The sequence below is a fragment of the Methylomicrobium sp. Wu6 genome (assembly GCF_035916875.1).
Classification (GTDB): Bacteria; Pseudomonadota; Gammaproteobacteria; order Methylococcales; family Methylomonadaceae; genus Methylomicrobium.
On record NZ_JAXUHN010000071.1, the window covers coordinates 1 to 57,498 of the forward strand.

Here is a 57,498-nt window from a genome sequence, read left to right on the forward strand (position 1 = left end):
ACCAGTGCTCGCGATAATCGACTCTTGCTCTCCATCATAGGTGTCCACCTTATTATACGTGGACACTATCTTCTGCTCTTTTAATCAGGAGGGATAGACGCAGTTTAAAGAGCGCTTACAAATCTTGGCAAGATCAGGCCGAACCTGCTCTGTTGAGGCTAACGGAGTATAACCGATCCTTAAGAGCATCTATTAAAACGTTGCTTAGATTAGTTAATTCAAACAAAGCTGACATTGGCCTCATTAAAAATCGACCGGCAATGGCTTGATGCATAAAGCAATAAAGTGAGCTCCTGGAGAGGTGACGGCCCACGACCGTCACCTCGTTCCGATAATGAAACAGAACTTACTCGGATTTTTGGAGGCCTTCTTTATGCTTCCAGTGCTCACGGCGTTGCTGTTTGAGCGTTTCAAGCTTGGACATTTGTTCAGGACTCAATACGGTGCCGAGCTTGGTGTGAGTTTCTTCATGCAACGCTTTGAATTTTTCATGTTGCTCCTTGAAGATCACTTCGACCTTGCTTTTTTGCTCAGCGCTCAGATTCAGCTCCTTGGTAAGCCGCTCGATCCGATGTTGCTGATATTCTTCCGCGCCTGGTCCTTGAGCGCCAGGAAATGCAGCGACAGTCAAAGGAAAAGTCAAAACGATTGCGAGTGTCAGTAAAGTTTTGTTCATGGTCTTGTTCTCATTTGGATTAGTTAATCATAAGAACGGTATTTCCCCGCTCTTGGTGATTAAGATAAACGACGACCATGCAAACAATTTGCAGCAATTGTGAAAATAATGTGGAAGCTCTCAGTCCGGATTTTCATAGCGATAGCCGGCTCCGTACACCGAATGGATGACTTCTTGCTCAGGGAGCAGTTCGGTCAACTTCTTACGCAGCTTCTTGATATGGCTGTCGATCGTCCGGTCCGAAACGATGCGCTGATCCGGATAGATCAAATCCATCAACTGCTGCCGGGAGAAAATGCGCCCCGGTTGCCGGTACAGTGCCTGCAACAGTTCGAATTCAACCGCAGTTAGTTCGGTTTCGCGGCCTTCCACCCGCATGCGAAAACGGCTGGGATCGAGCGTCAGCAAATGCTCATTCCTCGCCTCAGGGGGAGGTTGCAAGCGGCGTAATACCGCCTTGACCCGCGCGACCATTTCGCGCGGGCTGAACGGTTTGCAGATATAATCGTCGGCGCCGAGTTCCAGCCCCAAGAGGCGGTCGATTTCTTCGATCCGGGCCGTCACCATGATGATCGGAATGGTGCTGAAACCCCGTATCGCGCGGCACAGCTCCAGACCGTCCCGCCCAGGCAGCATCAGATCAAGCAACACCAGTTCGGCGAGGTTCTTTTTGAGCCAGGGCTCGACCTCAAGACCATTACTCAGAATCGTACTGGCGAAGCCAGACGCCCGCAGATAGTCGGCTTCAAGCTGCGCAAGCTTCGGTTCATCTTCGACAATCAGTATCTGTTTCATCGCTCCACCGGCAATTCGATCTGGATATGAAGTCCGCCCAGCGCGGAGGCGCTGGCTCGAATCGTGCCCCCGTGCGCTTTTACGATATTGCTGCAAATCGCCAGTCCGAGGCCGGCACCGCCGTGATGTCGGCTACGCGAACTTTCAACCCGATAAAAACGCTCGAAGAGGTGCGGCAGTGCTGATCTAGGTACACCAGGCGCGCTGTCGGCCCATTCGATACTCAGTATATTGCCCTGTCGCGACACGGTAATTTCCAATTTTCCGCCGGTATCGGTGTAGTTCAGGCTATTGGTCAGAAGATTGCGAAATAACTGCGACATGCGGTCGGCGTCTGCATATAAAGTAAAGGGAGAGTCGCGCTGGTCGATCAGTTGGAGCATGATCTGCTTGTTCGAAAACTCCGGCATCAGGGCGGCCATATCCGCCTTCAGGATTGCGACCGGATCGATTAGCGCTTTGCGATAGCTCAAAGTGCCCTGATCGGACAGCGATAACTGATAGAGATCGTCGGTCAGGCGATTCAGGCGCATTAGATCACTGTAGAGCGAATCGACCGCACTTGGCGTCAACGGCCGAATGCCGTCCTGTAAGGCTTCGATCTCACCGCGCAGCAAAGCGATCGGAGTCCTGAGCTCGTGCGAAATATCCGCGATCCAACGGCGTCGCGTCTGTTCGGCCTGTGCCAGCGCGGCCGCCATTTCGTTGAAATCGCGTGCCAACTGCCCCAACTCGTCAGTCGACTCGATAGGTAAGCGAACATCATAATTTCCAACTGCGAGGGTTTTTACTGCCCCCGCGATCCGCTTTAACGGGCGACCCAACGTATAAGCCAACATCCACGCGAGAACCGCCGACAGCACAACCATCCCTAATGCGATCCAGATAAATGATTGCGTTTGCCGCTCGATAAACTGGAGCTCGATCGGTTGCTTTACGGGTTTGCCGGGCAAGAGACCCAGATAGCCGACCACCTGTTGCTGATGCCGGATCGGATACAAAGTTAATTTATCTAATCCTTCGCGCCGCCCAAAAATAATCGATTGATCGGCCCGGAGCAGCATTACGCGCAATTCCAGCGGCTGAAAGCGGCGTTCCACCTTGGAGTCGGACAGATCCGGAGGCCAAACATCCGGCGGCTCGCTCAACGTTTTTTGCAACCATTCTCTCGGAAAAGGATACCGACGCTCATGACTCTGTGCGAGCAGTCCCAGCCATTGGCGCTTGTTGCCAGCCAAGTGTTTCCAGTCCGGGTCGGTGGAATAATAGTCGCCGAGATTCTCAAGCAGCACGGCGAGATGTTCGCGCTGCCTTTTCTCGACAAACTCGGCAAATCCCCGATCCAGGGACCAACGCATGAAGGCAAACATGCCCGCGACCACGAACAAGGTGGTCAACAGCAGGGTAAGAAATAGCTTGAAGCGGATCGATTTAAGCATCAGGCAGCAAAAAGCGTTGGGATTATGGATTTTCGTTGTACACGAAGTTGTGCCGAATAGAGAATACGAGCGTCTCTAGCGCAGCATATCAAATTTTGGGGTAAAACAAGTCGTCGTGTCACCAGCCGCCATTTGAACCTGTCGAAATAATGAGTCTCCGAGATTCCCGTAGACGGTTCAGCTTGGGTATTTACGCCGGAGATGATGACGAAGATTGAATTACAGCTATGTGCATGCCAACTTATTAGATATTGCTAATTTTTACCTTTTCGAGGGGATGGGCAAAAATAGTCAGTATAAAAAGACGCTCCACTTTTTCCGAAAGAGCGACATTTGCAGTATATTTTCTGTCGGCCTGCCAGTAACTGCCACTATTTTGGCCCTCCCACTTTCTGATGGCATGGCCCCGTATACACCTCTTCATCTAGGGGTCGGCACTCTAATCGGCGCCGTTTCCGCACTAGCGGCTCGCGAAATGATCGACAAGAAGAAGACTGTAGCCTCGTATCTTGTCGACTCTGAACGGCTGTCACGAACTCCCAGTTGGTTACTCCATAGAAAATTCGAAGAATTTATTAATGACTGACCGCATTGTGCTGCTTATGCCCAACTGGCGAATCTAATATTTGTTCAAGCCGACGCCTCGTTATGGTGTGCGGTGCGTAAATTACATGGTAAGGAGGTTTCGCACATGAGCAAGAATGCTATTGCCCATTTTCGCATGAATCCTTACGGTGACCCTTCCTCGGCCTGAGGCGAGAGAATTAACGCGACATCAGGGTGCAACATCGGGATTTACTTTCTTGTCCTGACGAGAATTGGCAAAAGCTTTAGCGGTAATGGATTCAAGCCGCTCCGGTGCGTACGGAGTTCCTTCGCCGCGTTCCAGCTGGTCGTCGCCGATCTGCACGACCGCCCGCAGCACCGCGAGCTTTTCATCCTCTTCCCGCATCCGGCGGATCGCATCGCGGACAACTTCGGACGCGTTACTGTAAAAACCGGTGCCAACCTTACTTTGAAGGTACTGCTCCATTTCCGTCGATAAGTTGATATGCATGGCTAACCTCATATATTATACATAGCATGTATAATAAAAATACATGATGTGTATATCTTTTGACAAGGGCTTTCGCGATTTGTCCTTTGAGCAAAACCACGCTTTAGCGGCCTCTGCCTAGGGCAGGTGAGCCCTGGGGGGAGTTACAGCCAATGATAACGCCGGTTGCCTATCTTGAAGCCCGCGATCCCGAGCGCAACATTCACCGCGCCTATTCGATCGCCTACGGTCAAGACCTCTTCGGCAACTGGATCGTGGAAACCACTTACGGACGGATCGGCGGAAAAGGGCGAACCCTCGTAACTGTCGTCAACAATGAAGAAGAAGCGCTCCAATACGTGCAGAAATCCCTCAAACGCCGGCAATCCGCTCCGAAGCGAATCGGCGTAGCTTATAAAGTTCGTACAACCCTAGATTCAGATCAATAGTAGATATTTAGTAGGCATTCCAGCGATGATAAAGGGAAGTACGGCAAGGCCCACAATAGGCACAATCCGACCGTACAGATATAGTATCCTATGCAGTTACAGACGAACCCAAAGTGACCGGAATTTAGTGAATAAAGCTCACACAAAAGACCTTGAACAACAACCTGGCCAGATTGAAAAAATTGCCCTGGGCATAGCGGCTGCGGATCGAGGCGAATTATTCGATCACGATCAAGTTATGCAAGAAATTGAAAATCGGATCAAACAGGCCCAAAAATCGCCTGAAAGCAGGAAATTAAAATAATGAACCACGCCGCCCACAATAAACTGGTTTCTTTCATCTGGTCGATCGCTGACGACTGCCTGCGCGATGTCTACGTGCGCGGCAAATATCGCGATGTTATTCTGCCCATGGTGGTGTTGCGCCGCCTGGATACCTTACTGGAGCCCAGCAAAGAAAAAGTACTGGAAGAGCTGGCCTTCCAGAGAAACGAGATGGGCCTGACCGAACTTGACGATAACGGCCTGAAAGACGCCTCAGGCTACGTGTTTTACAACACCAGCAAATGGACGCTCACCCAACTCGCCAAAACCGCGACGAATAACCAGCAGATTCTGCTCGCCAATGTCGAAGACTATCTGAACGGCTACAGTGCCAACGTCAAAGAGATTATCGACAAGTTCAACCTCAAGGCCCAAGTACGCCACATGGCCGGCAAGGATGTGTTGCTGGACGTGCTAGGAAAGTTCACCTCTCCCTCTATCAATCTTACCCCGAATGAGGTGGAAGATCCGGACGGCAATCGTCTGCCCGCGCTCACCAATTTAGGCATGGGCTATGTGTTTGAGGAGCTGATCCGCAAATTCAACGAAGAAAACAACGAAGAGGCCGGCGAACACTTCACGCCCCGGGAAGTGATCGAGCTGATGACCCATCTGATCTTTGACCCGGTCAAAGACCAGCTGCCGCCCGTCATGACCATCTACGACCCGGCTTGCGGGTCCGGCGGTATGCTCACCGAGTCGCAAAATTTCATCAAGGATGAAGAAGGCGCGATTCGTGCCACTGGCGATGTGTATCTGTACGGCAAAGAGATCAACGACGAGACCTACGCGATCTGCAAATCCGACATGATGATCAAAGGCAACAACCCGGCCAATATCCGGGTCGGCTCCACGTTGTCTACCGATGAATTCGCCGGCACCCGCTTCGACTTCATGCTTTCCAATCCGCCCTATGGCAAAAGCTGGGCCAGCGAGCAGAAATTCATCAAGGACGGCAACGACGTGATTGATCCACGTTTTAAAGTGACGTTGAAAGACTATTGGGGTAAGCCGGAAACCGTAGACGCCACACCGCGTTCCAGCGACGGGCAATTGCTGTTCCTGATGGAAATGGTCAGCAAGATGAAAAGCCTGGACCAAAGCCCGCACGGCTCCCGCATCGCCTCGGTGCATAACGGTTCCAGTTTGTTCACCGGCGACGCCGGTGGTGGCGAAAGCAACATTCGCCGGCACATCATCGAAAACGACTGGCTCGAAGCGATCATCCAGCTGCCTAACAACCTGTTTTACAACACCGGGATTACCACCTATATCTGGCTGCTATCCAATCACAAAGCGGACCAGCGCAAAGGCAAGGTGCAGTTGATCGATGCCAGCCAGCTTTTCCGCAAACTGCGCAAGAATCTCGGCAACAAAAACTGCGAATTCTCCTCTGAGCATATTCAGGAAATTGTCGCGACTTATCTGCAATTGGCGACAAAAGAACGTCAGGCCGATAATTCCGGTATCGCGGCGCAAGTGTTCGATAACCGCGATTTTGGCTACTACAAGGTCAATATCGAGCGGCCCGATCGCCGTAAAGCGCAATTCAGCGCCGAACTTATCGAAACTCTGCGCTTCGACAGGTCGCTGCGCGAACCGATGCAATGGATTTACAGCGAATGGGGCGATGCGGTCTACGAGATCGGCACGTTGGTTGATCAGGAAAAGGCCATTCTGTCCTGGTGTGATGAAAACGAGTTAAATCTGAACGCCAAAAGCCGCCAAAAACTACTCAGTCCGAGTACATGGCTAAGACAACGGGACCTGGTGAAGACCGCCAATGCACTGATGGCCGCAATCGGCGAAGCCGAATGCAGCGATTTTAATCAGTTCACCGCCCAAGTCGATAACGCACTGGAAGCCCAGGCCATTAAGCTGAGTGCCAGTGACAAAAACGCCATCCTCAATGCGGTCAGCTGGTATGAAGAAGCCGCCGAAAAAGTCATCGCGAAAAAACTAAAACTCAGCGGCGACAAACTCGACCAACTGCTGCAACATCTGGACTGCACAGCGGAAGAACTGCCCGATTTCGGCTATTATCCGACCGAGAAGAAAGGCGAGTATCTGACTTACGAAACCAACACCGATCTGCGCGACAGTGAATCGGTGCCGCTGAATGACAGCATTCACCGCTATTTCCTGGCGGAGGTTAAACCGCATGTTCCTGAGGCCTGGATCAATCTCGACTCTACCAAGATCGGCTACGAGATCAGTTTCAATAAGTATTTCTACCGGCACAAACCGCTGCGCACGATGGAAGAGGTGGCCCGCGACATCATTGCCCTGGAAAAACAGGCGGAAGGCCTGATTGCCGATATTCTGGGGATTACTGTGGACCAGATATAGGCGCCAGTGGTGCAAGATTTTGAGCCAATAATGCCGTTAAGCGTCAATGCGTCACTGAGCGATGAGCTCACGCCGCTATTGACGCACATCGCGGCCGTCATCCAGCAATCCCGGCAGCAAGTACAGCAAGCGGTCAATAGCGCAATGGTCCAATGCTACTGGCAGATCGGCCGCTTGATTGTCGAACATGAGCAGCAGGGACAAGCCCGTGCCGCCTATGGCAAACAACAGCTGCAGGCGCTTTCCGAACGGTTGACGGCGGAGTTTGGCAAAGGCTTTGATGCCCGCAACTTGCGCAATATGCGGGCTTTTTTTATGGCCTATCAAAATTGGAACGCAGTGCGTACCGAATTGAGTTGGACACATTACCGGCTGCTCCTCCGGGTGGATAACCTCAACGCCCGAAGCTGGTACCAACAGGAAGCGATCGGACAGCATTGGAGTGCCAGAGCCCTGGAACGGCAAATCGGTAAACTCTATTACGAACGCCTGCTGTCCAGCCGCGATAAAGCGGCGGTTCAGGCCGAAGCGGAACAAAAAATCGCCGAAACGGAACCCCAGGCGTTGTCCGCCAAGGATTATCTCCGTGATCCCTATATTCTTGACTTCCTTAACCTACCCAACCAGCGGCTTTTGGAATCCGATCTGGAACAGGGCTTGCTCGACAATCTGCAAGCATTTCTGCTGGAACTCGGAAAAGGTTTTGCGTTCGTGGGCCGGCAACAGCGCATTCGCACCGAAGACCAGGATTTTTATATCGACCTGGTGTTTTATCACTTCAAACTGAAATGTTTTCTGCTGATCGATCTGAAACTGGGCAAATTGACCCATCAGGATGTCGGCCAGATGGACAGCTATGTGCGCATTTATGACCAGCAGCAACGCGCCGTCGACGATAATCCCACCATCGGCCTGATCCTGTGCAGCCAGAAAAGCGAAGCGGTCGTGAAATATTCGGTGCTGACTGACAGTGAACAACTGTTTGCCGCCAAATACCTGCCTTACCTGCCGAGCGAAGCAGAACTGAAACGAGAGCTTGAACTGGAACGGATTAAAGTACAGGCGCAATTGCTGAATAAAACGGATAAAACAAGCGATGATTGAACAACTGGCGGCGATGCTGAAATACGAGGCTTATAAGAATTCCGGTGTGGAATGGCTGGGAAAAATTCCAGCACATTGGGATATAACGCGTTTAGGTACACGTTTTGAAGAACGGAGACAAAAAGTTTCCGATAAAGATTTTCATCCATTATCTGTTACGAAAAATGGAATATTGCCGCAATTAGAAACTGCAGCAAAAACCAATGACGGTGACAATAGAAAATTGGTAAGAAAAGGAGATTTTGTTATCAATAGCCGATCTGATCGAAAAGGCTCTAGTGGGGTTTCTGATAGAGACGGATCAGTTTCACTCATCAATATTGTTTTAGAACCCAAAGGCATTCAACCACAATACTGCCAATATCTTTTGAAAAGCTATGCGTTTATCGAAGAATTTTATCGCATGGGTCATGGGATTGTTGCTGATCTTTGGACTACACGCTACGATGAAATGAAAGCGGTTATTATGGGAGTCCCTCCCTTTCCCGAACAGATCGCTATTGCTGCTTTTCTGGATCGGAAAACCGCGCAGATGGATCAGGCCGTGGCGATTAAGGAAAAACAGATCGCTTTGCTCAAAGAGCACAAACAAATTCTGATTCAAAATGCCGTTACCCGAGGCCTGAATCCCAGCGCTCCCATGCGCGACTCCGGCGTGAAGTGGATTGGCGAGATACCGGCGCATTGGATTTGCGCAAGACTTAAAATGCATTCAAAAATCCAATCAGGGATAACTCTTGGCAAGTCATACCTTCAACAGAACTTTGTTGAAATGCCATATATAAGGGTAGCAAACGTTCAAAGTGGATATTTTAAATTAGATGATATTGCAACAATTTCGGTACCAAATAACGAAATACCCCGTTATCTTTTACAGAACGGCGATATTCTTGTTACCGAAGGTGGCGATATTGATAAATTAGGTAGGGGTACTGTTTGGCGTGATGAGATTAAACCATGTCTACACCAAAATCATGTATTTGCTATTCGTGTAAATCAGTCAATATTGAGTCAGGACTTTGTTTCTAATTTTCTGGCGACCGATATGGCACGAAAATACTTCATCGATACGGCGACAAAAACGACTAATTTAGCCTCAACTAATCGTACCCATCTGGGTAACTTGTATTTGCCTTTACCCTCATTAACAGAACAAGCCGCCATTGTCGCCCACATCGAAACCGAATCCACCAAAATCGACCGAGCCATTTCAATTCAACAACAGCAAATCGACAAACTGAAGGAATACAAAGCCACCCTGATCAATAGCGCGGTGACCGGCAAAATCAGGGTTCCTGCGCTCGTTGAAAGCTCAGCACCTGAACTCTCCGACAGCTTGGTGGCATAAGGAAAACCCGATGGTCAGTAAAACTAATGAAAAAGAACTGGAAATCGCGATCGAAAAACAACTGACCGGCACCTGCTTGGAAGCACAACAGGCCATTGCCGAAGGGAGCGAGGTACCCTTCACTCAGCATCACGGCTACCAGCTCGGCTTGCCGCAGGATTTTAATGCCCGTTATGCGCTCGATACGAAACGGTTCTGGGCGTTTCTGGAACAGACCCAGCACGACGAACTGGAAAAGCTGCAAAAACACGGCGGCGATTGGCAGCTAAAGGTGTTGGAACGCTTCGACCGCCTGATCAAAAAATACGGCCTGCTGCACTTACTGAAAAAAGGCCTCAGCGTCGACGATGCCAATCTGACGCTGATGTATCCGGCGCCGCTGGCCAGCAGTTCCGACAAAGTGAAACAGAACTTTGCCGCCAATCTCTTCAGCAGCACCCGTCAGGTTCGCTATTCGCTGACTAATACGCTGGAAGAAATCGATTTGGTGCTGTTCATCAACGGCCTGCCATTCGCCACCTTGGAGCTGAAAAATCCATGGACCGGACAGAATGCGCGTTATCACGGGCAAAAACAGTACCGTGAGGACCGTGATATTGCTCAGCCCTTGCTGCAATTCGGCCACTGCCTGGTGCATATGGCGGTGGATACCGACGAGGTCTACATGACCACCAAGCTGGACGGTAAAGCCACGTTCTTTTTACCGTTCAATAAGGGCCATAACCACGGCGCAGGTAATCCTACTAATCCGCACGGTCATAAAACCGCCTACTTGTGGGAAGAGATATTCAGCAAGGCCAGTATCGCCAATATCATCCAGCATTTCGTCCGGCTCGACGGCAGCAGCAAAGATCCGCTGCCCAAACGCACGCTCTATTTTCCGCGTTATCATCAGCTGGATGTGGTACGCCGGCTGGTGGACCATGCCAGTAAGCATGGGGTAGGGCAGACCTATCTGATTCAGCATTCGGCCGGCTCGGGTAAATCCAATTCGATCACCTGGGCGGCTTATCAGCTGATCGAAGCTTATCCGGCCAGCCTGAAGATACCGGGGGCTAAAAGTCTGGATCAGCCATTGTTCGATTCGGTGATTGTCGTTACCGACCGCCGTTTGCTCGATAAACAGCTACGCGAAAACATCCGCGAATTTTCCGAAGTCAAAAACATCATCGCGCCGGCATTTAAGTCATCGGAACTGAAAAGCGCCCTGGAGCAGGGCAAAAAGATCATCATCACCACCATTCAGAAATTCCCGTTCATCATCGATGGCATTGCCGATCTCAGCGATAAGCGTTTTGCGGTGATCATCGACGAGGCGCACAGTTCCCAAAGCGGTTCCGCGCATGACAACATGAACCGGGCAATGGGCAAAAACGAGAATGGCGATGAAGAAGGCATGGATGTTCAGGATAAAATCCTGCAGGCGATGCAATCCCGCAAAATGCGCGGGAACGCCTCCTATTTGGCCTTTACCGCCACGCCCAAAAATAATACGCTGGAGAAATTCGGCTGCAAACAGCCGGACGGCAGCTTCGCGCCGTTTGATCTGTATTCGATGAAGCAGGCCATCGAGGAAGGCTTCATCCTCGACGTACTGGCCAATTACACGACCTATAAGAGCTATTACGAGATTCAAAAATCGATTGCCGAGAATCCGCTGTTTGACAGCCAAAAGGCCCAGAAAAAACTGCGCGCTTACGTGGAGCGGCATCAGCAGACGATCAATATCAAGGCGGAGATCATCCTCGATCATTTTATTCCGCAGGTGGTCAACAGCAAAAAACTCAAGGGTAAAGCCAAGGGCATGGTGATCACCCAGAACATCGAAACCGCCATCCGTTATTATAAAGCCATTACCCGCCTGCTGAATGATCGCGGCAAGCCCTTCAAGGCGTTGATCGCGTTTTCAGGTACCAAGGAGATCGACGGCATTGAGTACACCGAAGCCGAGATGAATGGCTTTGCCGAGAACGAAACCCGCGACTATTTCAACCATGACGAGTATCGCTTACTGATCGTGGCGAACAAATATCTGACCGGCTTTGACCAACCCAAGCTTTGCGCGATGTACGTCGATAAGAAGCTACAGGGCGTACTGGCGGTGCAGGCGCTATCCCGCTTGAACCGCGCGGCGCCGAAGTGGGGCAAGAAAACCGAGGATCTGTTCATCCTCGATTTCTTCAATTCGGTCGAAGACATCAAAGCCGCCTTCGATCCTTTCTATACCGCAACCCGTTTATCGGAAGCGACCGATGTCAACGTGCTGCACGAGTTGAAAGATGCGCTGGCCGATGTAGGCGTGTACGAATGGCAAGAGGTCGAACAATTTGTCGCACTGTACTTTGGCAATGCCGATGCCCAGCAACTGAGCCCGATCATCGACACGGCCGCGGCCCGTTTTAATAGCGAACTGGGATTGGAAGACCGCGACAAGGCCGACTTCAAGATTAAGGCCAAGCAATTCGTCAAGATCTACGGCCAAATGGCTTCGATCCTGCCGTATGAAATTGCCGTCTGGGAAAAGCTGTTCTGGTTCCTGAAATTCCTGATCCCCAAACTGATCGTTAAAGACCCGGACGCGGATCAAATCGATGAATTGCTGGATTCGGTGGATTTGTCTTCATACGGCCTGGAGCGCGTCAAGCTCAATCACAGCATCGGTTTGGACGCCAGTGAAACCGAACTGGAACCGCAAAACCCGAATCCGCGCGGCGCTCATGGCGGCGATCAAGATCACGATCCTTTGGACGAGATCATCCGCAATTTCAATGAGCGCTGGTTTCAGGGGTGGGGCGCAACGCCCCAAGAACAACGCATCAAGTTCATCAACATCGCCGACGGCATCAAGGCTCATCCCGATTTCGAAGAAAAATACCAAAACAACCCGGATATCCATAACCGGGATTTGGCGTTCGAGAAGATATTTGAAGAAGTGATGTTGAAAAACCGGCGCAATGAACTCGAATTGTATAAGTTGTTAGCGAATGATGCTGCATTTAAAGCAGCCATGCAGCAGAGTTTGCGGCGGATGGTAGGGCTTTAAATAAGCCGCAGTCAGACCATTGAACAGCTAAAAGCTGTTCCAAAACTTCCTTTTGTCCTTATGGTAGAACTTGAAGGCCAACCACCAAAAGCTGAACAGCATTACCCATGCCGCCTTGTCATACCGGTGAGCAAATTTCTCTCTTATGACATCGGTTAAACCGGCCATTGGGCCGGTCAGCTGGAAATGAGCCAGTGAGTAATCGCCAACAAGGTTGATAACGATAAATCCCGTCATTCCCAGAATGATGGTCGCCTGCGTGCGACCGGAATAGGCGATGACAATGAGAATTCCTGTGAAATAGTCTTTCATAGTCAATTGAATGTATATTCTTTCCAAGGGATTTGGGAGATATGGATATTGGCCAAAAAGTCGACGATATCTTTTCGTCCCCGATAAGTGGGTACACCTCGGCCATTCTGTGCCATGAGAACTATCGGCATTCCCGGAAAATATCTCGAGAAAGCCGAGGCTGCTTTCTGAAACTCCACTTGCGACTGAAGCACGAATTGTTTCACGATAACAATCGCAAATGTTACGCCTTGTTCTTTTACAACTGCACCTTGTAGTTTCGTCATTTTTTAACCTTAATAAAAATTGAAGGACGCCGGGTAAAAAGGGGCTCGCTAAGCCCCCATAGGAATCTATTTTTCTTTGCGAACCCCTTTAAATGGGGTGCCATCTGACTTAACGTCCATGAAACGCCCAGTATTAGCATCGCGTTTTACCCAATGTCCTGAAGTCGTTTGAGTTTGAGAGCGTTCTTTAACGGCGCCAATGCGATGACCGTCATTTTTTGGGGGATTTGTTGCCATAACTAACTCCGCGTAATTGATAAAATGCCATTCAATTGCTAAAATGCAATCACAGGCAAAGTTTATAGATTGCTATTTAGGTTGTCAATTGCTACTTTGCAATTTTTTAATATGAGGATAGGGGTGAACACACAAATCGGCGATTTCGACGCCATGGCATTTTACAGAGCGCTTGATGCTGAACGAGAAAGCAAGCATCTAAACTGGAAGCAACTAGCTGCGCAAACCGGCGTTAGCGCCTCAACATTGACAAGAATGGCTCAAGGCAGAAGACCTGATGCGGACAGCTTGGCTAAATTATCTGCGTGGGCAGGACTCAATCCGGCGGATTATGTTGATAGAATAGGGGTCATTCAATCCGCAGAGTCTTTGACCAAAGTTCTGGCCTATTTCAGAGCGGACGCCAACTTAACCAAGGAAGCCGCAGTAGCCCTCGAAGAGATGGTGCAAGCGGCCTATAACCGATTAAAGAAAAAAAATTGAGTTTACGCCGCGGGTTCAAGACCGAAGCAAACCAAATTGCTGCGGAAATACGGGGTGAATTAGGGTTGTCTCAGTTTGACCCTTTGGATCCATGGGTATTGTCTAAACATTTGGCAATTGATGTTTTGCCTCTTAGCGAAATGCGCCGTGAGGCTCCCCGCGCTGTTACTCATTTTTTGGGAGAAGGCTCTAATATCTTCTCTGCCATCACGATATTCCATGGAACTGCTCGACTCATTATTCACAATGACCGGCATTCTAAGGGGAGGCAAAGTAGCAATATCGCCCACGAGTTATCTCATGCATTGTTACAACATCCTCCTATGCCCCCTTTAACAGAATTAGGGCTTAGAAATTTCAACAAAGATTTAGAGGATGAAGCCAATTGGCTTGCAGGAGTGCTTTTAATTCCTGAGCAAGCTGCCTTGAAGATAGCGCGTCAGCGGCTGGATCTCGCTGAAGCGGCGAGTCAATATGGCGTTAGCACTCAAATGGTTAGCTATCGGCTTAACGTCACGGCTGCACGCAAGCGCGTTCGGTAGACTGTTCATTCCAGCCGATACATTCAATTGAATTACTCAAAGCTGCCTGCGCAATCTGTTTCTCGGGAATTGAGCCAATGAAAGTATTTTCTTAATGAACGAAAATATCAAAATAATGTTGAGTTCTACAATCTCTGACATGGCAGCTGATCGGGATGCTGTTATGAAAGTTTTTTCGAAATATCATTTTGTCGAAATTACAGGGGCTAAGCCTATTCAACAGTCATACGCAATTAACCCGTATACAAATACCCTAAAATTCGCTGAAGAATGTGATTTTTATATTCTTCTATTAGGAGAGCGATACGGGTATGAAATCCGCCAGGGAACATCAGCCACAGAAGCAGAATTTGATCGTGCTGTAAAAATAAACCCTACAAAAGTTTTGGTATTCAAAAACACTTCGGTCATTCCAGAACCCAAACAAGAAATTTTTATCAAAAAAGTCGGTGACTACTATAAAGGCTATTGGATATCAGATTATGAGTTTACTCACGATCTCCAGGATCTTGTTGAAAACAGTTTTTTAAATTTATTGAAAGACAGAGCTTCGATTGGTAAAAATCTTACTTATGTCGATCATTTTGTAAGAATTGCTAGCCAACGACGCCCAACACAAGATACCGTTGTCTATTATGAGGTAACTAAAGATGGGGCCGAATTGACTTACGAATTGCATGGAAAGTCTCATACTGTTCATTTTTCTCGAGCGGAAATTAACAGAGATTTCTGGGGGTGCCTTTCTAAACTCGACCAGCAATTTAATGATTGGATTTAATCAATGCATGATCTTCTGAAATCAGCTTATACCGATAGTTTAAAGTCGGTCGTTATGAATTCCGAGTCCGATCAAGATACGTTAAGATCAGCTATAACTGATCTTGGTGAGGAAATAGGAAAAAAAATTATCGAAAATTACTTTGTAACTGAAAAGGCTTTTAAAACCCCAATGATGGTTGAAGTCGCTGGGTTATATCCAAGCATTCCTCTATGTGCAATAGTTACGACAAGAGATGATTTTTCCTTTCTCGGTAAAGGGCTCACTAAAAAAATTAAGAATTCAATAGCTGGCTACATGGACTTCGAAGGGAGGAGAGGAATCCAGGCTCTGAACACGGGGATTAGCCACTTGGAATTACCCGAACTCAAGGGAGAAAGTATTCATACTCTTATAGTGGGAAAAGCGGTATTAGCCACTGGATGCACTGCCATACATCTGACAAAAACAGCGATTAAGAGATGTATGCCTCGTCATGTGGTTATCTGCTCGATATTTTATACAGAAGAGGCGATTGCTGAATTAAGGCGTGAATTACCGAATGCTGACATTATGGTCGTTGGAGATCCTGATCAATTAAATGATGATGGAATGTTAACCCCTGGCGTTGGTAATTTAGATTTGAGGCTTTGTGCGTGAATAGTCAAGATATTAAGCTTGGGAAATATAGGCATTTCAAAGGAAAAGAGTATGAAGTTATTGGCTTAGCAAAACATTCAGAAACTTTAGAGGACATGGTAGTTTATAAAGACTTATATGGCGAAGGCTTGCTATGGGTGAGGCCAGCCAGCATGTTTATTGATCAGGTACAAGTCGATGGTCAACTTGTACCACGATTTGTTTTTCAACAAGAGAATCTTCCAGTTGAGTTTACGAAGGACTGACCTGACTTGAGTCAAACGCTTTTTGTCAATAATTCACCTTGAAGGTCGGACTGTCCTCCGGCCGAGTCTTGCGGTGATCGTAAATCCGCGTCGTGGCAATGTTGGCGTGTCCTAGCCATTCCTGCACCTTGGCGATGTCGGCTTGATGGTCGAGCGCATTGGTCGCCGCGGTGGCTCGGAGTGAGTGTGCACCTATCGTAAAACCCAGCTCGCTGGAATAAGCGCGCACGAGCTTATAGATGCCGTCGGGGGTGATCGCCTTAGCCCCTCCGCCTTTCGTGTTGTTGCTGACCGGCCGAAACAGCGCGCCGGCTTCCTCGCTGCCGTGTCCGGCTAACTCCAGATAATCATGAATGAGGCCGCCGGCGGCCGGGTGCAACGGCACATAGCGGGTCTTGCCGCCTTTGCCGGCCACTTTCAGGTGCGGCACCCCACGTCGTTCCTGCTTGAAATCCTTCACCTTCAGCTTGCACAATTCCTCGCGCCGCAGTGCGTGATAGAGCAGGGTGGCCAGGATCGCCTTGTCGCGCAGGGTGCGCAGCGTCGCCCCGCTCGGCGCATCCAGCAATTTCCGCGCCTGATGATCGCCCAAGGCCGGGGTCCGGCCTTCGAGACTGTCATTCTTTGGCCGCTTGACGCCCTTGACCGGATTATGGGTGACGGCGTTTTTCTCGCACAGATAATCGAACAACGACGCCAACGCGGAAAGCCGGTGGCGGATCGTGCTGCCGTTGCGCTCGCGCCGCACCAGGTCGTCACGCCAGGCAATCACGTGCGCCCGGGTCACGCGGCGAAATTCGTCCGCTTGCTGGATGCCGGTAAATTGCATGAAGTCCTTGATCGCGTTTTCGTAGGCGCGTCGGGTCGCTTTGTTGGTCAGGTTGGCGAACCATTCGACTTCGGGCGGCACCTCGCTCAGGCGCAAAAAGTCCTCGGCGGTCAGCAGCCGGGTTTGCGCTGGGATCGTTTGAAGGTCGGTCATGTTTTCACCTCGCGCCAAGCGGAGATTGAGGGGGGGGTCATGGCAACAGCCGTGTCAGCGTGATGAAGTCGCGCACGGACACAATCTTCGTGCCTTCGTAACGTGCCAGCGCGAGCAGGTGCGGTTTATCGCCGGTGACCGGTAATCCGCTGCACCGCCGAACGCGATGGACAGCACATCATTGTCGTCAGGATCGGGCGACACCTCCACCGGCGGCAGGCTATCAATCAAAACGGCAAGCTCGCGCAAATGATTGATCAGACGCCCGGCCAATGACGGCTTCAGGCGCGCGCTGATTTTGGGATAGCGGGTGACGCGCATCAACTCTTCCAGCTGCAGGTCGGCCGTCAACAGGTCGAAGCGCCCACGCCGCCACTGGGTGATCAGTTGGGCAGGCAGGGACGTTTCGATCAGCAAGGCGCTGATCAGGACATTTGTGTCCAGCACCACCCGCATATCAGGATTCTGGCTTCGGCGGGCTGGCGATCGCTTGGCGATGCTCGTGCCGGACCGCTTCGGTGGCTTCGTCAATCAGGTCCTGCAGCGCCTCAGGGTCGAGATCGCTAAACGCGGCGCGCGTCTCGCTCAGCGTTTGCTCGAAGACCCGCCACCGCACGGCGTCCTCAATGAATTTGGACAGATCGCCTTTTTTCATACCGCGCTGGGCGAGCAAACTGCGCACCGCGATGTCGGTGTCTTTCGAGACCTTGACTGTCCAGCGCGTGGTGTTGTCGGGGGTGGCCATCGGCTGCCTCTTCAATAAGTGTCTATACGTTTAGCTGTTTAGCTGTTTAGCTGTTTAGTAACATAGCATGCTATGCCGCTAAATGCGAGGGTTTTTTGGGCCACCTTTAACTCTTGATAAAATCCATTATCAAGAGTTCAAAGGCGGGGAAGGGGGCTGTAAATGTAATTTTCTACATTAGTTGGCGTATCTTTTTTGGCATTATTTGGCGCATGAGGGGCCAGACATAGAAAACGGAAAAATTGTACGTTGAAGGATCAATCAATGGGTCAGGTTGAAGCGATAGATGGGGTAAAACGAGCAGTTGTTCTATGAACCACCATTTAAACCCTGTCGGAAAACGTCGTGAGGCATGTTTCCGCCTGCCGCAGCAATCCTACACAGTTTATCGCACTCGAAAGAGTGCCTAACTTATCCGCGCAAACTGGGCGCCTCGGAAAAAACTGTATTACGACAGCCCAAAAACCATTCTTGCAGGGTCAAAACAGACGCCAAATGGCGGCAGATGACACGACTGCTCGTTCTACCCCTAGTAGACATGATTTTTTAGTACAATTTTTATGCCTATAAACTTGTGATATTTTAGACACTTACGATATATTGCAACTTACTTTTAATGCTAAACGTACGTTTTCGTACTATTGGACTTCAGACCCCTATAACTCCCTGCCATCCTGAAACGGTTCACGACATCCGTGCGCAGGAACTGGGCCATTAATGATTTTGCTAACAGCAGATTGGCTGACGCCATATTGCTTGGCCAGTTGAGCTTGTGTATACCTGCCAGCATGGTATAGGTGAAAAATCTCGCGACGACATTGCTCTGAGAGATTCTTGCCATAACTAACGTTGGCCAATTCAATCAACGAACTCAGATGTAGGCGATGGGCATTCAAGTTTGCGGTGTCTTGATTGAGCCTCCAGAGTAACTGAGCATACTCGTTGCACTGGTCGGGCGTGCTCAATCCTTGCCCGAGGTAAACAAGGCGACTATGGAGAGTCGCTATATGGTTCTCAAGCTCATTGATGAATTGATGGAGCCTAGCAATTTCATGGCGTCGGTTTTGTTGTTCGATTTGGATATAGGCCGGAGACTGTAGTTGTTGATCAAACTTACTCATAGGGGTACGGTAAGAATTCCTGCGTAAATGAGTAAAAAACATCGCCAGAAAAGCAAAATCGAGGCATTGAACCTTTTTTTGATTTTCTCAATGAGTTTTCTTATGCTTTTCTCGCGTCAAATTGGCTGATTTTTGACTGCAAGAAAAACGAGCGTTTATCTTGCAGTCAGTATTCCTTCCTCTTTACGGCTCAATCGTAATACTTGTGTACGCTTGGTTCAGCACATCTGCATGGCGCTGGCCGTTGCTGTCATGAAAGATCAGTCCTTTCTCATCTGAGCCTAAAAATTTGTAGCTTTCACTAGACCCATCCTGCCTACTAATCTTAACGGTTGCGCCAAGTGGAATTGTTACTATTGCCATCGGTTTTTCCTATTTTCTTAACTGACAACCGGCCAGCACGGAATTCTACAAAAGTATGATACTCATTTACGAAGGAATCCTTACGATTTCCCTCATATTTCTTGTTGAGACAGCTTTTTTGATTTCCTTGTCGCAGTGGTTGTATTTTCATCATCGGCTGAGCGTTGTTCCCGGATAAGGGCACCTGATTGCTTTTTTGTATATGCTGATCGTGTTTTGTTTGCTTTGTAAAACTTGGCAACTGAAATCATGTCATCAGCTGTGAAGTCGAGAGGCTCATCTGGGTTGTTTTTTTTGCTGTTCAACGTTAACTGAAGTGCAAGGACTTCAGGTGCAACATTGTTATTCAAGGTTGAGTGAACTCTTTTGGCTGCATGGCCAGTCCGTGAGGTCTGATCTGAGGTGAGGCTCTCAAAGAGGTCAACAGCGCCGTCAGTTATTTTATTGATATCGTCATTCATTGTCGTCTTTCCGATGGAAGATAAAAAATAAAAAGAATATACAATAATTCCAATTATTACAATAGTCAAAGTAAACTATACCTCAACTTGGCGTCAGACCGACTAAGCAAAAAAAAAGTCAGTTTGGGGGCGATTTAAGTATTTCCTGATAGCTGTAGCGCGGCGTCTATGGTTTCAACCTGACCCATTGATTGATCCTTCAACGTACAATTTTTCCGTTTTCTGTTTCTGGCCCCTATGCGCCAAATAATGCCAAAAAAGATACGCCAACTAATGTAGAAAGTTACAGATTGGCATGCCTCGAACAACCTTCTATTACTACACCAAAAACAAGAAAGCCGAATCCTGATGCGCCAAATAATTCCAAAAATCTACGCCATATAATTTATAAAATTACAAATTTTCTACATTATTTGGCGCATAGGGGCCAGAAACAGAAAACGGAAAAATTGATAAGTAACACGATGGGGCCGCGTGAAAGTCATTCTCATTCTCGTGAATTATTATTGGCGGTTCGGGCAAAGCCGGCTACAATGCCAAAAAGAGAACAAATAGAGAACTGGATTTTCTGCCGATGATACCCACATCCCTTGCCCCTACGGTCTTGACCGACCCCCAGCCCTTCACCCGTCTGCGGCGGTGGCGACTGCCCTTGTTTACCGGCAAGGTGTCCGCGGGCTTTCCGTCGCCGGCCGACGATTATATCGAGCGAAGCTTGGATTTGAACGAGTTGTTGATTCAACATCCGGCCGCCACGTTTTTTGCCCGCGCGCAAGGTGTCTCGATAATCGCCGCCGGGATTTACCCGAACGATATTCTGGTGATAGACCGCTCGGTCGAGCCGGTAGCGGGCAAAATTGTGATCTGCGCCTTGAACGGCGAATTGACCGTCAAGCGTCTGGCTCGCAACGGTGACCATTGGAAGCTGAAAGCCGAAAATCCGGAGTATCCTGATATTCCGCTCCATGACGAGTTGGAGATGGTGATCTGGGGTGTCGTAACGAACGTGATCCATTCTGTCTGATGCCACCTCTCATCGCCCTCGCAGATTGCAACAACTTTTATGTGAGTTGTGAGCGGGTGTTCTGACCGGATCTGATCGGCAAGCCGGTTGCCGTGCTCAGCAACGGCGACGGCATTTTTGTCGCCCGCAGTCAGGAGGTGAAAGAGCTAGGGATAAAAATGGGTACGCCGGTTTTTCAGGTGCAGCACCTGATTGAGCGGCACAAAATTCACCTGTTTTCTTCGAATTACGCCTTATATGCCGAATTTTCTGCCAGGGTAATGTCTTTGCTCGAAGAGTTTGCCCCGAGCGTGGAGGTGTATTCGATCGACGAAGCCTTCCTCGACCTGACAGGACTCTGCGAGCAAGACCCGATCGCCTACGGCCAGCGGATCAAGAAGACCGTTTTTAGATCGACCGGTATCCCGGTCTGCGTCGGCATGGGATCCACGAAAACCTTGGCCAAACTGGCGAACTTCGCGGCGAAGAAATGGAAACAAACCGGTGGGGTATTGGACATATCAGACCCGGGGCGCCGGGAAAAGCTGATGCGCATCGTGCCAGTCGGCGAGGTGTGGGGCATCGGCTCGCGCACAGCCACGAGACTAAATCAGCTTGGCATTGCGACTGTCTGGGATTTGTCCAACCAGCCGGTGGACCGGATCCGCGATCAGTTCAATGTCGTCGTCGCCCGCACGGTAATGGAGTTGAACGGGATTCCCTGCCTGGAATTGGAAGAGATTGCGCCGGACAAGCAGCAGATCGTCTGCTCGCGCAGTTTTAGCCACCGCCTCATAACTTATAAAGAAGTGGCTGAAGCCATGGCAGCCTTTTGCAGCCGCGCCGCCGAAAAGCTAAGAGCCCAGAATTCAGTGACCGGCTACATCACCATTTTCCTCCGGACCAACCTGTTCAACCCGAAAGAACCGCACTATCAGCGGGCGGCGAGCGCAAGACTCCTTGCCGCCACCCAAGATACTCGCGTAATCATCGGCGTGGCCAACCGTTTATTAAAGGAGGTCTTCAGGGCAGGTTACCACTACCAGAAATGCGGCGTGCAGTTAAGCCATATTCAACCAACCACATGTCCCGGCCAGATGGATCTATTCGAGAGGGAGGCGTTCGCTCATACAGAGAGTGAAAAGCTAATGCAGACCGTGGACCGGATCAACCGACGCTTTCCCAAAGGCATTGGGATAGCAGCCGCCGGTTTTCGGCAAGACTGGCAGCCCAAGGCAGAGCGGATTTCAAAGCGCTATACCACGGATTGGCGAGAATTGGTTATCGTCAAAGCGAATTGACCGCTAGCCACGCTGTCAGGCCCTGATTTCCTTCTTGCTTATCTGTTCTTCCTCGATCCGCTTTTGAATGCTATGGGCGTGTTCGCCGTTGAAAAGATCAATGGCAAAATCGAGATCGATAATTTTCTTGGCGAGCAGGTCGCACAGCCCGGTCCGCATTGCCACCAGCTTGATAAAGGTTTCGTCCTACAAGTTTTACCAGATCTAAATGATTTTATAAACTAGCAATTCGATTTATTCGACTTCTATTAAAATTTTAGATGCTGTAGAATCGTCCCAACCGGTATTATATATCCGGTACATAGCGTTAAATAAACCAAACTAGATTTAAGACCATATTAATATTATGGCGTAGCTAGTACAGTGCCATTGGAATTTAATCATGCAACTCGTTAAAAAGGTAATAAAGATGAGCAATCGATTCTCGTTAGCAATTTTATTAGTTTTTTTTACTTGCTCGGTATTTGCGACTAGTGATGGAGAATTTTCATCAGCATCGAGCCCAGTCAACATTAACACAGAATTAAAGGCCAAAACTCAAACTAACACCCTCAAAGTATCCCATACTGCAGGAATTATTGCAGCATCAGATCCCATAGAGAAGTCATCCTGTAGCGAGCCAAATTCTTGTTGTTGCAAACCAGGCTCAGGCTCTTATGGTTATTGCACTACGAGATCTGAATGCGATCAAATTGGCGGTGTCTGCGGCTCCGGATTGTGCGGGCAATAGATAGGTTCCTGTGGTGCATTTCTGTCCCTGCCGTGGAATTTCGCAAAATTCCACGGTTTTTATCGATCGCGACTGCGACTTTTGATCTAACCTCAACAGTTTGTCTGCTTTTCCATTTGGCGATGTACGTCCCGTTTCCTGGCCTGTTTTGTTCCGAATCGAGGCGTGATACGGAATTGTCGGTCGTACATGCAAAAGCCTCCCAAGATGTGAGTTTCTCTAAGCAAAAGGGCTCATATATTCCCTATTATTTAATCCACGAAACCCTATCAACTTCCCATTTAACCGTACAACCATCGAGCACACCGCACGAGCCCCATCTCAAGCGAGCTCTTCCACCATGACCAAGAGCGTAATACTGGCGATCAAACAATTTCCCATTTTGATAGATAAGTACTTCAACAGACACCTCTGCACCACACGATGAAATTATCCAGGGAGGCGGGGCATATTCCACAACCTGCGAAATGCAGGACTTGTCAGGAGAAGGCCTTTTCTCAGTTTGGCTTATCGCTGATCCATTTCCAGAAGTCTGTGGGGCGCGATAAGCCTGTGGCGATTGTTTAATTCTTCCGCGAGAAGGTGCTTTGATTCTGTCAGACAAATCTTTACCTTGTAGCTCTGGGCTCGTGTACATATCTGTATCTCGTGGAGGAGGTATAAGCTGACTATCTGTACTTTGAGCTTGAGCGCTTGAAATTAATATGATTAGAGAAGCGGAAACGCTTGCCAACAAGGTATAAAATTTCATATCCATAATCTTACCAGAGTAAAATTCTCAAGGTGAATTAGTCCAACCAGAACAATAGCATTGTTCTCGGTTTTGGCATTAAATTACAATCCGAGCCCAATGGGAGGGAAGAGCACGGTTTTTGGGTGTGCGGAACCATCATAAATTATTACTACACTTTATGTTGGGTTCTGTTTAGTAGGCGGTCTGGCAGGCAAAGACGCCTGCCCTAAACGTTTGGCATAATCTCATACTCTTACTATAGCTTGTCAACAATTGTGTGCAAAACTTTTCCCAACTAACCCTCCCATATATGGGGGAATAATCTCTTTCTTACCTCAGCCGAGCAGCTCTTTGAGATCGCAGCTTCGTCTGCTGCGCTTGGTCAAGTTTTTGTGATTGCTCTTGCCGCCGATCCTCATTAAGCAGTGTCTTGCTCACAGCGCCCCCTACCTGGCGTTTGACGCCCGCCTTACCTAACTCGCTTTTTCCTGCTAAATCGTTAAAGTCAGTCAATGCCTTGGGATTTTTCCCAAGCTCACCTGGAGCAAAGATCGGGAATATCGCTTTACCGCCTACGGCTTTGGCGGCTTCTTCAGCCTTCACACGACCAGGGTTGATGCCCTGGGTTGCTTCGAGGTGTCTGTCGTCATCGCCAGCGATGATGATGGGCTTATCGGGGAATTTCTCATGCAGTGCGCGGGCAACGTGCGGCAGGTTGCCAGAATCAAACGCCGCAACGGTGCCCTGGCCAAGCGCCTCGGACAAGCTGGACGCCGTGGCATAGCCCTCGGCAATGATCAGGACCGGCGCTATCGCAATAGCCTCCATGCCGCCGACCGGATGGAAGCACCCTTCTTTCTTACTGTCCTTGGCAAAGCGCTTCGTGCCATCCTCCTGTATGTATTGCATCGTCCACTGTTTGCCGTCCACATCAAAAGCGGGAATGTAGGTCTTCTGTCCTTGCATGTCTGTCAAAGCACCGACATGCGCCTGAATGCCCTTATCTTGCAGGTACGGGGTAGCCTTGGTAATGGGCACCAGATTTTCCATTTGTCGGCTGACACGCTGCGCGGTGGCCTCATGCAATCGATCTTGCTCGGCTGCGCGTTCTGCGAGCTTGGTTGCGGCTTCGGCTTGTAACTTGGCTTTTTCTTGGGGATCGAGAGCATAGCCCTTCGATTTCCATTTAATATCAATGCCGGTACGATTGTTCTTAATGTAGCCGGCAGGATGGCCATCCAGATGGCCGACATAGAAACCCGCTTCTTCACCCTTTTTATCGCCGTCGACGCCGATCCGATGCTTCTTGCCATCCATGATGGGATGTTTGCCTGTCACGATGCAGCCCAAAGACTTCATTGCCTCGGCAAATTCCTCTTCTGGCGTTATCGCCGGCCCTTGTTGATCTGGAACGTTGTCAGGCTTCCAACGTTCAAGTTTTGACATGTCTGCATCGGGACCAGCATACCAAGACTTCGCCGCTTTATCCCATAAAGCACCGGCTGCCTTGGCTGCACCACGCTCTCCATAAGGCACAGCTAAATAGATACGATCCTGATTGTTCCTTGGGTCTTTGTCTAAAACCAAGGATTCCGCTTCACCAGCCGCACCAGTTGGCTGCGTCCATTTGTCGAAAAGAGTGGAATCGACGCCAGGTGGAATGTACCAAGATTTTTGCTGTCTATCCCAACGCCCTCCAAGCTGCTTCACTTCGTTTTTCTCCTTAAAAGGCACGTTGATGTAAATCAATTGCGCAATCTGATTTCTTTTAGCGGCTAAAATATCTCCGTCAGATACGTTTGCCAGTATGTCCGCCTCCTGGGCATGCGGATTATCTTGGAGCTGATTTACGGTCGTCATATTTATCTCCTGCGCTTGCGGTTGGATGGAATACTCCGCCAACAGATCGGGGTACTCGGCCAACACGGTCGCCGGCGGAAAAGAGGGTTTGTCACCGAGATCGGTAACATCGAGCGAATTCAGATAAAGTGCATTATTGACGGCTGCTCGATGCACCTCAGCAATAGCTGAATCAGAGCTTTCGGCGTCTGAAAAAGCCGAGTAGGCGCCAAGTGTCACATTCCACTTTCGGCCATGATTCTCTAGCCGTTCAATAGTAACCTGAGCAGAAAAATCAGCTAACGTCATCTCATGTGGTTGCCTTAGGTCGGTCATATGCCGCTGATCCTGCACCTGCTCGAAAGCCAACACATAGCCATGTATCTTTTCAGCATCAGCCGCCGCACGAAATATCTCTAATGAATCTTCCTTAAGCGCCTTGATCCACGATCCGACATAAGCCGCATGTTGCCCTGGATCATGGCCAATACCAAGCTCATCACCCAAGATCATACTGGCAATTTCGGCTCGCAATTCTTCCTTGGCGTACCCTTCGCTTCCAAATGGATGAGCAAGATCGCGATCAAGTCGCGACTGGTGACCAGTCCAGTGACCCAGCTCATGCAATGCGGTTGCATAATAGCTATCTGCTCTAGGGAACTGGCCCTTATCAGGCAAATGAATGCTATCCGTAGATGGTCGATAAAACGCTCTGCCGGCGCCGTTATGATTAATGCGGGCTCCTGAGGCCGATAAAATTCGTTCAGCCCGCTCATCTGGTGCCCAGGTAAGTTCTTTTTTCACGATTGGCGGTAAGCCGTCAATCTGTTCGCCATTAAACACAGTTGCGAAAAAAACACGCGGACGTTCCAATCGAACGATCACCTTAACCGGATTTCCATCGCTATCTAACACCGGATTCCCGTTGTCGTCTTTCTTGGTATGTTCTTCAGTGAATTTCCAGTATTGAATACCCGTTCCTTTCTCGCCTTTCCGGACTTGGCCTCCCGCCTCAGAAGCTTGCTTGTATGTCATCCAGCGTTGATCGTCACGATCTTGCGACATCAAATGCAACGCATTGATCCCTTTGTATCGATTACCTGTCGTCGGGTTGTACGGTAAGAAAGAGCCTGATTCGCCGGCATCCCACGGTCGTTGCCACGGCGCTGTGCCCGCTTCGAGCTGTCTGATTAGATTCTCGGCAACTATCTCATGAAATGGTTTCTTCTTCTGATCCATTGGAACAACCTCCTGATAGTCATTTCGATTAGGGTGTAAGCTTTCGCTTATGGATTGTAAGTTATCGCCTACATTGTCCATTGATTCGCTCGTAGCGGGTTCTAGAATTGGGCTTGTGATGACTGAATCTGACACGGCTTGTTGAGGGATACCATAGTCCTGTTCTTCCTCGTTCCCATTAATTTCCTTATTGGCGTTCTTCTCGATCAAATCGACTACCGGCTTCGATGCCGTAATGCGCTCAAACACGGAGAGACCATTTACGCCAGTGGGGATAAAGACTCTATCGGCCCAATTTATCCGCTCCGAAAATGCCCCTTGCTCTTTCAAAACACGCTTTTCAGCATCAGTCAGATGCCCACGTTCCTTTATCTCGATGCGATCTTCGTAATTAACCTTCGCCGTGGAGATTTCCCATCCGTTTGAAAGAATGGCCTTGCTGCCCTTTTTGATGGCCTCAAACAAATCGCTGGCCAACATATTGGCAAGGCCGGAATTAAGGCCAAGATTCTTGAGTGTTTGCTGCGAGGCCTTCTGCCCCAACATACGGCCTAGCAGCTGCTCGCCGTCATCAGTCTGTAAGCGTTTAATGGTTTCCGATCCTTCTACACGATCCCATATCGGCAGGATCACGCCGACTATCATCCGCTCGGTCTTGGTTTCAGTCTTAGGCGCATTCGCGACTTGTTCTTGCCAAAGCTTCTCGGCCTCAGCTTCATCAATAGACCTGGTAAGAGTGACTTTCTGGAAACTACCCACGCCATTAGTCACAACAGTTCTATAGTCATAGCCGCGATGAATAACATCGGCATTATCGATGTATTTATGTCCCTGTTTTCTGATCATATGCAGGACGCCACGACGCACCGATTTGCCTTCTGAGTCGATTCTTTCGCCAATGTCGGCAAGAAAAAAGACCTCACCCTTATTTTTTCCAAACTCAGAAACAAACCAACCGTTCAAATCATCGGCGTTGCGCCGAAATCCAGATAGCTTCTTAGCATCTTCCCAAGCGTTATATTTAATCTCGTTGGTGACGGCCAGCTCGACATATCGAGTTAACGCCCCGGTGTTCTTATCCTCATACACAACATCATCGCGTGTTTTCTGGATGCTCAAGGCGGTCATAGTCTGCAAGCCAACATCATATAAACCGCGTTGCTTAGCATATTCAACGGCCTCTACGAGCCGTCTTTCAAACTCTCCAAAAACAGCATTCTGCATATCGGTTTTCAGTGATAGCAGTCGATTTAAAAACTGTGGTATTGCTGGAATTTTGCTTTCGCTCAATGAAGCATTTTCATCAAGCAGATTCAGACCCATTTGCTTTGTGACATCGTGAAATGACAGGTCGGTTTTACCCCGATAAAGGTCGCCAAAGAAATTCTTCAGCGCAGTAGCGGCATATTCGCTTTCGAGATTATCGGATGCCGTAAACATGCCTTGACTGGTTGCCTCTCGCTGACCACGTGTCAAGGCGCCCAACTGATCCAGTCTGCGAGCAATATGATACAAACCGCTTTTGTGCCTTCAGGTTGGTCGTAGGCAGCACATAATGCGGTTCTTGCGCTTGGTTGGTCCTATGTGTTCGACCAAAGCCCTGTACCGCGTAATCGGCCCTCCAACCTGGCTGCAAAATATAGTGAATACGTTTGCGTTGATTTTCGGCTGTGTTATCGGCATGAAAGCTGTAACCCGTTCCGCCGGCTCCCGAAAAAATCAATATGTCCTTTTTATTAGCCTGGAACGCCTCGGCATCGGATCGTGAAGAATTCTTACCGCGCTTCTCTTCTACTACTTTCAGGTTGCCCTCTTCGTCACGAGTCTGAACAAAGCGGCGACTACGGCCAGTAACCTCGGCCACACGATCGGAACCAAAGGCATTGATGATCGAATCGAGCGGATTTTCCGGCACCCGGATTTGTTGCAGCGTTTCAAGCAATGCATCGCGCAAGGCAATAGCCTCACGATCAAATACAGGATTCCCTTCCGAGTCCTTGACGGGTAGATAAACGGTGTTGCCGTTCTCGTCTTTAGACTCTTCATAGGCTGCAACGGGAAAACCGTTGCGAACGTAGTCCATCAACATTTGCCGAGGGGTAAAATCAAGGTCTTCAAGAGCCGCGTCATTGGCCGTTGCATCGGCAATGATACGTTCCTGGGCCGCCTCATTGGTATTGACCAACTGAATGACGGCAACATTGCCGACATCAAGCTGTGCTCGAATATCGTCAATCACGCGAGGCGTTTGCATCGCGGTGATGATTTGATTGAAAAAACGCTGATGTGCGCCCCAGAATTGCGACATTGCCGCACTTTTCCCGTTGCCGTTCTTGCCGGCCTGGGTTATTTCCAATGCCTGTTCAACGTTATTTAGGACGACCTGCCAGGCTCCGGCCAGCTCGTTGTAAATATCTTCTTGCAGGTCTGATAGAGTATGCTCCAGGCGTTCATAGCTCACCCCGTCATAGGACAGTGACCGAGCGAGATACATGCCCATCGCTTTCATATCCCGGCTAATCAATTCCATTGACGCTATACCGCCTTTTGATACACCGGTTATGAAAGAATTTGTATCGGCGAATGGCGTTCCCTCTCCCCATAATCCCAGCCGATCTGCATAACTCAAATTGCTAATCTCAGTAGCGCCGGTGGCCGACACATAGGTGATACGCGCATTGGGCAACTCTCTTTGTAGATTGATACCGGCTATCGCTTGTTGCGAAGGTTTTTTAACCCCTCGTTTGCCCTTGATTGCGATCGCATTCCCCATGCTATGCGCTTCATCAAACGCGATCACACCATCAAAATCTTTTCCCAACCAGTCAATGATCTGTTGAGCGCGCGTTTTGCCGCCCTGCTGCCCCAGGTCATTGGCCTGTTTTTTCTCGCCGCCCCGCAGTGTTGAATAGGTTGTAAACAGAATGCCATCTTCTTGGGTGATTTCATTACCGGCCTTGGTTTTACCCTGAAAGAAAATCTTGTTGGGATTGCCGCATACCCCCGCAAAATCCCTTCGAGCATCCTCAATTAACCCCTCGTTGAACGACACCCAGACGGCCTTAGATCGGCCCTGCATCATGTTATCCAAAATGATGCCAGATATTTCCCTGCCTTTGCCTACGCCAGTACCATCACCAATAAAGAATCCCTTTCTTGATCCGTTTGGCAGTAGTTCAGAGTGAGCTTGTCCGGCGTAAACTATAGCCTCAAGCTGAGCAATCGAAAGCAATCCTATATCGACCAATCCTTTCGGCAATACCGGCGCATAAGACGGCGCAGGCGGCTCTACTGCCGACATCGCCGCAGATTGGACCAATTTACCTGGATGTGGCTGGGCACCTTTAATAGTAAGCCGCTGGGGTGTGTAATTGGCGAATACGGAATCGGTGAACTCTGAAACTTCTCCGCTTTTAACCTCTACCGCAATCCCTGTGGCATTGTCGCCCTCAGTGATGCCACTATTTCTTCCAGTATCATCGCCGCTGCTTCCTCCAGCGTTTCCGCGTCCGTTAGATCCACTTTGAACTCGACTCCCGGCTCCGATTCCGTCATCAACGACATTGCCAGCTGCGGATTCGCCGCCAACTTGGCTATCAGTAATAACGGCTCCTGTATCGGTCCCGTCTCCAATAGATTCGACTCCAATGCCGTCCGTATCAACACCAGGCTCGCTAATTCGGTTTCCGGATTGAATGGGATCTTGTACTGAGCCAGTATTTTCAATGCCTGCTGATTCAGCGGTTCTTGATTCAATTCTTTGACGCTCATTTCTGATACTCTCCAATAACATAGGTAATTCGGCAACCGACTCGACTTTGCCGGCCAAAACTGGTTGTGTAGTTGGGCCGGTTTTATCGATTACCAAAATTTGATTGTCGAACGTAGTGCCGTATTTCGCATACTCTTTGCCGGATATGCCAATGTTTGCACGAACGTTGTATTTCTTTTTTATGTCATCCCACCACTTGCTAAAGGCGGCTCGATCCGCAGCCATGCCGTTACCGACAATAGCCACCAAACGGCCCCGATTCTCTAATCGTTTCAGGGCCTGTTCGATGTGCCTGGCTCCGTTTGATGTGTCGCGTTGCCCCTGTACGCGCCCTGCAGTCGATGAAAATGGAGGGTTCATGACAATCACAGAAGGCTTTATATCTATCGGCAATACGTTATCCAGCTGCTCGGCATTCTCTTTGAAGAGTCTTGCCTGAGGAAACACTGAGGCCAATAATGACTGTCGACGCGGTGACAACTCATTTAGCACGACCGTGGCCCCGGCAATTCTTGACCAGATTGCCAGATCGCCAGTACCGGCCGATGGCTCGACCATCACATCTTCATGATTGACGTTGGCTACCCAATTGGCAACAAATGACAATGCAGGAGGTGTGCTGAATTGCTGAAACTCATCCATTTCCTCATCCCGGCGCGTCTGCGTGGGAAGCCTCTGAATACGGTTGGTTAATTCATTCGCTTTGTTTTTTGCCCATACCGCATCTTGATCATTCCAATCGGCATCCTCGGTATTGCCAAGATGGATGTTAAAGGCCGCTTCCATCGCATCGTAGGCGTCCTTCGTAGAGTAGACGCCTTCCGCCTGCGTGCCGCCAAAGGCGCGATTCGCTTCATCAGTCAAAAACTTCGTTGTGATTTCTCCATCCTTGTCCAGCTTTTGAGCTAAATTCAGCGCGAGAACATAGCGGGATTTATCAAACGATACTGTTAATAAGTCCGTCTCTTTTTGTTGAATAACCTGGGATACTGCCGCATCCCCGGAAACAAGCCAATCATCAAATAAATCCCATTGATCCGGGTTAGATTGCTTCGCCATATTCGACTACCCAAGGTCTATCAGGTCAGCGCTACTCTCTAACGCATCCTGTTCACTAATAGCGTCTTCTGCAAAAGCTCCGGCTTTATCGGCTTCTTCTGGATCAAACTCTGCCTCAAAGCCCGGCGTTGTTTCTGCGTCACTCAGTTTTTCAATGAGCGTGGACGAGTCAGCGGCCTCTCCATCAATAGAGAATCCTGTATTTTCATTCAAATCATCATTACCTGTACTATTCGCCATGGTTTCACCTCTCATTCACTTTTAATTTCAATGTTGTTACGGGCCTTGCTATAGTCCGGATGCCCTTTTAGGTCGGGATAAGTTTGATTGCAGGCAGGGAACTTGCTGCATCCCCACCAATAATGCCCTTTCTTCTTGCTTGGCCGCCGCGAAAGGCCGCTCCCGCAAGCCATGCACTTATTCAGCGAGGATACCGGTACAGCTTCTTTAACTCCGGCGATGGTTACGGATCCGGCGTTGGCTTTCGCCACCTGGTCACGGATGAAAGCCTCTTGCCTGGCGATAAAGGCGCCCAGCTCGGCAGTGCCTTGCTCGATCCCCTTCAACATGCGCTCATACAAGGCAGTCAATACTGGGCTTTTCACGATCTCAGGCAGTGCGTCGATGACGCTGCGGCCCAAGGTCGTGCTCACGATCTGCTTGCCCTTGAGTTCAACGAACTCACGACGCTTCAGCTCGGACAGAATGGATGCTCGGGTTGCTGACGTGCCGATGCCGTCGCCATCACGCAGCATCTTCTTGTGCTCTGGGTCTGATACGAATTTATGGATGTTCTCCATTGCACGGAGCAGCGTACCCTCGGTGAAGCGTGCCGGAGGCTTTGTCTTGGAATCCTTACGAGTGGCCAGTATGCAGGTCACGTCGTCGCCATTCTTCATCGCTGGTAAACATTGGCTGCCGCCCTCTTCTAAATCTTTGCCGTTCTCGTCGTCAGCCTCCTGAAACACATCCCTCCAGCCGTTATGGGTGACAACCTTTCCGCTTGCGCTGAATGATTCGCCCTCGACAACCGCCCCCACGGTGGTTTTCATGTACTCATGCACCGGGTAGAACTGCGCGAGGTAGGCCAGGACGATAAGCTCATAGATGTTCCTTTCTTTGTCACTGAGGCCCGCTTTACTGCCTTTGTGCATCGTCGGGATGATTCCGTGATGCGCGGTAATCTTTGAGTCGTCCCAAGTCTTGGATTTAATGCGTGGATCGGCGCCGTCCACGATACCGACCAGCTCTGGATTGATGTGCTTGATCGCGTCCAAAACGCAGGGCGCATCGGCGTGCTGCGACTCGGGCAGATAAGCGCAATCGGTACGAGGGTAAGATGTCATCTTGTGGGTTTCATAAAGCGCCTGACAGGTATTCAGCACATCCTCGGCGCTGTACCCGAACTTGTTTGATGTCAGCAAGGTAATATCGGAAAGCGCGAAGGCCAACGGTTGGTTCTGCTTCTTGGCTTCCTGTTTATATTCGGCAATGGTGCCTGACTTACCAGTCACCTTGCTCACGATAGTGTTGGCGATGGTTGTATCGACCAAACAGCCCTCGGGGTCGAAACCGGCTTGATCCTCCTTGGCTTTCCAGACTGCGGTAAAGGAACCGCCGGCGTGCTGAATCTCGGCCGGGATAGTGTGATAGTGAATAGGCTTGAATGCCTCGATTTCCCGATCCCTAGCGACAACCAGTGCCAGCGTAGGGGTCTGCACGCGGCCCACGGTCAAGAGGGCGCGGGAGCCTCCGCGCTGCGCCCGAAGTGTGTAGGCGCGACTGAGGTTCATGCCGATCAGCCAGTCGGCGCGCTGGCGTGCCCTGGCGGCGTCAGCCCAGCCCACATAGCTGTGGTTTTCCTTGAGTGCGGCCAATCCACGTTGCACCGAAACGGAGTCTTGGGCCGACACCCAAAAGCGGCGTACTGGCTTGCTGTTGCGGAAGTGGTCCAACACTTCATCAACCAGCAATTGACCTTCTCGGTCGGGGTCGCCTGCATTGACTACTTCAACCGATTCCTTGAGTAGCTTGCCGATAACAGCGAGCTGTTTCTTTGCATCGTCCTTAGGCTTGAGAATCCATGTTGTCGGGATGATGGGCAGTTCTTCAACTCGCCAAATCTTTTTGCCGTTTTTGCCGCGTGGCACGGCATTATCCGTGTACTCGTCAGGTTCCGCTTGTTCGAGCATATGCCCGAAACACCAGGAAACGGTATCGTTCCCACACTCGATATAGCCGTCGCCTTTTCCAGTGATGCCCAGCTCGCCGGCGATAGCCTTTGCTACAGACGGCTTTTCAGCTATGAACAATCTCATTGTGATTTTCTCCCTACCAGGTAATGACCGGACGAATCACAGTCTTTATTTGCGAACGATTGACCGGCCCAAAGTAGCGGCCATCAAAGGACGTGCTGCTCACGTCGGACATAAGCAGGAGTTCGGCATTGCCAAGCGTGTAGTGGTCGGCTTTATACAATGGCATCGCTCGGCCGGCAGTATCGGCCTTGCGCGGTGCACTGAATGGCAGCAATTCACCATTCACGCGCACGCCATCATCGGCAACCGAAACATCGTCGTTTTTAGCGGCTAAAATCCGCTTCATCATGTAGCCGTAGCCACCAGGGCAGAAGCCAGCCCCAATATAGCCGCGTTCTTGGGCCTCATCGAAAACGTCGACATGCGGCGGGCAGAACATGACATAAGCGCCCTTTTCTACCGGTGCGCTGCTAGTCCAGTACAATCCGACTGGGATGCTCTTAGTGGTATTAATACGGGCACCTGCGGCCCCAAGTACACCGAAAGAAAAAACAGAAATAGCAACGCTAAGAGTGATGTTTTTTAGATAATGGCTAATTGTTGTCATATCTCAATCCCCTTACCTTCTTCCTTGGTGATGGTCTTATCGCTGAACTTTGGCGCAGCGATTGCGGCACGAGCTTGGAAAATAGGGTCTTTGAAATAAAGCGGCTGCTTGCCATAGATAGCAGGATAGCCAGCCACATAGATAACCATGTCGCCAGGCTGCTCTATTTCGCCTTCTGCGTTTTTCCTCGGCCCCGGCATTCGCAAACATTCATCTGGCGTAAGCAAAGGTCTTTGGACTTCTTGGATCGTTCGTGAAACCTGCCCCATCATGGCCGCAGTGCGTCTGCCGCTGGTTGTGATCTGTTCTTTGATCACAGTGGTTTGCCCTGTCAACCTTGAAAGATGTTCGGCCGTCTCAACGCGGTTGGGTGGATAGGCGTTTTGAACGTGGCAGTTCGAGGTAATTGCCTCGTCATGCCCATAGCCGGTTTCTCGGCTCTTGAGTTGGTTAATATCCTGGCAGATCAGGTAGCACTTAATGCCGTAACCGGCGACGAAAGCCAACGACTCTTGCAGGATCTCCAGGCGGCCAAGACTGGGGAACTCGTCCAGCATCATCAAGAGCCGGTGCTTGTAGTGGGCAACCGGACGGCCTTTTTCGAAATCCATTTTGTCGGCCAAGAGTCGCACGATCATGTTCACCATGATGCGCACCAAGGGGCGCAAGCGCGCCTTGTCGTTCGGTTGGGTGACTATGTATAGGCTTACCGGATCGTCGTGGTTCATCAGGTCTCTGATGCAGAACTCGGATTTGTTGACGTTCCTTGCAACAACAGGGTCGCGGTATAGAGATAAGTAAGACTTGGCCGTGGACAGGACTGATCCGGCCTCTTCTTCCGGCCGGTCCATCATGTCGCGAGCCGCCGATCCTATGGCCAGGTGATTCTGACCGTCTTGATGCCCGTAGGTCGCCATTTCCATCCAGAGCTCGGCAATGTCGCGATTTGGATCGGCCAACATGGCATCGACTGATGGTAAGGTAGCCGGCGTACCTTCATGTTTAGCCTTGAAGAGCGCATGTAGAATTACACCAACCAGCAGAGCGAAAGCAGTTTTTTGCCAATGGGAATCAAGGCCCTTGCCATCCGGATCAACAATCAACGTAACCAGGTTTTGAACATCGCCAACCTCATATTCAGTGCCCATCCGTATTTCATCCAGAGGATTCCAGCATAGGCCTCCATTTAATGACGCCGGCTCGAAGCGCATCACTTTGTTCCTAGCGTGCTTCTTTCTCCAGCCGGCTGTCAACGCCCACAACTCGCCTTTCAGATCAGTGACGACTGTACTGGCTGGCCATGATAACAAGGTCGGAACAACCAAGCCGACACCTTTGCCTGAACGGGTCGGCGCATAAGTCAAGACGTGTTCTGGCCCGTTATGGCGCAGATAATAAAATTTACCATCTTTGTCCTCCCAACCGCCGACATAAACGCCGGCCGAGGTTGGCGAGTCTTTGCCCGTCACCATTTCAAGAAAAGTTCGCGGCCGTTGCAGCAGGCCAGCAGCTTGAATATCTTTTTCCTCTGCCCATCGAGCCGAGCCGTGCAAGAACTCGTTAGCCGTAGACGAGTTCGAGGAAATAACTTTCGCTATCGCTACCCCCATCAGCCCTACAGTCGAAACCATCAGGCCGATACTTCCAGCCCGCATAACTTCATCCGGATACTTGCTGTACCATTCTGTCCCCCACTGCAAGATCGACCAAGGCGCATAAATATGGTTTATGTGATGACCAAGCACTTCTTGATATTTAAATTGATGTGCGAAAAATTGCGTGGCTGATTGCAGTCCCGCACTAAGTGAAAGCAAGCCCAACGTGGGTAACAGTTTTTTACCTTTCTTCTTTCCCCGTACTTGAGGGCCGACAGCATTATTGTGTTTAGGACTCATTGACTCCTTCCTTTTGATGTTTTAATCGAACCTGCCGCGGTGATCGTAACAGGATCGCCTACCCCAACGCGCTTTAACCGTCTAGCCGTTGCCTGATCGATAGGTAGCACCACAACTTCATCACCATATTTAAGCAACGCCAAAACATGCCCATCGACATTCCGGGTGCCTCCATAATAAAAATCTCCATTTTGTCCATTATATAGTGAATGTTTCTGTATATCGAATATATTAAGCCTCATTTTTTCTCTTTCGCCAATATATTTATTAGCGGCAGTAATTTGATCTGGCTTTACTCTTGGCCCAAAAACACTCCGTCGCAGTGTGTTATCTGGTTGGGTTCTTTGCTGCTCCATATGACCAGGAACATCACCCGGCAATAGCACTTCACTTCCACTGGCGATGCGAACCACACCGAGGCTGGACAGTGTTCGCAAGCGGTTCTGGCTTTGGGGCGGCGGCTTTCGTCCAGGGCGTCCAATGTCGGGCTTCCTGTTGAATTCGGCGGAGCCATCAGTTGCCCTGGCTGTTCGGCTGTACCCTGGCTCGGGTCGAGTGCTGCTAGATCCGGTAACGTGCTGGTCGGCAACGGCTCTTGATCCAGCGCAGCCAATGCCACGTCTATCAGTTCGTCCTCGGTCGAACTGTAATTTTGGTCGCTCATACGCTTTCTCCTTGGTCAAAAGTTCCTGCCGCCGACGCTCTAGACCCGGATCGGCAAAGGTGATGGGTAAATTTATATCCACAGCAGCACGCACGATCTGCGCCTTGAACTCGGCGGTGCCGTTGACGGTGATCCGTTCACCGTACTTCTCTATTGCAAACCGGAGGGCAGCTTGCAGGCCTTCGCGGGAAGCCTCTCGTGAGACTTGCAGCTTGTCGCCATCATCCCGGACAACCGACAGTCCGACCCGGAAGATGATCGTGCCCTTCTTGGTAATGTTGTCCAGTACAGGCGCATGACCTGGTTTGGCCTGCCCCTCAGCCCGGAACGTGTTGCCCTTGAGGCCCTGTGAGGCCTCGCGGGATCGCAGGGCGGCCAGCGCCTCGTCGTCGCCCTTGACCGCCTCTAGCCTGAGCCAGTCTGCCCACGTTTTGCGCTTGAAACCCTTATAAAGCCGTTCGCGTTCGTTCGAGTAGTCCTGATGGATCGTGCGCAGAGTAGTCCGCAAAGATGCGCTGGCCTGGGAATACAGCACCCGCTTGTCGATGCCTTTGCCGTCAACGATCTTGATGGCCGCCCGGCGCAAGCGATTTGAACGCTTAGCGTCCTCAATTGCCCGATCCTTTCGGCGCTTCGCCTTCGCCAGAGCCTCGGCCCGCACAGCGGTGAGGCTCTTCTGTTCGGCCGTGTACCTAGCGTAAAGCTCAACGGTCTTGATCCGCATGCGTATCGGGTCTTTCTGATATATGCGCCGGGTTTTAGTTTGCGTTTTCCATTCAGGCGAAGCCTCGAACGAGCCAAGCCGGGCTTCCAGCTTAGGCTTAGAAAGTTCGCGGGATACTGTACTTGCCTTAACCATCGTGCCGTCGCCTGCCGCGATGATAAAGCCGTTAGCGCGCTCGCGCAGCTCTAGGCCATTCTCGCGAATGATCTGATGCAACTCAGTCCAGGTTTGCGCATCTTTGAGCTCGTCCAGGCATTCACGCTTGATCCAACTAACGAGGCTTTCAATGCCGGAGTGCTGTTCCATGTCGCCGGCACGGCTCTCGGATAGCCGACGCCTGGGCTCGTGGTTCACGCGCTGTAGGCCGTATTCCCGTTCCAACTTTGTGCAAAGCTCTCCAAGCGTTCGATAGGCCTGGAAAGGTTCATGTATGGTGTTTCGCGTTGGGTGAATCTTGTTGATTGCGATATGGATGTGCAGATGGTCGGTATCGTGATGCACCGCACTAACCCGCTGATGATCGCCGTACCCAAGGCCACTACAAATACGATCTTCGATAGACGCCAATATTTCGGCATTCGGGATCTCGCCCAACGGGAAACCAAGCAGCAAGTGATAGGTCTTGTCGCTCTGGGCACGAGTGTTGATGTGCTGCGTTGCCAGCACTTCATCTATCGCGGCTTGCACTGTTCCGGCCTCGCAGTTAGTAACCCTAACCTGCCCTAGACGTTCGGTCTTTTCCTGCTCGTCGGTGATGTAATCTACCAGACTCGCGAAGTCGCTTTTACCGAGTGACCGCATAGGAATGTGCTTTGCGATCACTCCATGCCCTCAAGTATTTTTTTAGCCGCTAAAAGAATCATGGTTCAGCCCTTGGGCGAACCACTGCCTTCATGATACGGCCCATTTCGTCCTGTGTAGCCTGAATCCGGCTTAACAGAGTTCGTATAGTGGACTCGCTAAACTTAGCGACACGGTCATCGTTTGTCAGCCAGAGCTTCAGAAGACCGCCAAGGCGACCTAGATCGCCATTGATTCGAGCTAATTCGCGCACCTGCTCGTAATCAACAACGCCAGTAATCTTGTAACCCTGACCTACTTCACGCAAAAAACTCGCAACACTCATACCAGCCTGTTTTGCCTGGCGTTCGATCTCACCTTTTTCTTCCGGGAACACTGGCACCCGTAAATGGTGTCCCCGTTTCTTGCCGGTTCGCTTTTCGTCTTGTTCCATCGCTTAACCTCATTTTTTCTGCCAGCGGTAGCTGGTCAGCCTCGCAGAGCAAGATGCCCGTTGAGTGCGATAGCGCGAATAAGGGAGAGTGAAATTAGTTAATCGGCTACGCCGATTAGCTAACTTCACCCATCTTGCCCGCCTGACGGCGGTGTTTACGCCAAGGAAATTATACACCACAATTTCTGTATATCGTAAATAATACATCGTTTATATCGAAATTGTGCTTATAATAACCACAATGCAAGCAATCACAGAAATATCCTTTTATGTTCCTTGCGGTTTACACAGACTTTCCAAGAGTGATGCAACAAAAAACGAAACCACAGGAAAGCGATGAAAAGTTACATCGATGAACTAGCCGAATGGGTCGATAAGCGAGCAAAAAAGAAACGCAGACAGGATGAGGCCGCGGTCGCGTTCTTGGCTGCACGTTCAAACGTGAAGGAGGCGATCGATGCAGGATACGCCCTGTCAACGATCTGGGAGCACATGCACGAAACAGGGAAGCTCAAGTGCAGCTACGAGACATTCCGTAAGCATGTTCGTCGGCACATGAAACCTACAACACAGGCCGATCCGAAAACAACGCCAAAAACGGGCGCACAGGCCTTTACAGGAAAAGAAAGCCAGGATGATCAAAAGATCAAAACTTCAAAAGTAGAACAGAAAAATGACGATCCATTAAACGGATTCACATTTAACGCAACACCCAAGAAAGAGGAGTTATTCTAATGTCAAAAATTCATATGGTTTTACAAGGCAAGGGCGGCGTTGGTAAGTCGATGATTGCGGCCGCCATTGCGCAACATAAAATAAGCAAAGGTCAATCGCCTTTGTGCATCGATACCGATCCGGTAAACGCGACATTTGAAGGGTATAAAGCCCTGAAAGTGCGCCGCCTGAACATCATGGACGGCGACGAAATCAACACTCGTAACTTCGATGTTCTGGTCGAGTTGATTGCAACGGCAGAAAACGATGTCATTATCGACAACGGAGCAAGCTCATTCGTGCCGTTATCGCATTACCTGATCAGCAACCAAGTACCTGCATTGCTTCAGGACATGGGTCATACCCTGGTCGTTCATACAGTCATCACTGGCGGGCAGGCCTTACTGGACACAGTGAGCGGTTTTGCGCAGCTCGCTGGCCAGTTTCCGAGCGAATGCTTGTTTGTGGTTTGGCTGAACCCATATTGGGGAGCCATCGAGCACGAGGGCAAAGGGTTTGAGCAAATGAAAGCCTATACAGCAAACAAAGGGCGTGTCTCGGCTATCATCAAGATTCCCGTCCTCAAAGAAGAGACTTACGGTCGGGACTTTGCGGAAATGCTTCAAGAGCGCATGACATTCGACGAAGCTTTGGCAATGGAATCGCTCACGATTATGACTAGGCAGCGGCTCAAGATCGTTCGAACCCAATTGTATGGCCAAATGGAAAATACGGCGGTGCTGTGATGGCTGACGATAAGATCGAGGCAATTATCAAGGAAATAGCAGCAAAGCACGGCATCGCAGTGGGCCGCGATGATCCGATTTTGATCCTGCAAACAATTAATGAAAAATTGATGCAGGACAGCGAGGCTGCCCAGCAAGTAATTCTAAATTCGTTCAAGGAAGAACTGGAAGACATCGCACATCGCTGGGGGGATGATGCCAAAAACAAGGCTGAAAGGACACTTAATGCGGCTCTGTTGGCGAGTCGCGAAGAAATGATGAAGGTGATGCAGGAAGGTGCAAAAGTAGCGGCTGAAACCGTACGACGCGAAGTAGAAGCGGGAATATCAAAGATCGCCGCACCGATCCGCGAGTCGAAGCGTGTAGCCTTTATGAACATGGCGGCAGCCATCATGACCGTCTTCGCCGCAGGCCTGGTTCTGTGGGCCTCGTTATGAAAAGCGGCATCTGATCAAAAAAGCCCGGCGCGACCGGGCTTTTTAATTTGAATGTAAAACTCTGAACTTGATCAGACAATTTGAAGCATTAGTTTATATTGCGCCTGGCATTGACGGTCTCTGTTCGGCCACAAATTGCTCGCTCAACGCTCACAATAACCTGCAGACAAAAGCAGAGCGAAGCGACGCTTTTGGCTGTCCGAGTTAATGGTGTTGTTAGCTCAGTCTATAGGTGAATGAAATGGGTGTAAGTCTGTCATCGCTTACCTGCCATGGATCAATGATAGAAACAACACCGCTCCCTTTTTTTACTGTCTTTTTATTCATAACGATTGAATGAACAATGAATAGCACCATTTTGCCGCCCAGCTCTCGGCTTAGCTCGACTTCATTTTTAGTCAAAACAATGGTGTCTCCCGCAGTTTGGGTTCCCTTGACTTCTACGAAGCGTGATTGTCCATTTTTTTTGATAATAAAATCGTAAGAACGATTGGCGGATACATCTTCCACCTCATAGCCCTTATCAGAATAATATTTCTTGCAGGTGGTCATTGCATGGGATTCAATCATCAGTCGAATCTCTACATCGCTCTGAAAGCCCTGTCCGCCTGATGAATGCTCAGCAGTCAGCATATCTTCCTGAACTTCATCCTCGCGGGAGGAAATTCTAGGACCGCCGTAGTTTTCAGCATACTCAATGAGTTTTTTAATCCACGCGTTGTTTGGGTTTCTAAAGTCTTTTTCTTGACCTCGCTCATCGAGCACATAAAAGGCATTTGCCTGACCTGGGTTTCCTTCTTTTGTTCCTTCGATATCGTGACCAACGGGAAACTTCCGTTTGCTTATTGGGAGCAGAACGCAATCCTCTTTCTTGGCTTTAATGTTGTAGTTGTAGTTCTCTCTGAGAGGCAGAGCATTGGGGGATTGGAAAGATCTGAAAACGGTTGCGTTGTTGTACCAGCCAATAACTACCTGTCCCCTATCTATTGGATTGGTTGCAAACCAGATGACCAGCACATTGTCGATCTTGCCATCGGTGCAGCCCTGTGAAATTCGGCCAAGGTTGATTTCGTAAGGCGGTTTCATGTGAGGCTGAAAATAGCCGTACAAGGTTCCATTGATATTGAGAAAGTTGTAAGCCTCGTGGCCTATTTCTTCAGTGTTGTATGAACCGCCACCTATAGGTTTTTCATCCCCTGGCTTTGGGCCATGATAGAACTTCATGAAACCGACTCTGGCAAAGAGAATTTTCATCTATAGATTTCCAATCGAGAGAGCTAGCAAGTTATTATTCCAAGTCTGGCTAACATACTCTTTATCACGGCTTATTGTCATGAGTGATGCCGCAAAGCTAGAGTTTCTAAACAGTATATCCAATATTTTGCGCATAATAAACGGACCGGGATAATATCACAAAGTAAGGATCGAGCGTCTGAAATGAGTCCACGTAGCTCCGAATAGCGAAGCGTATTCGGAGAAATTATGTATACGACATGCGTGCGATTACGCTTCGCTAATCGCACATTGAATGACAGTTTGTCGAAAATTTGCGGTCATCACGCTTTAAAACATGTTCGTCTGCTATGGGTCGAACTCGAACATTCGATGTAATTTATAATTTTAATAAAAAAGCCCAGTCGCACCGGGCTTTTTTTCAAAGATGACGCAAAATATCGGAATCAACAAAATCAATTTTATGACGCATCAATTTTAGCGGCTAAAATTTATCGGGAGCGCCCTCGACTTAGTTTTACTGCCTCGGCCGAAACGACTGCTTTACCTTGCTCGTTGTAACTAATGCTTTTCGCACTTCCGATAATAGGCACTGTATCGAAATCTTGGCGCGAATGCATGACAAATTTTTTATCTATTTGTTGGTACACATTGTTATTGTCCGTATGGACCACTACACCATCATACCGCTTCGACTTGTCCGCTTTGTCAGCCGTATAAATGTTGTATATACCAGGCTTTAAAGCACCGGCTTTGTCCACTTTCTGGTTCGTCCATGCGCCTTCGAGCTCCTCCTGAACAATGCGTTGCCCGTTCATAACCAACAGGCGCTGTTTCATAAGCACCTCTCACAGTTTAATTGTAAAATCATTGCTCCTCCAGCATAGCAAAAAAAGCCAGCCCTCACTTAGAGACTGGCTTTATATACATGCCATTTTAAAGGAATCCTTATAAAGGATCAGGTATTTTCACTTTGGTCATTTGCCTTGCTTCATCATCTCTTCCAGAGCTTGAATGCGTCCTCGAAGAGTAGCCGCTTCCTCGCGGGCCTCTCTAGCCTCCTTGTTGGCTTCCTCCATGTTGTTATTAGCCTTGGTCATACGCTCGGCCATCCGATGAGCCTCTGTTGCGGCTTGCTTGCGCTGTTCTTGATGTACCTGTTCGGCAGCATCCGCCTTTGCCTTCACGGCAGCAAGTTCGGTGCGTATTTGGTCTCGTTCGGCAGTAGCCTCCTGAGAGGCTTTCTTTAGCTCTTTCAGTTCTGCGCGCATGCTCTCGGCCTGCCGAGCAGCCTCACTGCTTGCCGCCTCAGCTTTGGCCTTCGCAGTCGCCAGCTCAGCCTTTATTTGATCACGCTCAGCAGCTACCGCTTGGCTGATTTTTTTTTGTTCAGCCAGCTCAGCGCGAATCTGATCGACTTCCTGCCGTTGCCGGGTACGCTCGGCGTCTATCCCAGCATTCAGTCGATTTAACTCGGCAATGTGTTCATCTGCGGCTGTCTTTGAGGATTGCACGATGACCGCCAGGCGCTCGCGCGCTTGAGCCAATTCGATAGACAAATCCTGAGTTGTGTTCCGTTGCTTTGACAGAAGATTTTCTAACTCCTCAACCTTACTCTTTGTTTCATCCAGAGAGTTTTCGAGATCGTCAACAGTTTGTGAGGCATCAGCCAACTCGCGCTCGGCCTGTTCGCGCTGTTCGCCGGCCGTTCGAATGACTTCGGCAACCCGGCGTTCCGCTGCCTTCACTGCTTTATCGTTCAGCTCCACTGCCAAGATAGCTAGACGATCCGTAAGCGCCTTCGTTACGGCAGCCATCTCATCAGCCACCTCAACTGGCAATTCTGCGACCGGCTCGGTCTTAGTCACAGCCTGGCTGCTAATATACTCGTCCCACACCTGCTTAAGCCGTGACGGATTGCCTCCTCCAACTTTCTGACGTAAAGCAAAGCCAGTGATATTGCGGCCTGTCGCTTGCAGCTCTTGACCGGCCTGGATGATTGTTTCGGGAGTAAACTCGGCGGGACGCATAACATTCTCCTGATATAATTTATTGACGCCTTTATTATATAACAAACTAACAAATAAACAAACTAATAAACTAACAAACAAATAAATGACAAAAAAAACCCCGCTCAAGGCGGGGTCAAATCAAGCTAATTGGTAGTTGTTAAATCGCGGTAATCATCCTTCCAGCAACGCAACAAGCTGCACGGTTGTTAGCTCAGCCTCGAACTCATGTCCGTCATCCTCATACTTCAACCAAGCCCATCCATCGGCTGGTGGGCGTCGAGTTAGGATCAGACGAGCTAGACGACCATCATGATTTACGTGAATAATGGCCTTTTTGAGCTTTTCTGGATCATCTAACTTCACTATCTTCTTGGCGTCCGAGCTTTTCTGGTCTTCTTGCTCTCTCTCGCCTGTCTCGGCATCGGTCTTTCCAGCTAGTGCGTTCACCGTCTTAGAATCATTAACTTCGCCGCCATCATGAATGCGCTTGTCTTCTAAGAATTCGTGCAGCAGCTTAACTGATCCCCGCGTCAGCTCTTGGCTCTCGTCGGCTAACCATAAGCGCACTTGCTCAGGGTTTTTCTTATAATCTTTCACCAGTTCATTGATGACTGTTACATCATTAGCCCGTCCGGTGCTGAATGCAGTGGCAATGGGGTCCGGTAGGTCGAGCAACACCACATGCTGCGTCACAAATGCTGGGGATTTTCCAATTTCTCGGGCGATTTCGCTTTTTTTCTTTCCCTTAGCCAGTTCTCGGCCAATAAAGTCAGCAATCTCGCGAGCAGTCAGCTCGTTGCGTTGCAGATTCTCGATAACCTGGTCTGCTTCGGAATAGTCGTTATCGATGAAAGCTGGGATGCTGTCTTTCCCTGCGATCCGCGACGCACGAAATCGTCGCGCTCCGTGATTGATGACGTAGCGACCTTCTACCTTGGGGTGCTCACGAACAGAAATTGGAGATTTCACCCCGCGATCCTCGATGGTTTCGGCTAGCTCCGCCAGGCTTTCCTTGGAAAAGCCTGGATTATCTGCGTGGCGCGGTTGATTGGGATCTTCGTCAATCAGGTCCAGGGACAATTGCAATGGGCCGTTCGTTTTACCGTCCATTACCGGCTGGTTCAGAAGGTCTGATAAGTCGCCAAGGCTGTCTAGGCCAAGTCCGGACATTATTGGTCTAATCATTGGTAAATCTCCATTTTCATAATTATGTGGGCAGCCAGAGCGCGGACTTCCTGTGTGGCTTTCCTTGCGGCTGTTTTTTTAATCCGCCAAACTGGCATACCTGATGCCAGCGCATCAGCAATACTGCTGCGCAGCCCAACTCCTGTCGGTATCATCAGTTGAGGGTAAGCTCGTTCCAATTCCTCAAGGTGCCGGCCATGTCTCGGATTTCGAGAGTCCACCTTGCTCGGGATCATGCCAAGGAATTGTAATTTGGGATTCACTTTCCGAATGTTCGCTATGGTTGTTACCATTTTCTTGATGCCTTGAATGCTGTAGGCTTCAAGTTCAATGGGCGATATCACATAGTCGGCTGCCAATAGCGCTGCGGCCATGCTGACACCAAGAGACGGCGCAGTATCAATTAAGCACACATCAAAACCTTGTGAACTGAGGTTAGCGATAGCAGCCCGAAAGTTAGTTCCAGCCTCATTTAATGCCATTTTTTCCATATTTGCCAATCCTGCATCGGATTCAATAAGAGCAATTACGGGCATGTTGTCTTTGGTTTTATTTTCCAGTTCGAGTGATTCGACACCGAACATGGAGCTGGCCAGAAGCCCGGACTGGAAGGCTTGTAGGGTGTAAGAGGCATTAGCCTGTGTATCCAGATCAATCACGGCTACCTTCAGCCCTCGCTCGAAAAAATCGAATGCTAGGTGTACCAGTGTCGAGGTTTTACCAACTCCACCTTTTTGGTTGGCCGTGACTAACGTTTTCATGATGCTTGTTCCTTTGTCTTTTTGGCGGCGTCTGCTGCCCACTTCTTGACTATGAATGCTTGATGTTCCGGTAGAACTGCGGTCACTCGTTCGAAACCGACTGGCAAGTTTGCTTCGTGTGCCGCCCATACTCTGTTGACCGCCTGCGATACCGCTCCCCTGCTTAATCCCAGCGTCGTTGCATACTCGGCTTGTGGCCTTCCTTCTACCAGTACGCCCCACGCTATGTCTACAGTTTGTTGTCCAATTTCCAGATCTTTGATTGCCTTCTGGAACTGATCCTCGGTCAATATTTTTTTCATAGATAACACCCATATATTCTCCACACACCCTGATGTTGAAAAAAGGCGGTTACAGCCACCTACGGCACAAGAGTTTAGCTAAACAACAAATAACAGTCAATCTTTTTAGCCGCTAAAATTTTCTAAATTCCTTTCGGTTTGTAAATTGAGACATAATATGTGAGGGCTGTCAGCACAGAAAAATGCATTAAAAAATTCCAGCCTGCATAAACGTCTGGTGTGTTCCAATGGTAAATTATCCGGAACATCTGAACTAAAATGTCAAGAGACAGTACCCATTTGAAGATGGGCCAAGTAAGCACAGTTACTACCCATACGAAGCGAATAACGCAGTCGAAAACGGTTTTTGCTATGACATTTAATCGGTTGGTTGACTTGTCTTGAACAGAGCCTACAGATTGAGTTTTCTTTGCTGGAAACTTGATTATATTTGTCATCACTTGACTCTCTACGCGCTAACGTATTCAATATTACATACTTCCCCCACCCTGGGAAAGTACGGCTTCGGTGTTACAGCGCCAAGCCAAAAACGCCCCGGAGAAATCCGGGGCATTCTCAATTCAATTGCTGTAGCCTTCTCACCTCAGATGCAGTCAGTTTGTTTTATTATTAGATTTATAATGCTGACTTTTTAGCCGCTAAAATCTCTCTTTGGAGTTAATCCCTCTTTCTAAATGTACCTTCCCATGTAAATGACAAGGTTGCCTTCTTCCTTGTAAACCTAGTTTCTTAATTTCGATATATACTATACATCTTTTTCCTTAGTCTGTCTCTGAGCTTTTACCTACATTTTGTTTACAAAGATGGCGATTGTTTTATAGGCAATTTTTGATGCATCTCTGATGAGTTATACACAGGTGAAAAGGTTTTAGAGTTTTAAATAAGTTTTATTATGTTTTAGACAAAAAAAACACTATATTCATATTATAAAACAGCGACATAGAAGTATTCCCGGTTCCTAAAGTACGGCTTTCGGTTCTTAATGTACGATTTTTGGTTCTTAATGTACGGCTTCCAGTTCCTAATGTACGCCCAACCCACAAGCCAATGGCCTATGCCTGCCTAAGTAACGGTTTAGCAAAACTTTTTACGCGATTAGATGGTTTAGCTTTACTAATTTGCATGGGTGTCCCGTACATTAGGAACCTATTACCTCTTCTTCGCCGGTAGCGATGGATGCACTTCGGTATTGCATTACCAGGACAGGACCAATCTGTCCTTGTTCTTCTGAAAGGGTGTATTCTGGCATGTCATTGGCCTCGATCAGCTTGCGTAGGGTAAAGTTGAATTTCTTAAGAGTGCCGGAGCTGCCGCTGCGTTCATAGATTGTCTGGAAGGCCCATTTGGCGTGCGTTTTTCCGGCTGCACGTCGAGCCAGGCGATAAACAAAGCGACCAATGCCTGGATCGATCAGGAAGTAGTCGGGGTGGACTGTTAGCACTTCCGGGTTCTTTCCTTCCACGATCTCGCGGAACATCCATTCTGCAAGTTCGATTTCGATGTATTCAGGCTTCCCATTTTCGTTCGCGATGATTTTGTATCGGCTAATAAGAGCTTCTCCTTCTGAGACTGTCACGGTACGCCCGTTTTTAGCTTTTTTGGTGCGCTGCATGGCAACGTGAGTTGTGTTCAAACGGAGGCACGTTGCCACTAGGTCGTCTTTTTGCTTCCCTCCATCTGCGCGTCGGCAGAATTTGAGTACATCCCCGACATGCGGCCGGAACACTCGCCCAGGTTTTTCGCCCTTTCCGTCCCGGTAGCGGTTCATTGCTTCTGTGAGGTGCGACACTGCCATCAGAACTAGGTCATAGTCCCATACCGATGCCATGCCGGCAGGCCCGGACGAGACCTCGACATGACCATCTGGCAGATCGTATCGAATAACTTCACCCGCTCTTTTTTCTTTTTTTGACAGCCGGAAAACGGCTACGTCCATGATGCTGCGACTATCCTTGGTTCCTACGTCATAGAGAGCAGGCATGAAAAGGTCTAACTGCTGGTCACTCTTTGGCCGTCGGCGAACAGTCGAAGGGGAGGTGCCGACATTTTCCTGACGAAGACGTGTTGCTACTTCGTTGTTGCTTTCTCCAGGCCGGGCTTCAGCTTCGATGCGACTGTGTTGGTCTCGCACCCGATTGATACGGCCGATTAGGTCGTTGGTTGTAATGCTGTCATTCTGATCTCGGCTGCTGGTACGTTTTGTCATGTTTTGGTTCCCTGCCGCGTGATTATTATGGTTTTTTGGTGTTTAATGGTATTTGTTGGCTTGGCTATCCGGGAAAGCTCAGTTGCGGGCTTGTACAAATCTCTAACAAGCAGTTTAGCTAAACAAACATTCAGAGTCAATAATATTTTAGCGGCTAAAAAGCTGTGTCATCAAACAAGGTAAGACGTCAGTGTACAACTATATATTCTTTACAAATATTCTGCGTATCCTGGATGAGCGTGGAATGACGAAAAAAGAATTACACGAAATATCAGGAGTGTCGAACTCGTTTCTTTCTGATTTAACAACAGGAAACGGAAATCCATCGTTAAAGGTGATGGAGTCTATTGCGGAGGCATTAGATGTACCTCTTCCATTATTACTTGAGTCAACAGACCTAAGCAAAGAAGACTTAGACGAACTTGCCGGAGGAAAAGCCAGAAGTAGTTTGCCGCCTGGATATGAAAGGGTATCGGCTATTCTTCCTGAACACAAAGCATTTATTGTCAGGAAGTGGGGGGAGGAAACAAGAGAAAAACTAAGACAATCTTAGTCAGAACTAAGGAACTCTTAACCATAAGAAGAGAAAATAGCAGGGTCTTGGTCAATCTACAAAATATAACTGAAACTACTTTTTAGCCGCTAAAAGCCCTCCAGGTCGACCGGGGTTAATTACCTCTGAGCACTACAGGATATTCCACGTTGCCATTCTGATTATCATCAAACGATGATGCGATATAAACTATTGCATTGTTTTGTATTTCGGTATATCGTATTTTACCAGGAGCCGTGACAATATGAGAATCCGAAATGACTGATAGCAAAGAAAAGTTCGATAGCGCAAGTGTCAAAGAACGGGCCAAACGCAAGCTAGAACGCGACATGGGAGCAGACCTATTGGCGGCTTTGCATGATCCGAAGACCGTCGAAGTCATGCTTAATGCCGATGGTAGGCTGTGGCAAGAGCGCCTGGGTGAGCCGATGAAGTGCATAGGCTCAATGCGCGTAGCCCAAGCGCAAGCAATCATCGAAACAATTGCTGGGTATCACGGCAAAGAAGTTACCCGGCAAAAACCTATCCTGGAAGGGGAGTTGCCACTAGATGGCTCACGCTTCGCCGGCCAGCTTCCACCGGTTGTACCGGCACCGACCTTTGCGATCCGCAAGAGGGCAGTCGCCATCTTTACCCTGGATCAATATGTAGAGCGCGGAATCATGACGGCCCAGCAGCGGCAGGTGCTAATTGATTCTGTTGCCGCGCATCAAAACATCCTTGTAATCGGCGGCACCGGCTCGGGCAAGACAACGCTGGTAAATGCAATCATCAATCAGATGGTTATTAATAACCCAACCGAGCGTGTTTTCATTATCGAAGACACCGGTGAAATCCAATGCGCCGCTGAAAACTACGTGCAGTACCACACGTCGCTCGAAGTCACGATGACCATGCTTTTGAAAACCACATTGCGTATGCGCCCAGACAGAATCCTGGTCGGAGAAGTACGTGGCCCGGAAGCTCTCGATTTATTAATGGCCTGGAACACAGGGCATGAAGGCGGTGCGGCAACCCTGCATGCAAATAACGCCAAAGCCGGGCTTGATCGTCTTGCCATGCTTATCAGCATGCACCCGGATTCCCCCAAACCCATTGAACCGCTTATTGGCGAGGCTGTTCATGTTGTTGTTCATATCGCCAGAACCCAGGAGGGCCGGCGTATTCAGGAAATCCTTGAGGTTACCGGATTTCATGCTGGCCAATACATTACAAAGATCCTATAGGAGAAATATCTATGCAAAAACCATCATTCGATAACAATCGTAGCGCCTACCTTTACATGGGGATAATCGCTCTATTAGCGATCACCGTATTGGCTCCGACATCGGCCTTTGCTTCCGAAGGAACCGGCGGCTCGCTTCCCTATGAAAGCTGGCTGACCAACCTGCGCAACTCTGTCAGCGGTCCGGTGGCGTTTACGATATCCATTATCGGCATCGTGGTTGCCGGCGGGGTTTTGATATTTGGCGGTGAACTCAACGGCTTTTTTAGAACATTGATATTTATCGTATTAGTCATGGCGTTGCTGGTCGGAGCACAAAGCATGATGGGTACGTTCTTTGGCCGTGGTGCAGAAATCGCATCTCTGAATGATCAGATACAGATAGCCAGCACTTCAGTTACCAACGGAAAGGCTGCATAACATGGCTCTACGCACCATTTCCATACGAAGGGCTGGCAATAGAGACAACCTGTTCATGGGCGGTGATCGTGAAATGGTGATGTTCTCGGGTTTAGTTGCGGGAGCGCTGATATTCAGTGCTCAGGAGCTGAGGGCCACTATATTCGGCATTATTCTTTGGATCAGCGCGCTGTTCTTGTTTCGCCTAATGGCAAAGAGCGACCCAAAGATGCGTTACGTTTACCTGCGGAGCCGGCGTTATAAGACATATTACGCCCCACGCAGCACGCCATTTCGTGACAACACGCAAAATCAATGGGGGCAATACAAATGATCCAGGCATTAACAATTGTGATTGCTGGACTTGGCGCCGTCCTATTGCTCATGCTGTTTTCTCGCATCCGGGCTGTCGATGCAGAACTGAAACTCAAAAAGCATCGTTCAAAAGATGCAGGACTGGCCGACTTACTCATCTATGCCGCTGTTGTTGATAACGGCGTTATCGTGGGTAAAAACGGGTCTTTCATGGCCGCCTGGCTTTACAAAGGGGATGACAACGCAAGTAGCACCGATGAACAGCGTGAAATGGTCTCATATCGCATCAACCAGGCCCTAGTTGGCCTGGGAAACGGATGGATGGTGCATGTAGACGCTATACGTCGACCAGCGCCTTCCTACTCGGAGCAGGGCTTGTCGCATTTCCCTGATCCAGTCTCTGCCGCTATAGACGAAGAGCGCCGCCGGCTTTTTCAGCGCATGGGGGCGATGTATGAGGGGTATTTCGTTCTAACCCTGACATGGTTTCCGCCTGTCTTGGCACAGCGTAAATTCGTTGAGCTCATGTTTGATGACAATGCAGAGACGCCGGATCATAAAGCCCGCACGATGAGCCTTATTGGGCAATTCAAGCGTGAAATATCAAATATTGAAAGTCGGCTTTCATCGGCGGTAAAGTTGACTCGCTTGCTCGGCCAGAAGGTCATAACAGAAAGTGGAACGGAAATCACTCACGACGAATTTCTAAGCTGGCTTCAGTTTTGCATAACGGGGCAACACCATCCCGTACAACTGCCCAGCAATCCGATGTACCTGGATGCTGTAATCGGCGGGCAAGAACTGCGCACAGGGGTCGTACCAAAGATCGGCCGCAACCTCATTCAAGTTGTCGCCATCGAGGGATTCCCCTTGGAGTCAACACCTGGAATCCTGACCGCTCTTGGTGAACTGCCGTGCGAATACCGTTGGTCGTCACGCTTTATCTTCATGGATCAGCACGAGGCTGTGAAACACCTGGACAAGTTCCGCAAAAAATGGCGACAGAAGGTCCGCGGTTTCTTTGATCAAGTATTCAATACGAACACCGGCCCGGTCGATCAGGACGCGGTTTCAATGGTGGCAGATGCAGAATCGGCCATCGCCGAAGTGAATAGCGGGATTGTAGCCCAAGGTTATTACACTAGCGTCGTAATCCTTATGGACGAAGACAGAATCCGTCTTGAAATGTCTGCACGCCAGGTAGAAAGAGCTATCAACCGGCTTGGCTTTGCGGCTCGCATCGAGACTATCAATACAATGGATGCCTATCTGGGTAGTCTTCCTGGGCACGGTGTCGAGAATGTGCGAAGGCCGCTTATCAATACGATGAACCTTGCCGACCTGCTACCAACCTCCACGATATGGACGGGCAGCGCAAGCGCTCCGTGCCCAATGTACCCGCCACTGTCGCCTGCACTCATGCACTGCGTAACCCATGGAGCAACGCCGTTCCGTTTGAACCTGCATGTACGCGATCTCGGACATACATTCATGTTCGGGCCGACCGGAGCAGGTAAATCGACCCACTTGGGCATCATCGCGGCACAACTCCGACGCTATGCGGGCATGTCGATCTATGTTTTTGACAAAGGTATGTCTATTTATCCACTTACCAAGGGCTTAGGTGGGTTGCATTTTTCAGTGGCATCGGATGATGACAGCTTGGCCTTCTGCCCGTTGCAGTTCCTCGAAACTAAAGGGGACCGAGCCTGGGCAATGGAATGGATCGACACTATCCTGGCGTTGAACGGTTTGATCACTACACCATCGCAGCGCAATGAAATTGGCAATGCGATTATGAGCATGCACGCCAGCGGTGCCAGTACATTCTCTGAGTTCTCCGTAACAATCCAAGACTCAGCGATCCGAGAAACGCTCAGACAGTATACCGTCGACGGCCCGATGGGCCATTTATTAGACGCGGAAAAAGACGGTTTATTACTCTCCGACTTCACAGCGTTCGAGATCGAGGAGCTGATGAACCTCGGCGAGAAGTACGCTCTTCCTGTTCTACTATACCTGTTCCGTCGCATTGAGCGGTCACTGCACGGCCAGCCGGCTGTCATTATCCTTGATGAAGCTTGGTTGATGCTGGGCCATCCTGTGTTTCGCGCCAAAATAAGAGAATGGCTCAAAGTGATGCGGAAAGCGAATTGCCTAGTTCTCATGGCGACGCAGAGTCTATCGGATGCAGCCAATTCTGGCATCCTTGACGTTATCGTCGAATCGACCGCGACCAAGATATTTTTGCCGAATGTATATGCTCGTGACGAGGACACGGCGGCACTCTATCGCCGAATGGGACTCAACACGCGGCAGATTGAAATCCTGGCAAAAGCTATTCCGAAGCAACAGTATTACTACGTTTCCGAGAACGGGCGCCGACTCTACGATCTCGCCCTAGGGCCTCTTGCCTTGTCCTTTGTCGGCGCGTCAGACAAAGAATCCGTTGCGGCGATCAAGAATCTGGAGGCCAAACATGGAAATGAGTGGGTCCATGTTTGGCTTGCCGGGCGTGGCCTGAAACTCAATGACTACCTGGAGCCAAAATGAACATGTTCAAAAAACAACCCATGGGCCATCAGAATATTGATAAGCCTGTGATTGCCAAACTCGAAATCGAAAACCCGTACTTAACTGCCAGACGCACATGGAATGAGCATGTCGGTTCTGTCGTCTCGTCGCGGCAGACTTGGCAGGTGGTAGGCATCCTGTCGCTGTTGATCGCTCTCGCCAGCGTAGGCGGTGTAATCCATATCGGCAGTCAATCAAAGTACATTCCCTACGTGATTGAAGTGGATAAGCTAGGCCAAACCATCGCCGTCGGACCGGTACAAGCCGCCGGCCGAGCAGATCAGCGCGTCGTTCATGCTTCGGTATCGGAATTTGTCAGCGATGCTAGATACGTAACGCCTGACGTAGCCTTGCAGCGCAAAGCCGTCTTCCGGGTGTACGCACATCTGTCTCCAAATGATCCGGCCACGGCCAAGATGAACGAGTGGTTAAACGGCACCGCAGATTCTAGCCCATTCAAGCGGGCAACGAAGGAAATGGTAAGTGTTGAGATCAAATCTGTGCTTCCTCAGACGCCGGATACTTGGCAAGTCGAATGGACTGAAACCACGCGCGACCGTCAAGGCGTCATGAAAGGCCAACCGGTTAACATGCGAGCATTAGTCAACGTATATACCATCGAAACAACATCTCAAACCACTGACGAGCAATTACGCAATAACCCGCTAGGGATCTATGTGCGTGATTTTTCGTGGTCAATCATCCCATGAATTAATGAGACTTTCCCATGAGCAACAAAACTATTATTCAAATCTTGGCTCTTGTTGTGGCGGTATCGGAACCTATCCAAGCAGCTCCTGGCGATGACATAGCCGACAAGTACTTCTCGAAAAACAATCCGCGGTTAACCGCGCAAGAAAAAGCAGCAATCGCCATAGCTAAGCGATGGGAAGCGGGGACCGCTAATGCCATAAAGCCTGTGGCCGGATCCAATGGAGCGATCAATTTCCTCTTTGGCGCACAGCAGCCCAGTATCGTTTGTGCAGTCCTACAAGTTTGCGATGTAAGCCTTCAGGCAGGGGAACAGGTCAACTCGATCAATCTGGGTGATACGGCCCGTTGGACAGTGGAGCCCGCCATCACGGGTAGCGGACCAACCGAAACTCAGCATCTCATCATAAAACCTATGGATGTTGGACTGGAAACCAGTCTGGTCGTGACCACAAACCGTCGTACCTATCATTTCAAATTGCGTTCGCACCGTACCGAGTATATGCCCCAGGTAGCATTCACGTATCCCGAAGATGCCCTTGCGAAGTGGGATGATATCCGCACTCGCGAATCACAAGAGCGCGAACAAAGAACAATTCCTCAAACCGGCGAGTATCTGGGGGATCTGTTTTTTGATTACGACATTGAGGGCGTTGCGTCCTGGAAGCCGGTTAGAGTCTTTAATGATGGGCGTAAGACGATATTGCAAATGCCAGGGGAGATGGAGCAAACCGAAGCGCCGACATTACTGGTGATTCGCAATGAGGGCGGCTTATTTTCAGATGACGAAACCGTTATGGTCAATTACCGCGTCCAGAACGATCGCTATATCGTCGATACCGTTTTTGACAAAGCCATTCTGATCGCGGGTGTCGGCGGCAATCAAGATCGTGTGGCCATCACTCGGAGGAAATAACATGATCAAGCTTACTCTCGCGGCAGTGGTCGCACTTGCCTTGGCGGGGTGCGCCATGACCTCACAGTATGGAAACTATTTGCCATCTGCGACCGTGGATCAGCAAAGTTGGTTCGCCAGCGAAGCGGTGAAGCAGCTCGCCAGGCGATGGCCACCGGCAAAAACTCGGCTCGAACTGAAGCAAGCCACGCCAGACGCCTTCGGTATTGCGCTGGTCAAGGGATTGCGCGAAAGCGGATATTCCATTTTAGAGTTTAGCCCTAAACAAATCGAAGATCCTTCTACGACAGACGCCAACATACTACCGTTGCGTTATGCGCTCGATCAAATAGGGAGCGACAACGAAAATATATACCGTCTCACGCTGTTAGTTGGAACTGAATCTCTAACCCGCCCGTACATTGAACAAAACGGTTCTGTGATTCCGGGATACTGGACGCACAAGGAGTAAGGTCATGATAGAGATTGATCACATGGACCCTGATTCATCACCAGGCGCAGGTGTACGGCGAGTCAACAATCTACCCATGTACATCATGGGTGGTGCGTTGTTGTCATTTCTTGTCATTATGGGCTTGGTAGCAGCGGATCGCGCTGCCAAGCAAAATGAAAAAGAAGAACAACACCTGCACAATGGCAGCACATCGATGTTCGCTAAAGAAATTGCTGGCGACCAGACGAGCGGGCTGATCGCGCCATTGATACCGCCTGCCGAACCTGAACCGTCTCCCATACTCATTGCACGACCGGAAAACTTGGACGCGCCGCCGAGACCACCGTCTGATCCCGTGCCACATGACGATGAAGCAGATCGCATACGCATGGCAAAACTGCAAATGTTTCAAGAAGCAGTGAAAGCAAAGACCGGCGTACAAATCACAGCCCCGCGTAGTGCCGGGTCGTCGCCAAGCACTACCGCACCCAAAACTCGCGAGGAAATGCTAGCGAGAATGGCGGCAGCACGGCAGGAAATCGAAGCGAACAGGCACCAGGACCCGACGGCCTCGTATCAGGCGCGTCTATCACAGATTCGCAGCATGGGGCTTGGCGGGGAACCATCAGGAGACTCGTCTGCCCCGTCGCTGTTACAGACATCGACAGCTGACGGTAGCGGTAAAGATTACACAAAATTCTCGGGAGGCGATGGAGATCGTTGGAAGCTCGAATCAAAGCCCGAAGCGCCGCGCACGCCGTATGAGCTGCGCGCAGGTTTCGTCGTTCCTGCAACCTTAATCTCCGGTATTAATTCCGATCTTCCTGGCCAAATAATGGCTCAAGTGGCTCAGAGTGTGTATGACACCCCGACAGGAAAACATCTATTGATCCCTCAAGGGTCCCGCCTAGTAGGCGCATATTCTAGCGACGTATCCTATGGGCAAGCTCGCGTCCTGGTAGCGTGGCAACGCATTGTTTTTCCGGACGGGAAGGCGATGGATATTGGCGCAATGCCGGGAGCTGATAGTGCAGGGTACGCTGGTTTCAATGACCAAGAAAACCATCATTATGTCCGGCTTTTTGGATCGGCATTGCTCATGTCTGCCGTCACCGCAGGCGCCTCGTATAGTCAACGGCAAGACCAGACAACGACATTATACGGTGCGCCTAACGCCAACAGTGCATTAAGCCAGGCATTGGGGCAACAGCTCGGTCAAGTGACTGCGCAACTGATAGCAAAGAACTTGAATGTTGCCCCAACTCTGGAAATCCGGCCTGGGTACCGATTCAACGTGATTGTCACCAAAGACATGACGTTTTCAAAACCGTATAAATCATTCGATTATTAACGCCAAGGAGAAAAATCATGACACAGAAAATTTTAGCCGCTAAAAAATCGGGCATTGTTGTCCTCATTGCCGGTACGTTGTCGATGCCGGCATATTCTTCAGGAATACCCGTCTATGACGGCGCAAACTGGACGAGTAATTTTATGACATCTTTTGAAAGCCATTTACAGACACTGAAACAAATAGACGAATATAGAGTGCAAATTGATCAGTATATGGACCAACTACAAAATTCGTTGGCTCCAACGAGCTATGTGTGGGATCAGGCGCAGACCACCATCAATGGGCTGATGAATGCCGTCGATACTCTGAACAATTACAAGGCCGAGCTAGGCAGCATTGACAACTATTTAAGCGAGTTCCAGGACGTCGCCTATTACCGACAATCACCGTGCTTCTCGTCCGCCGGCTGTTCTGATGCGGAACGGACCGCAATGGAGCAAAATCGTACCCTGGCGTCAGAGTCGCAGAAAAAAGCCAACGACGCCCTTTTTCGTGGTTTAGACAAACAACAAGACGCCCTTCGATCGGATGCTAAAACGCTTGAAAGATTGCAATCGTCCGCACAAAGCGCGACAGGGCGCTTGGAAGCGCTTCAATACGCTAATCAATTTGCCAGCCAGCAAGCCA

Annotated in this window: 57 protein-coding genes and 1 pseudogene (1 of these 58 only partly in view); 28 read left to right on the plus strand and 30 right to left on the minus strand. The window is 49.7% G+C overall.

What is annotated here, in order from left to right; genetic code table 11:
• Positions 1-346 precede the first annotated feature (346 nt).
• The 3 genes from U2W12_RS08865 to U2W12_RS08875 all read right to left on the minus strand — a co-directional run bounded on the left by U2W12_RS08865 (position 347) and on the right by U2W12_RS08875 (position 2,910).
• Positions 347-676 (minus strand): hypothetical protein, encoded by a 330-nt coding sequence (locus U2W12_RS08865; RefSeq protein WP_326500315.1) that lies wholly within the window; start codon positions 674-676, stop codon positions 347-349.
• A 120-nt stretch (positions 677-796) separates the two neighbouring features.
• Complete coding sequence (locus U2W12_RS08870) at positions 797-1,471, minus strand: response regulator (protein WP_326500316.1); 675 nt, start codon at positions 1,469-1,471, stop codon at positions 797-799.
• A complete protein-coding gene (locus tag U2W12_RS08875) occupies positions 1,468-2,910 on the minus strand; it encodes an ATP-binding protein (RefSeq protein WP_326500317.1) in 1,443 nt (480 codons plus the stop codon). The genes U2W12_RS08870 and U2W12_RS08875 overlap by 4 nt, the downstream gene beginning before the upstream one ends.
• Before the next feature lie 214 nt (positions 2,911-3,124).
• On the opposite strand from U2W12_RS08875, the gene U2W12_RS08880 reads away from it, so the two are divergent.
• Positions 3,125-3,496: a hypothetical protein gene (locus U2W12_RS08880; RefSeq protein ID WP_326500318.1), complete on the plus strand. Its 372-nt coding sequence runs from the start codon at positions 3,125-3,127 to the stop codon at positions 3,494-3,496.
• 189 nt (positions 3,497-3,685) lie between these two features.
• Here U2W12_RS08880 and U2W12_RS08885 read toward each other — a convergent pair whose 3' ends face one another.
• A complete protein-coding gene (locus U2W12_RS08885; RefSeq protein ID WP_326500319.1) occupies positions 3,686-3,967 on the minus strand; it encodes a type II toxin-antitoxin system ParD family antitoxin in 282 nt (93 codons plus the stop codon).
• A gap of 152 nt (positions 3,968-4,119) precedes the next feature.
• Between U2W12_RS08885 and U2W12_RS08890 the strand changes: the two genes are divergently transcribed.
• The 6 genes from U2W12_RS08890 to U2W12_RS08915 all read left to right on the plus strand — a co-directional run bounded on the left by U2W12_RS08890 (position 4,120) and on the right by U2W12_RS08915 (position 12,563).
• Positions 4,120-4,395: a WGR domain-containing protein gene (locus U2W12_RS08890; protein ID WP_326500320.1), complete on the plus strand. Its 276-nt coding sequence runs from the start codon at positions 4,120-4,122 to the stop codon at positions 4,393-4,395.
• A gap of 127 nt (positions 4,396-4,522) precedes the next feature.
• A complete protein-coding gene (locus U2W12_RS08895; protein WP_326500321.1) occupies positions 4,523-4,699 on the plus strand; it encodes a hypothetical protein in 177 nt (58 codons plus the stop codon).
• Positions 4,699-7,068 (plus strand): class I SAM-dependent DNA methyltransferase, encoded by a 2,370-nt coding sequence (locus U2W12_RS08900; protein ID WP_326500322.1) that lies wholly within the window; start codon positions 4,699-4,701, stop codon positions 7,066-7,068. Before U2W12_RS08895 ends, U2W12_RS08900 begins: the two co-directional genes overlap by 1 nt.
• 30 nt (positions 7,069-7,098) lie before the next feature.
• Complete coding sequence (locus U2W12_RS08905) at positions 7,099-8,172, plus strand: PDDEXK nuclease domain-containing protein (protein WP_326500323.1); 1,074 nt, start codon at positions 7,099-7,101, stop codon at positions 8,170-8,172.
• Entirely contained in the window at positions 8,165-9,520 is a 1,356-nt protein-coding gene (locus U2W12_RS08910; RefSeq protein ID WP_326500324.1) for a restriction endonuclease subunit S, read from the plus strand. Before U2W12_RS08905 ends, U2W12_RS08910 begins: the two co-directional genes overlap by 8 nt.
• Before the next feature lie 10 nt (positions 9,521-9,530).
• Positions 9,531-12,563 (plus strand): type I restriction endonuclease subunit R, encoded by a 3,033-nt coding sequence (locus U2W12_RS08915; protein ID WP_326500325.1) that lies wholly within the window; start codon positions 9,531-9,533, stop codon positions 12,561-12,563.
• A gap of 27 nt (positions 12,564-12,590) precedes the next feature.
• Here the strand turns inward: U2W12_RS08915 and U2W12_RS08920 are convergent, their stop codons facing one another.
• From U2W12_RS08920 to U2W12_RS08930, 3 genes are all read right to left on the minus strand, one after another.
• A complete protein-coding gene (locus U2W12_RS08920; RefSeq protein WP_326500326.1) occupies positions 12,591-12,875 on the minus strand; it encodes a hypothetical protein in 285 nt (94 codons plus the stop codon).
• A gap of 2 nt (positions 12,876-12,877) precedes the next feature.
• On the minus strand, positions 12,878-13,141 hold the full coding sequence (locus tag U2W12_RS08925) for a hypothetical protein (protein WP_326500327.1): 264 nt from the start codon (positions 13,139-13,141) through the stop codon (positions 12,878-12,880).
• Between the two features lie 66 nt (positions 13,142-13,207).
• A complete protein-coding gene (locus U2W12_RS08930; protein ID WP_326500328.1) occupies positions 13,208-13,378 on the minus strand; it encodes a hypothetical protein in 171 nt (56 codons plus the stop codon).
• 123 nt (positions 13,379-13,501) lie between these two features.
• On the opposite strand from U2W12_RS08930, the gene U2W12_RS08935 reads away from it, so the two are divergent.
• The 5 genes from U2W12_RS08935 to U2W12_RS08955 all read left to right on the plus strand — a co-directional run bounded on the left by U2W12_RS08935 (position 13,502) and on the right by U2W12_RS08955 (position 16,065).
• Positions 13,502-13,861, plus strand: a complete 360-nt coding sequence (locus tag U2W12_RS08935; RefSeq protein WP_326500329.1) for a helix-turn-helix domain-containing protein — start codon at positions 13,502-13,504, stop codon at positions 13,859-13,861.
• Positions 13,858-14,403 carry an ImmA/IrrE family metallo-endopeptidase gene (locus U2W12_RS08940; RefSeq protein WP_326500330.1) on the plus strand — a complete coding sequence of 182 codons (546 nt, stop codon included), beginning with the start codon at positions 13,858-13,860 and terminating at the stop codon, positions 14,401-14,403. Before U2W12_RS08935 ends, U2W12_RS08940 begins: the two co-directional genes overlap by 4 nt.
• 94 nt (positions 14,404-14,497) lie before the next feature.
• On the plus strand, positions 14,498-15,181 hold the full coding sequence (locus U2W12_RS08945) for a DUF4062 domain-containing protein (protein ID WP_326500331.1): 684 nt from the start codon (positions 14,498-14,500) through the stop codon (positions 15,179-15,181).
• A gap of 3 nt (positions 15,182-15,184) precedes the next feature.
• Entirely contained in the window at positions 15,185-15,820 is a 636-nt protein-coding gene (locus U2W12_RS08950; protein WP_326500332.1) for a uracil phosphoribosyltransferase, read from the plus strand.
• A complete protein-coding gene (locus tag U2W12_RS08955) occupies positions 15,817-16,065 on the plus strand; it encodes a DUF1653 domain-containing protein (RefSeq protein WP_326500333.1) in 249 nt (82 codons plus the stop codon). The genes U2W12_RS08950 and U2W12_RS08955 overlap by 4 nt, the downstream gene beginning before the upstream one ends.
• Positions 16,066-16,090: 25 nt before the next feature.
• Here the strand turns inward: U2W12_RS08955 and U2W12_RS08960 are convergent, their stop codons facing one another.
• From U2W12_RS08960 to U2W12_RS08980, 5 genes are all read right to left on the minus strand, one after another.
• Positions 16,091-17,047, minus strand: coding sequence for a tyrosine-type recombinase/integrase (locus tag U2W12_RS08960; RefSeq protein WP_326500334.1), 957 nt, complete (start codon positions 17,045-17,047; stop codon positions 16,091-16,093).
• A gap of 54 nt (positions 17,048-17,101) precedes the next feature.
• Complete coding sequence (locus U2W12_RS08965) at positions 17,102-17,503, minus strand: putative toxin-antitoxin system toxin component, PIN family (RefSeq protein ID WP_326500335.1); 402 nt, start codon at positions 17,501-17,503, stop codon at positions 17,102-17,104.
• A gap of 1 nt (position 17,504) precedes the next feature.
• Entirely contained in the window at positions 17,505-17,792 is a 288-nt protein-coding gene (locus U2W12_RS08970) for a ribbon-helix-helix domain-containing protein (protein ID WP_326500336.1), read from the minus strand.
• A gap of 1,304 nt (positions 17,793-19,096) precedes the next feature.
• Positions 19,097-19,276 carry a hypothetical protein gene (locus U2W12_RS08975; RefSeq protein WP_326500337.1) on the minus strand — a complete coding sequence of 60 codons (180 nt, stop codon included), beginning with the start codon at positions 19,274-19,276 and terminating at the stop codon, positions 19,097-19,099.
• Between the two features lie 92 nt (positions 19,277-19,368).
• Positions 19,369-19,737 (minus strand): hypothetical protein, encoded by a 369-nt coding sequence (locus U2W12_RS08980; RefSeq protein WP_326500338.1) that lies wholly within the window; start codon positions 19,735-19,737, stop codon positions 19,369-19,371.
• Positions 19,738-19,928: 191 nt separating this feature from the next.
• Between U2W12_RS08980 and U2W12_RS08985 the strand changes: the two genes are divergently transcribed.
• From U2W12_RS08985 to U2W12_RS08995, 3 genes and pseudogenes are all read left to right on the plus strand, one after another.
• Positions 19,929-20,315: a hypothetical protein gene (locus tag U2W12_RS08985; RefSeq protein ID WP_326500339.1), complete on the plus strand. Its 387-nt coding sequence runs from the start codon at positions 19,929-19,931 to the stop codon at positions 20,313-20,315.
• Positions 20,312-20,761 carry a translesion error-prone DNA polymerase V autoproteolytic subunit gene (gene umuD, locus U2W12_RS08990; protein WP_326500340.1) on the plus strand — a complete coding sequence of 150 codons (450 nt, stop codon included), beginning with the start codon at positions 20,312-20,314 and terminating at the stop codon, positions 20,759-20,761. The genes U2W12_RS08985 and umuD overlap by 4 nt, the downstream gene beginning before the upstream one ends.
• Positions 20,761-22,041: pseudogene (locus U2W12_RS08995) on the plus strand (Y-family DNA polymerase). Before umuD ends, U2W12_RS08995 begins: the two are co-directional and overlap by 1 nt.
• Positions 22,042-22,056: 15 nt before the next feature.
• Here U2W12_RS08995 and U2W12_RS09000 read toward each other — a convergent pair.
• The 10 genes from U2W12_RS09000 to traJ all read right to left on the minus strand — a co-directional run bounded on the left by U2W12_RS09000 (position 22,057) and on the right by traJ (position 38,795).
• Entirely contained in the window at positions 22,057-22,200 is a 144-nt protein-coding gene (locus U2W12_RS09000) for a hypothetical protein (protein ID WP_326500341.1), read from the minus strand.
• Between the two features lie 818 nt (positions 22,201-23,018).
• Positions 23,019-23,522, minus strand: a complete 504-nt coding sequence (locus U2W12_RS09005) for a hypothetical protein (protein WP_326500342.1) — start codon at positions 23,520-23,522, stop codon at positions 23,019-23,021.
• Between the two features lie 312 nt (positions 23,523-23,834).
• Positions 23,835-28,097, minus strand: a complete 4,263-nt coding sequence (locus tag U2W12_RS09010; protein WP_326500343.1) for a zincin-like metallopeptidase domain-containing protein — start codon at positions 28,095-28,097, stop codon at positions 23,835-23,837.
• Entirely contained in the window at positions 28,003-31,413 is a 3,411-nt protein-coding gene (locus U2W12_RS09015; RefSeq protein ID WP_326500344.1) for a strawberry notch-like NTP hydrolase domain-containing protein, read from the minus strand. The genes U2W12_RS09010 and U2W12_RS09015 overlap by 95 nt, the downstream gene beginning before the upstream one ends.
• Positions 31,414-31,419: 6 nt before the next feature.
• The gene (locus tag U2W12_RS09020) at positions 31,420-31,653 is read right to left on the minus strand and encodes a conjugal transfer protein TraD (RefSeq protein ID WP_326500345.1); all 234 of its coding nucleotides are present in this window, start codon (positions 31,651-31,653) and stop codon (positions 31,420-31,422) included.
• Between the two features lie 11 nt (positions 31,654-31,664).
• Complete coding sequence (locus U2W12_RS09025; RefSeq protein ID WP_326500346.1) at positions 31,665-33,731, minus strand: DNA topoisomerase 3; 2,067 nt, start codon at positions 33,729-33,731, stop codon at positions 31,665-31,667.
• A 13-nt stretch (positions 33,732-33,744) separates the two neighbouring features.
• The gene (gene traF, locus U2W12_RS09030) at positions 33,745-34,269 is read right to left on the minus strand and encodes a conjugative transfer signal peptidase TraF (RefSeq protein ID WP_326500382.1); all 525 of its coding nucleotides are present in this window, start codon (positions 34,267-34,269) and stop codon (positions 33,745-33,747) included.
• A 5-nt stretch (positions 34,270-34,274) separates the two neighbouring features.
• Entirely contained in the window at positions 34,275-36,173 is a 1,899-nt protein-coding gene (locus U2W12_RS09035) for a type IV secretory system conjugative DNA transfer family protein (protein ID WP_326500347.1), read from the minus strand.
• Positions 36,170-38,383 (minus strand): TraI/MobA(P) family conjugative relaxase, encoded by a 2,214-nt coding sequence (gene traI, locus U2W12_RS09040; RefSeq protein ID WP_326500348.1) that lies wholly within the window; start codon positions 38,381-38,383, stop codon positions 36,170-36,172. The genes U2W12_RS09035 and traI overlap by 4 nt, the downstream gene beginning before the upstream one ends.
• A gap of 37 nt (positions 38,384-38,420) precedes the next feature.
• Positions 38,421-38,795, minus strand: coding sequence for a conjugal transfer transcriptional regulator TraJ (traJ, locus tag U2W12_RS09045; protein ID WP_326500349.1), 375 nt, complete (start codon positions 38,793-38,795; stop codon positions 38,421-38,423).
• Between the two features lie 336 nt (positions 38,796-39,131).
• On the opposite strand from traJ, the gene U2W12_RS09050 reads away from it, so the two are divergent.
• From U2W12_RS09050 to U2W12_RS09060, 3 genes are read left to right on the plus strand one after another with little or no spacing between them, the layout of a single operon-like run.
• The gene (locus U2W12_RS09050; RefSeq protein WP_326500350.1) at positions 39,132-39,530 is read left to right on the plus strand and encodes a TraK family protein; all 399 of its coding nucleotides are present in this window, start codon (positions 39,132-39,134) and stop codon (positions 39,528-39,530) included.
• The gene (locus U2W12_RS09055) at positions 39,530-40,255 is read left to right on the plus strand and encodes an ArsA-related P-loop ATPase (RefSeq protein WP_326500351.1); all 726 of its coding nucleotides are present in this window, start codon (positions 39,530-39,532) and stop codon (positions 40,253-40,255) included. The genes U2W12_RS09050 and U2W12_RS09055 overlap by 1 nt, the downstream gene beginning before the upstream one ends.
• Positions 40,252-40,692, plus strand: coding sequence for a conjugal transfer protein TraM (locus tag U2W12_RS09060; protein WP_326500352.1), 441 nt, complete (start codon positions 40,252-40,254; stop codon positions 40,690-40,692). The genes U2W12_RS09055 and U2W12_RS09060 overlap by 4 nt, the downstream gene beginning before the upstream one ends.
• A 216-nt stretch (positions 40,693-40,908) precedes the next feature.
• Here U2W12_RS09060 and U2W12_RS09065 read toward each other — a convergent pair whose 3' ends face one another.
• From U2W12_RS09065 to U2W12_RS09100, 8 genes are all read right to left on the minus strand, one after another.
• Positions 40,909-41,946 carry a DUF3883 domain-containing protein gene (locus U2W12_RS09065; protein WP_326500353.1) on the minus strand — a complete coding sequence of 346 codons (1,038 nt, stop codon included), beginning with the start codon at positions 41,944-41,946 and terminating at the stop codon, positions 40,909-40,911.
• A gap of 470 nt (positions 41,947-42,416) precedes the next feature.
• Positions 42,417-42,764: an IncP plasmid survival protein KfrB gene (gene kfrB / locus U2W12_RS09070; protein WP_326500354.1), complete on the minus strand. Its 348-nt coding sequence runs from the start codon at positions 42,762-42,764 to the stop codon at positions 42,417-42,419.
• A 138-nt stretch (positions 42,765-42,902) separates the two neighbouring features.
• Positions 42,903-44,063, minus strand: coding sequence for a DNA-binding protein (locus U2W12_RS09075; protein ID WP_326500355.1), 1,161 nt, complete (start codon positions 44,061-44,063; stop codon positions 42,903-42,905).
• A gap of 45 nt (positions 44,064-44,108) precedes the next feature.
• Positions 44,109-45,122, minus strand: coding sequence for a ParB/RepB/Spo0J family partition protein (locus U2W12_RS09080; RefSeq protein ID WP_326500356.1), 1,014 nt, complete (start codon positions 45,120-45,122; stop codon positions 44,109-44,111).
• Entirely contained in the window at positions 45,119-45,883 is a 765-nt protein-coding gene (locus tag U2W12_RS09085) for a ParA family protein (RefSeq protein ID WP_326500357.1), read from the minus strand. The genes U2W12_RS09080 and U2W12_RS09085 overlap by 4 nt, the downstream gene beginning before the upstream one ends.
• Positions 45,880-46,185: a transcriptional regulator KorA gene (locus U2W12_RS09090; protein WP_326500358.1), complete on the minus strand. Its 306-nt coding sequence runs from the start codon at positions 46,183-46,185 to the stop codon at positions 45,880-45,882. Before U2W12_RS09090 ends, U2W12_RS09085 begins: the two co-directional genes overlap by 4 nt.
• A 122-nt stretch (positions 46,186-46,307) precedes the next feature.
• Positions 46,308-46,622 carry a KleE stable inheritance protein gene (gene kleE, locus U2W12_RS09095; RefSeq protein ID WP_326500359.1) on the minus strand — a complete coding sequence of 105 codons (315 nt, stop codon included), beginning with the start codon at positions 46,620-46,622 and terminating at the stop codon, positions 46,308-46,310.
• Positions 46,623-47,323: 701 nt separating this feature from the next.
• Positions 47,324-48,391, minus strand: coding sequence for a replication initiator protein A (locus U2W12_RS09100; protein WP_326500360.1), 1,068 nt, complete (start codon positions 48,389-48,391; stop codon positions 47,324-47,326).
• A 190-nt stretch (positions 48,392-48,581) separates the two neighbouring features.
• Here U2W12_RS09100 and U2W12_RS09105 point away from each other — a divergent pair, with 190 nt between their 5' ends.
• From U2W12_RS09105 to trbJ, 10 genes are all read left to right on the plus strand, one after another.
• Positions 48,582-48,944 (plus strand): transcriptional regulator, encoded by a 363-nt coding sequence (locus U2W12_RS09105; protein ID WP_326500361.1) that lies wholly within the window; start codon positions 48,582-48,584, stop codon positions 48,942-48,944.
• A 257-nt stretch (positions 48,945-49,201) separates the two neighbouring features.
• Entirely contained in the window at positions 49,202-50,170 is a 969-nt protein-coding gene (trbB, locus tag U2W12_RS09110) for a P-type conjugative transfer ATPase TrbB (RefSeq protein WP_326500362.1), read from the plus strand.
• 11 nt (positions 50,171-50,181) lie between these two features.
• Positions 50,182-50,589 carry a conjugal transfer system pilin TrbC gene (trbC, locus tag U2W12_RS09115; RefSeq protein WP_326500363.1) on the plus strand — a complete coding sequence of 136 codons (408 nt, stop codon included), beginning with the start codon at positions 50,182-50,184 and terminating at the stop codon, positions 50,587-50,589.
• Between the two features lies 1 nt (position 50,590).
• Positions 50,591-50,902: a conjugal transfer protein TrbD gene (locus U2W12_RS09120; protein ID WP_326500364.1), complete on the plus strand. Its 312-nt coding sequence runs from the start codon at positions 50,591-50,593 to the stop codon at positions 50,900-50,902.
• Positions 50,899-53,436, plus strand: coding sequence for a VirB4 family type IV secretion/conjugal transfer ATPase (locus U2W12_RS09125; protein ID WP_326500365.1), 2,538 nt, complete (start codon positions 50,899-50,901; stop codon positions 53,434-53,436). The genes U2W12_RS09120 and U2W12_RS09125 overlap by 4 nt, the downstream gene beginning before the upstream one ends.
• Positions 53,437-53,456: 20 nt before the next feature.
• The gene (locus U2W12_RS09130) at positions 53,457-54,167 is read left to right on the plus strand and encodes a conjugal transfer protein TrbF (RefSeq protein ID WP_326500383.1); all 711 of its coding nucleotides are present in this window, start codon (positions 53,457-53,459) and stop codon (positions 54,165-54,167) included.
• A gap of 17 nt (positions 54,168-54,184) precedes the next feature.
• Positions 54,185-55,084, plus strand: coding sequence for a P-type conjugative transfer protein TrbG (gene trbG, locus U2W12_RS09135; protein ID WP_326500366.1), 900 nt, complete (start codon positions 54,185-54,187; stop codon positions 55,082-55,084).
• Between the two features lies 1 nt (position 55,085).
• A complete protein-coding gene (locus U2W12_RS09140; RefSeq protein ID WP_326500367.1) occupies positions 55,086-55,535 on the plus strand; it encodes a conjugal transfer protein TrbH in 450 nt (149 codons plus the stop codon).
• Between the two features lie 4 nt (positions 55,536-55,539).
• Positions 55,540-56,868, plus strand: coding sequence for a TrbI/VirB10 family protein (locus U2W12_RS09145; protein WP_326500368.1), 1,329 nt, complete (start codon positions 55,540-55,542; stop codon positions 56,866-56,868).
• Positions 56,869-56,885: 17 nt separating this feature from the next.
• Positions 56,886-57,498, plus strand: partial view of a P-type conjugative transfer protein TrbJ gene (trbJ, locus tag U2W12_RS09150; protein ID WP_326500369.1) — the 5' portion only. 155 nt of this gene lie beyond the right edge of the window; 613 of the gene's 768 nt are visible here — the first part of the coding sequence; it begins with the start codon at positions 56,886-56,888; its stop codon lies off the right edge, out of view.

What these genes read in the sequence shown, in the direction of transcription:
- U2W12_RS08865 (WP_326500315.1), bottom strand. Translation starts at nt 676, where the DNA reads ATGAACAAAACTTTACTGACACTCGCAATCGTTTTGACTTTTCCTTTG.
- U2W12_RS08870 (WP_326500316.1), bottom strand. Translation starts at nt 1,471, where the DNA reads ATGAAACAGATACTGATTGTCGAAGATGAACCGAAGCTTGCGCAGCTT.
- U2W12_RS08875 (WP_326500317.1), bottom strand. Translation starts at nt 2,910, where the DNA reads ATGCTTAAATCGATCCGCTTCAAGCTATTTCTTACCCTGCTGTTGACC.
- U2W12_RS08885 (WP_326500319.1), bottom strand. Translation starts at nt 3,967, where the DNA reads ATGCATATCAACTTATCGACGGAAATGGAGCAGTACCTTCAAAGTAAG.
- U2W12_RS08890 (WP_326500320.1), top strand. Translation starts at nt 4,120, where the DNA reads ATGATAACGCCGGTTGCCTATCTTGAAGCCCGCGATCCCGAGCGCAAC.
- U2W12_RS08900 (WP_326500322.1), top strand. Translation starts at nt 4,699, where the DNA reads ATGAACCACGCCGCCCACAATAAACTGGTTTCTTTCATCTGGTCGATC.
- U2W12_RS08905 (WP_326500323.1), top strand. Translation starts at nt 7,099, where the DNA reads ATGCCGTTAAGCGTCAATGCGTCACTGAGCGATGAGCTCACGCCGCTA.
- U2W12_RS08910 (WP_326500324.1), top strand. Translation starts at nt 8,165, where the DNA reads ATGATTGAACAACTGGCGGCGATGCTGAAATACGAGGCTTATAAGAAT.
- U2W12_RS08915 (WP_326500325.1), top strand. Translation starts at nt 9,531, where the DNA reads ATGGTCAGTAAAACTAATGAAAAAGAACTGGAAATCGCGATCGAAAAA.
- U2W12_RS08920 (WP_326500326.1), bottom strand. Translation starts at nt 12,875, where the DNA reads ATGAAAGACTATTTCACAGGAATTCTCATTGTCATCGCCTATTCCGGT.
- U2W12_RS08925 (WP_326500327.1), bottom strand. Translation starts at nt 13,141, where the DNA reads ATGACGAAACTACAAGGTGCAGTTGTAAAAGAACAAGGCGTAACATTT.
- U2W12_RS08930 (WP_326500328.1), bottom strand. Translation starts at nt 13,378, where the DNA reads ATGGCAACAAATCCCCCAAAAAATGACGGTCATCGCATTGGCGCCGTT.
- U2W12_RS08945 (WP_326500331.1), top strand. Translation starts at nt 14,498, where the DNA reads ATGAACGAAAATATCAAAATAATGTTGAGTTCTACAATCTCTGACATG.
- U2W12_RS08950 (WP_326500332.1), top strand. Translation starts at nt 15,185, where the DNA reads ATGCATGATCTTCTGAAATCAGCTTATACCGATAGTTTAAAGTCGGTC.
- U2W12_RS08960 (WP_326500334.1), bottom strand. Translation starts at nt 17,047, where the DNA reads ATGACCGACCTTCAAACGATCCCAGCGCAAACCCGGCTGCTGACCGCC.
- U2W12_RS08965 (WP_326500335.1), bottom strand. Translation starts at nt 17,503, where the DNA reads ATGCGGGTGGTGCTGGACACAAATGTCCTGATCAGCGCCTTGCTGATC.
- U2W12_RS08970 (WP_326500336.1), bottom strand. Translation starts at nt 17,792, where the DNA reads ATGGCCACCCCCGACAACACCACGCGCTGGACAGTCAAGGTCTCGAAA.
- U2W12_RS08975 (WP_326500337.1), bottom strand. Translation starts at nt 19,276, where the DNA reads ATGGCAATAGTAACAATTCCACTTGGCGCAACCGTTAAGATTAGTAGG.
- U2W12_RS08980 (WP_326500338.1), bottom strand. Translation starts at nt 19,737, where the DNA reads ATGAATGACGATATCAATAAAATAACTGACGGCGCTGTTGACCTCTTT.
- umuD (WP_326500340.1), top strand. Translation starts at nt 20,312, where the DNA reads ATGATACCCACATCCCTTGCCCCTACGGTCTTGACCGACCCCCAGCCC.
- U2W12_RS09000 (WP_326500341.1), bottom strand. Translation starts at nt 22,200, where the DNA reads ATGCGGACCGGGCTGTGCGACCTGCTCGCCAAGAAAATTATCGATCTC.
- U2W12_RS09005 (WP_326500342.1), bottom strand. Translation starts at nt 23,522, where the DNA reads ATGAAATTTTATACCTTGTTGGCAAGCGTTTCCGCTTCTCTAATCATA.
- U2W12_RS09015 (WP_326500344.1), bottom strand. Translation starts at nt 31,413, where the DNA reads ATGGCGAAGCAATCTAACCCGGATCAATGGGATTTATTTGATGATTGG.
- U2W12_RS09020 (WP_326500345.1), bottom strand. Translation starts at nt 31,653, where the DNA reads ATGGCGAATAGTACAGGTAATGATGATTTGAATGAAAATACAGGATTC.
- U2W12_RS09025 (WP_326500346.1), bottom strand. Translation starts at nt 33,731, where the DNA reads ATGAGATTGTTCATAGCTGAAAAGCCGTCTGTAGCAAAGGCTATCGCC.
- U2W12_RS09035 (WP_326500347.1), bottom strand. Translation starts at nt 36,173, where the DNA reads ATGAGTCCTAAACACAATAATGCTGTCGGCCCTCAAGTACGGGGAAAG.
- traJ (WP_326500349.1), bottom strand. Translation starts at nt 38,795, where the DNA reads ATGGAACAAGACGAAAAGCGAACCGGCAAGAAACGGGGACACCATTTA.
- U2W12_RS09050 (WP_326500350.1), top strand. Translation starts at nt 39,132, where the DNA reads ATGAAAAGTTACATCGATGAACTAGCCGAATGGGTCGATAAGCGAGCA.
- U2W12_RS09055 (WP_326500351.1), top strand. Translation starts at nt 39,530, where the DNA reads ATGTCAAAAATTCATATGGTTTTACAAGGCAAGGGCGGCGTTGGTAAG.
- U2W12_RS09065 (WP_326500353.1), bottom strand. Translation starts at nt 41,946, where the DNA reads ATGAAAATTCTCTTTGCCAGAGTCGGTTTCATGAAGTTCTATCATGGC.
- kfrB (WP_326500354.1), bottom strand. Translation starts at nt 42,764, where the DNA reads ATGAAACAGCGCCTGTTGGTTATGAACGGGCAACGCATTGTTCAGGAG.
- U2W12_RS09080 (WP_326500356.1), bottom strand. Translation starts at nt 45,122, where the DNA reads ATGATTAGACCAATAATGTCCGGACTTGGCCTAGACAGCCTTGGCGAC.
- U2W12_RS09085 (WP_326500357.1), bottom strand. Translation starts at nt 45,883, where the DNA reads ATGAAAACGTTAGTCACGGCCAACCAAAAAGGTGGAGTTGGTAAAACC.
- U2W12_RS09090 (WP_326500358.1), bottom strand. Translation starts at nt 46,185, where the DNA reads ATGAAAAAAATATTGACCGAGGATCAGTTCCAGAAGGCAATCAAAGAT.
- kleE (WP_326500359.1), bottom strand. Translation starts at nt 46,622, where the DNA reads ATGACAAATATAATCAAGTTTCCAGCAAAGAAAACTCAATCTGTAGGC.
- U2W12_RS09100 (WP_326500360.1), bottom strand. Translation starts at nt 48,391, where the DNA reads ATGACAAAACGTACCAGCAGCCGAGATCAGAATGACAGCATTACAACC.
- trbB (WP_326500362.1), top strand. Translation starts at nt 49,202, where the DNA reads ATGACTGATAGCAAAGAAAAGTTCGATAGCGCAAGTGTCAAAGAACGG.
- trbC (WP_326500363.1), top strand. Translation starts at nt 50,182, where the DNA reads ATGCAAAAACCATCATTCGATAACAATCGTAGCGCCTACCTTTACATG.
- U2W12_RS09120 (WP_326500364.1), top strand. Translation starts at nt 50,591, where the DNA reads ATGGCTCTACGCACCATTTCCATACGAAGGGCTGGCAATAGAGACAAC.
- U2W12_RS09125 (WP_326500365.1), top strand. Translation starts at nt 50,899, where the DNA reads ATGATCCAGGCATTAACAATTGTGATTGCTGGACTTGGCGCCGTCCTA.
- U2W12_RS09130 (WP_326500383.1), top strand. Translation starts at nt 53,457, where the DNA reads ATGGGCCATCAGAATATTGATAAGCCTGTGATTGCCAAACTCGAAATC.
- trbG (WP_326500366.1), top strand. Translation starts at nt 54,185, where the DNA reads ATGAGCAACAAAACTATTATTCAAATCTTGGCTCTTGTTGTGGCGGTA.
- U2W12_RS09140 (WP_326500367.1), top strand. Translation starts at nt 55,086, where the DNA reads ATGATCAAGCTTACTCTCGCGGCAGTGGTCGCACTTGCCTTGGCGGGG.
- U2W12_RS09145 (WP_326500368.1), top strand. Translation starts at nt 55,540, where the DNA reads ATGATAGAGATTGATCACATGGACCCTGATTCATCACCAGGCGCAGGT.